50 protein-coding genes and 1 tRNA gene (1 of these 51 cut by a window edge) are annotated in these 56,239 nt (G+C 65.0%); 17 read left to right on the forward strand and 34 right to left on the reverse strand.

What is annotated here, in order from left to right; all coding sequences use genetic code 11:
* Positions 1-138: 138 nt before the first annotated feature.
* Genes AC1DE3_RS14110 through AC1DE3_RS14135 form a run of 6 tightly spaced genes read right to left on the reverse strand, consistent with a single transcriptional unit; the run spans position 139 to position 5,032 of the window.
* A complete protein-coding gene (locus AC1DE3_RS14110) occupies positions 139-300 on the reverse strand; it encodes a hypothetical protein (RefSeq protein WP_476852460.1) in 162 nt (53 codons plus the stop codon).
* Positions 297-1,253 carry a branched-chain amino acid ABC transporter permease gene (locus AC1DE3_RS14115; protein ID WP_476852461.1) on the reverse strand — a complete coding sequence of 319 codons (957 nt, stop codon included), beginning with the start codon at positions 1,251-1,253 and terminating at the stop codon, positions 297-299. Before AC1DE3_RS14115 ends, AC1DE3_RS14110 begins: the two co-directional genes overlap by 4 nt.
* Positions 1,250-2,137, reverse strand: coding sequence for a branched-chain amino acid ABC transporter permease (locus tag AC1DE3_RS14120; RefSeq protein ID WP_476778273.1), 888 nt, complete (start codon positions 2,135-2,137; stop codon positions 1,250-1,252). The genes AC1DE3_RS14115 and AC1DE3_RS14120 overlap by 4 nt, the downstream gene beginning before the upstream one ends.
* Positions 2,138-2,158: 21 nt before the next feature.
* Positions 2,159-3,370 carry an ABC transporter substrate-binding protein gene (locus AC1DE3_RS14125; RefSeq protein ID WP_476778274.1) on the reverse strand — a complete coding sequence of 404 codons (1,212 nt, stop codon included), beginning with the start codon at positions 3,368-3,370 and terminating at the stop codon, positions 2,159-2,161.
* Entirely contained in the window at positions 3,357-4,124 is a 768-nt protein-coding gene (locus tag AC1DE3_RS14130; RefSeq protein ID WP_476778275.1) for an ABC transporter ATP-binding protein, read from the reverse strand. The genes AC1DE3_RS14125 and AC1DE3_RS14130 overlap by 14 nt, the downstream gene beginning before the upstream one ends.
* Positions 4,121-5,032 carry an ABC transporter ATP-binding protein gene (locus AC1DE3_RS14135; protein ID WP_476778276.1) on the reverse strand — a complete coding sequence of 304 codons (912 nt, stop codon included), beginning with the start codon at positions 5,030-5,032 and terminating at the stop codon, positions 4,121-4,123. The genes AC1DE3_RS14130 and AC1DE3_RS14135 overlap by 4 nt, the downstream gene beginning before the upstream one ends.
* A gap of 53 nt (positions 5,033-5,085) precedes the next feature.
* Between AC1DE3_RS14135 and AC1DE3_RS14140 the strand changes: the two genes are divergently transcribed.
* Entirely contained in the window at positions 5,086-5,640 is a 555-nt protein-coding gene (locus tag AC1DE3_RS14140) for a helix-turn-helix transcriptional regulator (RefSeq protein WP_476778277.1), read from the forward strand.
* Between the two features lie 228 nt (positions 5,641-5,868).
* Positions 5,869-7,344, forward strand: coding sequence for a SulP family inorganic anion transporter (locus AC1DE3_RS14145; RefSeq protein WP_476778278.1), 1,476 nt, complete (start codon positions 5,869-5,871; stop codon positions 7,342-7,344).
* A gap of 48 nt (positions 7,345-7,392) precedes the next feature.
* Here AC1DE3_RS14145 and AC1DE3_RS14150 read toward each other — a convergent pair whose 3' ends face one another.
* The 4 genes from AC1DE3_RS14150 to AC1DE3_RS14165 all read right to left on the reverse strand — a co-directional run bounded on the left by AC1DE3_RS14150 (position 7,393) and on the right by AC1DE3_RS14165 (position 11,390).
* Complete coding sequence (locus AC1DE3_RS14150) at positions 7,393-7,572, reverse strand: hypothetical protein (RefSeq protein ID WP_441513350.1); 180 nt, start codon at positions 7,570-7,572, stop codon at positions 7,393-7,395.
* Positions 7,573-8,081: 509 nt separating this feature from the next.
* Positions 8,082-8,615 (reverse strand): cytochrome P460 family protein, encoded by a 534-nt coding sequence (locus AC1DE3_RS14155; protein ID WP_476794127.1) that lies wholly within the window; start codon positions 8,613-8,615, stop codon positions 8,082-8,084.
* Positions 8,616-8,740: 125 nt separating this feature from the next.
* On the reverse strand, positions 8,741-10,918 hold the full coding sequence (locus AC1DE3_RS14160; RefSeq protein WP_476852462.1) for a xanthine dehydrogenase family protein molybdopterin-binding subunit: 2,178 nt from the start codon (positions 10,916-10,918) through the stop codon (positions 8,741-8,743).
* Between the two features lie 10 nt (positions 10,919-10,928).
* Positions 10,929-11,390 (reverse strand): (2Fe-2S)-binding protein, encoded by a 462-nt coding sequence (locus AC1DE3_RS14165; RefSeq protein WP_476778281.1) that lies wholly within the window; start codon positions 11,388-11,390, stop codon positions 10,929-10,931.
* 880 nt (positions 11,391-12,270) lie between these two features.
* Between AC1DE3_RS14165 and AC1DE3_RS14170 the strand changes: the two genes are divergently transcribed.
* On the forward strand, positions 12,271-16,035 hold the full coding sequence (locus AC1DE3_RS14170; RefSeq protein WP_476852463.1) for an autotransporter domain-containing protein: 3,765 nt from the start codon (positions 12,271-12,273) through the stop codon (positions 16,033-16,035).
* A gap of 1,236 nt (positions 16,036-17,271) precedes the next feature.
* On the opposite strand, the gene AC1DE3_RS14175 is transcribed toward AC1DE3_RS14170, so the two are convergent.
* Complete coding sequence (locus AC1DE3_RS14175; RefSeq protein ID WP_476852464.1) at positions 17,272-18,681, reverse strand: calcium-binding protein; 1,410 nt, start codon at positions 18,679-18,681, stop codon at positions 17,272-17,274.
* 880 nt (positions 18,682-19,561) lie between these two features.
* Between AC1DE3_RS14175 and AC1DE3_RS14180 the strand changes: the two genes are divergently transcribed.
* The 4 genes from AC1DE3_RS14180 to AC1DE3_RS14195 are packed head-to-tail and all read left to right on the forward strand — an operon-like array spanning position 19,562 to position 24,868.
* Entirely contained in the window at positions 19,562-21,277 is a 1,716-nt protein-coding gene (locus tag AC1DE3_RS14180; RefSeq protein WP_476778285.1) for a type I secretion system permease/ATPase, read from the forward strand.
* Positions 21,277-22,677 carry an HlyD family type I secretion periplasmic adaptor subunit gene (locus tag AC1DE3_RS14185; RefSeq protein ID WP_476778286.1) on the forward strand — a complete coding sequence of 467 codons (1,401 nt, stop codon included), beginning with the start codon at positions 21,277-21,279 and terminating at the stop codon, positions 22,675-22,677. The genes AC1DE3_RS14180 and AC1DE3_RS14185 overlap by 1 nt, the downstream gene beginning before the upstream one ends.
* A gap of 60 nt (positions 22,678-22,737) precedes the next feature.
* Entirely contained in the window at positions 22,738-23,850 is a 1,113-nt protein-coding gene (locus AC1DE3_RS14190) for a helix-turn-helix transcriptional regulator (RefSeq protein WP_476852465.1), read from the forward strand.
* Position 23,851: 1 nt separating this feature from the next.
* Complete coding sequence (locus AC1DE3_RS14195) at positions 23,852-24,868, forward strand: M23 family metallopeptidase (protein ID WP_476778288.1); 1,017 nt, start codon at positions 23,852-23,854, stop codon at positions 24,866-24,868.
* 52 nt (positions 24,869-24,920) lie between these two features.
* On the opposite strand, the gene AC1DE3_RS14200 is transcribed toward AC1DE3_RS14195, so the two are convergent.
* Positions 24,921-25,418 carry a class I SAM-dependent methyltransferase gene (locus tag AC1DE3_RS14200; protein WP_476852466.1) on the reverse strand — a complete coding sequence of 166 codons (498 nt, stop codon included), beginning with the start codon at positions 25,416-25,418 and terminating at the stop codon, positions 24,921-24,923.
* Positions 25,419-25,591: 173 nt separating this feature from the next.
* On the opposite strand from AC1DE3_RS14200, the gene AC1DE3_RS14205 reads away from it, so the two are divergent.
* Positions 25,592-26,569: a Bug family tripartite tricarboxylate transporter substrate binding protein gene (locus AC1DE3_RS14205; protein ID WP_476778290.1), complete on the forward strand. Its 978-nt coding sequence runs from the start codon at positions 25,592-25,594 to the stop codon at positions 26,567-26,569.
* 24 nt (positions 26,570-26,593) lie between these two features.
* On the opposite strand, the gene AC1DE3_RS14210 is transcribed toward AC1DE3_RS14205, so the two are convergent.
* Together AC1DE3_RS14210 and arfB are read right to left on the reverse strand one after the other, a co-directional pair.
* Complete coding sequence (locus AC1DE3_RS14210) at positions 26,594-27,154, reverse strand: regulatory protein RecX (protein ID WP_476778291.1); 561 nt, start codon at positions 27,152-27,154, stop codon at positions 26,594-26,596.
* 1 nt (position 27,155) lies between these two features.
* Positions 27,156-27,575, reverse strand: a complete 420-nt coding sequence (arfB, locus tag AC1DE3_RS14215) for an alternative ribosome rescue aminoacyl-tRNA hydrolase ArfB (RefSeq protein WP_476778292.1) — start codon at positions 27,573-27,575, stop codon at positions 27,156-27,158.
* 154 nt (positions 27,576-27,729) lie between these two features.
* On the opposite strand from arfB, the gene mazG reads away from it, so the two are divergent.
* Entirely contained in the window at positions 27,730-28,563 is an 834-nt protein-coding gene (gene mazG / locus AC1DE3_RS14220; protein ID WP_476778293.1) for a nucleoside triphosphate pyrophosphohydrolase, read from the forward strand.
* A 236-nt stretch (positions 28,564-28,799) separates the two neighbouring features.
* Here mazG and hflX read toward each other — a convergent pair whose 3' ends face one another.
* From hflX to dusB, 7 genes are all read right to left on the reverse strand, one after another.
* Entirely contained in the window at positions 28,800-30,128 is a 1,329-nt protein-coding gene (gene hflX, locus AC1DE3_RS14225) for a GTPase HflX (protein ID WP_476852546.1), read from the reverse strand.
* Between the two features lie 73 nt (positions 30,129-30,201).
* Positions 30,202-30,450, reverse strand: coding sequence for an RNA chaperone Hfq (hfq, locus tag AC1DE3_RS14230; protein ID WP_038365847.1), 249 nt, complete (start codon positions 30,448-30,450; stop codon positions 30,202-30,204).
* Positions 30,451-30,650: 200 nt separating this feature from the next.
* A complete protein-coding gene (gene ntrX, locus AC1DE3_RS14235) occupies positions 30,651-32,018 on the reverse strand; it encodes a nitrogen assimilation response regulator NtrX (protein WP_441513334.1) in 1,368 nt (455 codons plus the stop codon).
* Positions 32,018-34,300, reverse strand: coding sequence for a sensor histidine kinase NtrY-like (locus tag AC1DE3_RS14240; RefSeq protein WP_441513333.1), 2,283 nt, complete (start codon positions 34,298-34,300; stop codon positions 32,018-32,020). The genes ntrX and AC1DE3_RS14240 overlap by 1 nt, the downstream gene beginning before the upstream one ends.
* A 119-nt stretch (positions 34,301-34,419) precedes the next feature.
* The gene (gene ntrC / locus AC1DE3_RS14245; RefSeq protein WP_441513332.1) at positions 34,420-35,871 is read right to left on the reverse strand and encodes a nitrogen regulation protein NR(I); all 1,452 of its coding nucleotides are present in this window, start codon (positions 35,869-35,871) and stop codon (positions 34,420-34,422) included.
* An 8-nt stretch (positions 35,872-35,879) separates the two neighbouring features.
* Positions 35,880-36,938, reverse strand: a complete 1,059-nt coding sequence (locus tag AC1DE3_RS14250) for a two-component system sensor histidine kinase NtrB (protein ID WP_476778763.1) — start codon at positions 36,936-36,938, stop codon at positions 35,880-35,882.
* Positions 36,939-37,046: 108 nt separating this feature from the next.
* Entirely contained in the window at positions 37,047-38,075 is a 1,029-nt protein-coding gene (gene dusB, locus AC1DE3_RS14255; RefSeq protein ID WP_476778295.1) for a tRNA dihydrouridine synthase DusB, read from the reverse strand.
* A 105-nt stretch (positions 38,076-38,180) separates the two neighbouring features.
* Between dusB and AC1DE3_RS14260 the strand changes: the two genes are divergently transcribed.
* Together AC1DE3_RS14260 and AC1DE3_RS14265 are read left to right on the forward strand one after the other, a co-directional pair.
* Complete coding sequence (locus tag AC1DE3_RS14260; RefSeq protein ID WP_476852467.1) at positions 38,181-39,416, forward strand: bifunctional 2-C-methyl-D-erythritol 4-phosphate cytidylyltransferase/2-C-methyl-D-erythritol 2,4-cyclodiphosphate synthase; 1,236 nt, start codon at positions 38,181-38,183, stop codon at positions 39,414-39,416.
* 4 nt (positions 39,417-39,420) lie between these two features.
* Positions 39,421-39,909 (forward strand): CinA family protein, encoded by a 489-nt coding sequence (locus AC1DE3_RS14265; RefSeq protein WP_476778297.1) that lies wholly within the window; start codon positions 39,421-39,423, stop codon positions 39,907-39,909.
* A gap of 77 nt (positions 39,910-39,986) precedes the next feature.
* Here AC1DE3_RS14265 and AC1DE3_RS14270 read toward each other — a convergent pair whose 3' ends face one another.
* The 11 genes from AC1DE3_RS14270 to AC1DE3_RS14320 form a co-directional block, all read right to left on the reverse strand.
* The gene (locus AC1DE3_RS14270; protein ID WP_476778298.1) at positions 39,987-40,463 is read right to left on the reverse strand and encodes a type II toxin-antitoxin system RatA family toxin; all 477 of its coding nucleotides are present in this window, start codon (positions 40,461-40,463) and stop codon (positions 39,987-39,989) included.
* Between the two features lie 12 nt (positions 40,464-40,475).
* A complete protein-coding gene (gene lipA / locus AC1DE3_RS14275) occupies positions 40,476-41,483 on the reverse strand; it encodes a lipoyl synthase (RefSeq protein WP_441513327.1) in 1,008 nt (335 codons plus the stop codon).
* A 102-nt stretch (positions 41,484-41,585) separates the two neighbouring features.
* Positions 41,586-41,864 (reverse strand): GlsB/YeaQ/YmgE family stress response membrane protein, encoded by a 279-nt coding sequence (locus AC1DE3_RS14280; RefSeq protein WP_441513326.1) that lies wholly within the window; start codon positions 41,862-41,864, stop codon positions 41,586-41,588.
* A 65-nt stretch (positions 41,865-41,929) separates the two neighbouring features.
* A complete protein-coding gene (locus AC1DE3_RS14285; protein WP_441513325.1) occupies positions 41,930-42,316 on the reverse strand; it encodes a GlsB/YeaQ/YmgE family stress response membrane protein in 387 nt (128 codons plus the stop codon).
* A 103-nt stretch (positions 42,317-42,419) separates the two neighbouring features.
* Entirely contained in the window at positions 42,420-43,859 is a 1,440-nt protein-coding gene (gene lpdA, locus AC1DE3_RS14290) for a dihydrolipoyl dehydrogenase (RefSeq protein WP_476794143.1), read from the reverse strand.
* Positions 43,860-43,897: 38 nt separating this feature from the next.
* Positions 43,898-44,455, reverse strand: a complete 558-nt coding sequence (locus tag AC1DE3_RS14295; protein ID WP_476778300.1) for a hypothetical protein — start codon at positions 44,453-44,455, stop codon at positions 43,898-43,900.
* A gap of 20 nt (positions 44,456-44,475) precedes the next feature.
* Positions 44,476-45,831, reverse strand: coding sequence for a pyruvate dehydrogenase complex dihydrolipoamide acetyltransferase (locus tag AC1DE3_RS14300; protein WP_476852468.1), 1,356 nt, complete (start codon positions 45,829-45,831; stop codon positions 44,476-44,478).
* A gap of 14 nt (positions 45,832-45,845) precedes the next feature.
* The gene (locus AC1DE3_RS14305; protein ID WP_476778302.1) at positions 45,846-47,246 is read right to left on the reverse strand and encodes a pyruvate dehydrogenase complex E1 component subunit beta; all 1,401 of its coding nucleotides are present in this window, start codon (positions 47,244-47,246) and stop codon (positions 45,846-45,848) included.
* Positions 47,247-47,306: 60 nt separating this feature from the next.
* A complete protein-coding gene (gene pdhA, locus AC1DE3_RS14310; RefSeq protein ID WP_441513321.1) occupies positions 47,307-48,395 on the reverse strand; it encodes a pyruvate dehydrogenase (acetyl-transferring) E1 component subunit alpha in 1,089 nt (362 codons plus the stop codon).
* 176 nt (positions 48,396-48,571) lie between these two features.
* Entirely contained in the window at positions 48,572-48,883 is a 312-nt protein-coding gene (locus AC1DE3_RS14315) for an FtsB family cell division protein (RefSeq protein WP_441471074.1), read from the reverse strand.
* Positions 48,884-48,952: 69 nt separating this feature from the next.
* Positions 48,953-49,027 (reverse strand) — tRNA-Lys (locus AC1DE3_RS14320).
* A 232-nt stretch (positions 49,028-49,259) separates the two neighbouring features.
* Here AC1DE3_RS14320 and AC1DE3_RS14325 point away from each other — a divergent pair.
* On the forward strand, positions 49,260-51,047 hold the full coding sequence (locus AC1DE3_RS14325) for a peptide ABC transporter substrate-binding protein (RefSeq protein WP_476778324.1): 1,788 nt from the start codon (positions 49,260-49,262) through the stop codon (positions 51,045-51,047).
* A gap of 47 nt (positions 51,048-51,094) precedes the next feature.
* On the opposite strand, the gene AC1DE3_RS14330 is transcribed toward AC1DE3_RS14325, so the two are convergent.
* Positions 51,095-51,787 carry a GntR family transcriptional regulator gene (locus AC1DE3_RS14330; protein WP_476852469.1) on the reverse strand — a complete coding sequence of 231 codons (693 nt, stop codon included), beginning with the start codon at positions 51,785-51,787 and terminating at the stop codon, positions 51,095-51,097.
* A 194-nt stretch (positions 51,788-51,981) separates the two neighbouring features.
* On the opposite strand from AC1DE3_RS14330, the gene aroQ reads away from it, so the two are divergent.
* Positions 51,982-52,449 (forward strand): type II 3-dehydroquinate dehydratase, encoded by a 468-nt coding sequence (aroQ, locus tag AC1DE3_RS14335; RefSeq protein WP_476778326.1) that lies wholly within the window; start codon positions 51,982-51,984, stop codon positions 52,447-52,449.
* A gap of 50 nt (positions 52,450-52,499) precedes the next feature.
* Here the strand turns inward: aroQ and AC1DE3_RS14340 are convergent, their stop codons facing one another.
* Positions 52,500-53,165, reverse strand: coding sequence for a TetR/AcrR family transcriptional regulator (locus tag AC1DE3_RS14340; protein WP_441513317.1), 666 nt, complete (start codon positions 53,163-53,165; stop codon positions 52,500-52,502).
* A gap of 227 nt (positions 53,166-53,392) precedes the next feature.
* On the opposite strand from AC1DE3_RS14340, the gene AC1DE3_RS14345 reads away from it, so the two are divergent.
* From AC1DE3_RS14345 to AC1DE3_RS14360, 4 genes are all read left to right on the forward strand, one after another.
* Positions 53,393-54,061, forward strand: coding sequence for an amino acid ABC transporter permease (locus AC1DE3_RS14345; protein ID WP_476778327.1), 669 nt, complete (start codon positions 53,393-53,395; stop codon positions 54,059-54,061).
* Between the two features lie 7 nt (positions 54,062-54,068).
* Positions 54,069-54,710 carry an amino acid ABC transporter permease gene (locus AC1DE3_RS14350; RefSeq protein ID WP_441513315.1) on the forward strand — a complete coding sequence of 214 codons (642 nt, stop codon included), beginning with the start codon at positions 54,069-54,071 and terminating at the stop codon, positions 54,708-54,710.
* Positions 54,711-54,761: 51 nt separating this feature from the next.
* Positions 54,762-55,595, forward strand: a complete 834-nt coding sequence (locus AC1DE3_RS14355; RefSeq protein ID WP_441513314.1) for a transporter substrate-binding domain-containing protein — start codon at positions 54,762-54,764, stop codon at positions 55,593-55,595.
* Positions 55,596-55,763: 168 nt separating this feature from the next.
* Positions 55,764-56,239, forward strand: the 5' portion of a protein-coding gene (locus AC1DE3_RS14360; RefSeq protein ID WP_476778764.1) for an amino acid ABC transporter ATP-binding protein. It continues 256 nt past the right edge of the window; 476 of the gene's 732 nt are visible here — the first part of the coding sequence; the start codon lies at positions 55,764-55,766; the stop codon falls past the right edge of the window.

Below are 56,239 nucleotides of genomic sequence, written 5' to 3' on the forward strand. Positions count from 1 at the left end.
ACCGCGCCGTCGCGATCGACGAGGCAGATGTGCGTCTCCTCCATCGAGACGTCCAGCCCAGCAAAGTATTCCATGATCGATCTCCTCTGTTGCAGCGGAGACAATCCTATCGGCCTCCGAAGAAGAGCAGCCAGACCGTTACCCCATGTCGATAATGCGGGCGCCCGTCAGCTTGAGATAACGACGGGGCTCACGGCCACGAGATCTTTGGGTCGCCGCCGCCAAGCCGGGCATGCCCGACGCGGCGAACATGGCCGCGAATTCATCTCCCGGCGCGCTGGCGGCCGATGGCGTCGTCATGATGGCATTCTCGCTTCGACGGGGCCGATAGCTGCTGCAGGTGTTGCTGCACCGGCGCTGAGTGAGCCCGATCGCTCGTTTCGGAGGCCGAAGACGCCTTGTGGCCGGAGCTGCATGATCACGATCAGCGCGACGGCGATCGCAAACTCCCTGAGCGAAGCGATCTGCACCGCGCTCAGGCCCGGAATGAACTCGGCGGCAAAACGCGAGGATTCCAGAATCGTCATCACCGCGAGGGAGCCGAAGACGGCGCCAACCAACCTGCTGTAGCCGCCCGCCGTCACCGCGAGGAAGATATAGATGGTGAGCTGCACGACGAAGTTGTCAGGCGAGATGTAGCTGGTGAAGTGGGCATAGAGGCCCCCGGCCAGGCCGAAAAGCGCGGCGCCGATACCGAAGGCCTGGCATTTCAGCCGCAGCACGTTCTTGCCTGCAACGGCGGCCACCTTCTCGTCGTCGCGAACGGCACGAAGGGCTCGGCCGAACGGGCTGCTGAGGACGCGGGCGAGCACCCAGACCACCAATGCGACGAGGGTCCAGGCCAAGGCGAAATAGAACCAGGGATAGAGCTCGCCGAGGGCGTCCTTGAATGGCGCCCGGATACCCGAGATGCCGTCGCTACCGCCCGTGAGCCAGCGCTCGTTGAGCTCGACGAGACGCCGGCCCTCACCGAAGCCGAGCGTCACAATGGCGAGATAGTCGCCCCGAAGCGTTCGGGTCAGCAGGCAGAACCCCACGCCGATCGCAGCCGACAGAGCCGCGGCGGCGACCCAGCCAAGACCGATCGGCGCTCCCAGCTTTGTCAGCAGCACGGAACAATAGGCGCCAAGGCCGAAGAAGCCGACCAGGCTGAGATTGACCATGCCCGCCTGGCCCCAGCTCACGACGAGTCCAAGGGAGAGCAGGGCATAGATCGCCGTGATGGTCCCGATGAACAGAAGATAGGAGGTCATTTCCTGACTCCTGCCGCTCCGGCGAAGAGGCCTGTCGGCTTCACCAGAAGGATGAAGAGGATGGCAAGAAAGGCCGTGAGGGATTGATAGACCGGGGGCATGGCGATCATCGCGACCTCGCCCACGACACCGATGATCAGGGCTCCCAGGACGGCCCCATAAAGGCTGGTCAATCCGCCGAGGACGCTCGCCGCAAAGATGATGAGGATCAGCCGCGAGCCGGTCGAGGGGTCGACGCTCGTATCGATCGCCAGCAGGGAACCGCCGATGCCGGCCAGCCCCATCCCGATGAACGTCGCGAGGTTCGACAGGTTGCGCGGCTCGATGCCCTTCAATCTGGCGAGGTCGGTGTTATCGGCGACGGCCCGCATCGCCTTGCCCCAGCGGGTGAGCGAGAAGAATGCCGCGAGCGCGACGGCGATGACGAGTGCGGTAACCAGATTGCGAAGCTGCTGGGGTCCGACGCTCAGCCCCCAAACCTGGACGTTGCGTTCGATCGGAAGATCGAAGCTGTTGAGATCGCTCCCAAAGAGGAAGCGGAGTGCATTCTCGATCGCAAGGTTGAGCGCGATCGAGACGACCGCCAGCATCAAGGCGGTATGGGCCCCTGATTGGCGCCGAATGGGAGCGAGCGCGAGACGGTCGGTCGCAACGCCCAGAATCCCCGGGACCATGAATGCAAAGAGCAGCATCAGGACCGGCGACCACCCCAGATGAGCGCCTGCGTACCAGGCGGCATACGCGCCGACGGTCATCTGCGCGGCCACGCTGAAGTTGACGAAACCCTGCACGGAGAAGATCAACGTCAGGCCGAGCGCCGGCAGCGCGATCAGCGCTCCCAGCACGAGGCCGTTCAGCACATATTGTGCGATTTCGGTGAACACGGCTCGCCTGCCCGAATTCGCTCAGGCAACCTTCAGAAGGGACATCTTGCCCTTCTGAACCTGCTCGTACCGGAAGAAGACGCCTTCGACGTCGCCATTGGCGGCGAATTCGAGCGGACCGCTCGGGCCGTCATAGTTGATCGGCTTCTTGTCTGCGATGAGCTTCAGCGCCTTGGCGACGTCGCTGACCTTTTCACCCTTCGCATCTTGCGAGATTGCCCTGACGGTGTCCCGCACCGCCGTGCCGCTCGGCGACGCGACCGCAGCCTGAGCCAGCGCCAAGGCGGTCAGCACGACATGGTCGTAGACCTGGCACGAATAGCTATCGAGGGCCGCCCGCCCCATCTTGCCGATGAGCGTTCTGTAGGCCGTCGAATCCTCGGATGCCGATGGTACGAGCGATGCGGTCCCTTCCGACACCTCGTGAGGAACACCGTCCGCCAGAACCTGATTCACCCCGAAGGAGAATCCGATCTTCTTGCCGCCGAAGCCGGCGCGATAGAGGTCCTTGAGAACGACGGAGGTATCGGGCACGTAGCCGCCGAGCACGATGACATCGGGGTTCGTCCGCAGCGCCTGGTCGATCTCGGTGCGATAGCTGGCCCGCTTGTCCTCGTAGATCAGCCCCTGTCCGGATCCACCCGCATCCTTGAACAGCTTCGAGATGATATCGATGTAGGACTGCGCGAAGGGCGTCTGCGGCCCGAGGAAGAACATCTTCCTGGCACCGAGCTCCAGCGCGTACCGACCAACCCGGGTGCCCTGCAGCGTCACGGTGGGAGAAGTGCGGAAGATGTAGCCGTTGTGCGGCGTCTTGGTGATGCTGTCCGCGCCCGAGGACGTGAAGAGCGCCGTCTTGCTCTCGTAGCACAGGGGCGCGATCGCCGAGGTTACGGCCGAGGCATAGGAGCCGCCGATCGAGACGACCTTGTCGACGTCGATCAGCTTGCGCGCCGCACGAACGGCAGCCTCCGGGTTGCTCTGGTCGTCTTCGATCAGAACCTGGATCGGCCGGCCTGCCACACCTCCGGCAGCGTTGATATCGCTCTCGGCGATCTTTGCCGCGGCGCTCATCGTCGCGCCGAACTGGCTGGTTGCTCCGGTCAGGGGGATGACGATCCCGATCTTGATGGGTTGCGCGCCCTGGGCCAGCACTGCCCGCGGCCAAAAGGCTGCGAGGGAGCCGGCGCCCGCGGCGCCGACCAGGAAATCACGACGGTCAAACTTGCTCATGACGATCCCCTTGTTTTGTTTTGTGCCTTGCGCCCTGGCCCTGCTCGCGGCGGCCAAGGAACAGGTGACGCACCTCATCGTCCGCAAGCAGCGATGAGGCGGTGTCCTCGCGGGCCTTCCGCCCAGCGACCAGGGCAAGGCCCTTGGTTCCGTATTCGAGAGCCAGGAGAGCGTTCTGCTCGACCATCAGCACCGCGAGGCCCGACTTCGCCAGGCCGCGAACGAGTTCGAAGACTTCGTCGGCGGCCGCTGGCGAAAGCCCGGCGGTGGGCTCGTCGAGGAGGAGGACGCTTGGGCTGGTCATGAGCGCGACGCCCATGGCGAGCACCTGGCGCTGGCCGCCCGACAGGTTGCCGGCCTTGTCGCGGAGCTTGGTCTTCAGGAGCGGGAAGCGCGATAGCTGCTCGTCGATCCGGTCCTTCAAACCCTTTCGAATGAGATACCCGCCCATCTCCAGGTTTTCGCGGATCGTCAGGCTTGCGAAGACGTTCCGCTCCTGCGGAACGAAACTCATCCCGCTCTTGCAAGCCGCCTGCGCGTTCCCCGGTTGAAGGCACTTGCCTTGCAGGCTGATCTCGCCCGAAGTCGGTCTCAGAAGACCGGCCACGAGTTTCAGGAATGTCGATTTCCCAGCCCCGTTGGGGCCGATGATGACGGTCAGATCACCGGCTCGGACATCCAGGTCGATGCCTTTGACGATTTCCTCGGCGTTGGGATAGCCGCCTCGGATTCCACGGACAGCAAGGTCGGTCATTGGCGCCGCATCCCCAGGTAGCTTTCCTGTACGTCACGGTTTCCAGCGATTTCTGAGAAGCTGCCGCGCGTCAGGAAGCGACCGCTCGCCATGACGATGACCTCGTCGCAAAGGCGCTCGATCAGCTCCATTTCGTGCTCGATAAGGACGATCGATATCCCGCTCTTCCTGATCTCGACGAGATGGTCGGCGATTTCCTGGACCAGCGTCGGGTTCACGCCCGCCATGGGCTCGTCGAGCAGGATCATCTTCGGCTTCGCGAGCAGAACCCGGCCTATTTCCAGCAGCTTCTTCTGGCCGCCGGAAAGGCGCGTCACGAGGTTGTCGAGGACATGCGCGAGCTTGAGCCGTCGCGCCATGTCCAGCGCTTCTTCGCGAAGCGCCTCCTCTTGCCTACGTGCCTCGCGATTGCCGAAGAGGGCGCCGAGAAGTCCTTCTCCGCGTTGGCGTGGGCCATACAGCATGAGGTGTTCGAAAACCGTCATGTTCTCGCAGCCACGTGCGAGCTGAAACGAGCGGACCAGACCCGCGCGCGAGATATCCTGAGGCTCCTCCCGGGAAATGTCGCGACCGCAAAAACGGACCTTTCCGGTCGCCCCCGGCGTCAGCCCCGAGATGCAATTGAACAAGGTCGTCTTGCCGGCGCCATTGGGGCCGATCAGTCCGGTGGTAATGCCCGGCTGGATTGCAAAGGAGGCGCCGTCGAGCGCGCGGATCCCTCCGAAATGGATCGAGAGATCAGCGATCTCCAACTGCGCGTGTGTCATGGCTGTCCAATGTCGCGGTTCCCCGAGGGCTTCGACGAAGCTCGTCGGCCCTTCATCTGCTCGAAACCGCATGGCGGCTCGGCTCTTATCGTCCTGGGACGCTATGACACCTATACGCTTAATGCTATAGGTGTCGAACACTTAAGTGTTTGGGCGGCATTCCGGCTCGGATCACCCGCGTGGAGGTCGTTGTGATGGACGTGGATTATCGGGAGGCGTTCGAGAATGCGCCGGTCGGCCTGGCGGTCGGCAGGAACCGGACTATCGTGGCCGGGAACCACGAGTTCGCCAGAATCTTTCGAGGCTCGATCGCCGATATGGTCGGCGCGACCTTCGAGCGGCTCTACCCGACCCAGACGGACTATGAGGAGACGGGCGCCCGAGTCGGCGAGCGTTTGGCCAGCGAACGCAGCTACACGGATGACCGTGTCATGCGCCGGCTCGACGGCGATCTGTTCTGGGTTCGGGTCAGCGGCTTCACCTACACTCCGGAACATGCGCACGCGCATACCCTCTGGGTCTTCTCGGAACTCGACCGCGCTCAGCCGTCAGGTCAATCGTTGAGGACGACCCTGACGCCCCGGGAGCGCGATATCGCCACCCTTCTGATCGATGGGAAGACCGGAAAAGAGGTAGCGAAGGCGCTGGAAATCAGTCCGCGCACGGTGGACATCTACCGAGCCCGCTTGCTCAGAAAATATAACGCCAAGAACACCCAGGCTCTCGTCGAATTACTTCTGCGCGGGTGAAAGAGGACACTAGCAGATCGGCTGCCGTGACGGCATAGCGTCCAAGCGCCCAGCGTCGTTGCCCTGCAGCATAGGCCTGCTATGGGTCGTGGCATGATCGCGCTCATCAGGTTCTTCCGCACGCGCCTGAGCCCGCCCTAGCGCCGGCTTCCCTCATCCGTCGCCGCTTGCACGCGGCCGTTCTTGATTGCCCGGAGGCTGCGACCGTCCGGAGCGGGAAGCTTTGTCATGACCATTTCTCATCTGCGGAGCGAATGGGCTCCGAACATCACGCGCGAGCTCCTTGCCGGCACCGTCGTCGCGCTTGCTCTGATCCCGGAAGCGATCGCCTTCTCGATCATCGCCGGCGTCGATCCGAAGGTCGGGCTCTACGCCTCTTTCTGCATCGCCGTCATCACCGCCATCGCCGGCGGGCGCCCGGCCATGATCTCGGCCGCGACCGGCGCGATGGCCCTGGTGATGACCACGCTGGTGAAGGAGCACGGCCTCAACTACTTGCTGGCGGCGACGCTGCTGACCGGTGTCTTCCAGATCATCGCCGGCAGCCTGAAGCTCGGCAACCTGATGCGCTTCGTCTCGCGTTCGGTCGTGACCGGTTTCGTCAACGCCCTCGCCATCCTGATCTTCCTGGCACAGATGCCCGAACTGCTCGGGCGCGGCCCCGTCGTCTATGCCATGACCGCCGCCGGCCTCGCGATCATCTACCTGCTGCCGCGCTTGACCCGAGCGGTGCCGTCGCCGCTGGTCACCATCGTGCTGATGACCGCGATATCGATGTATTTCGGGTTGGGCATCCGCACCGTCGGCGACATGGGCGCATTGCCCAGCGAATTGCCGTTCTTCGCACTGCCGCAGGTCCCACTCACCTTCGAGACGCTGAAGATCATCACGCCCTATGCGCTGACGCTCGCCATGGTCGGCCTGCTCGAAAGCCTGATGACGGCGGCGATCGTCGACGAGATGACCGACACGACCTCCGATAAGAACCGCGAATGCGCCGGCCAGGGCCTCGCCAACATCGTGGCCGGCTGCTTCGGCGGCATGGCCGGCTGCGCGATGATCGGGCAGTCGGTCATCAACGTCTCGTCGGGCGGCCGCGGGCGCCTCTCGACCTTCTGGGCCGGCGGCTTCCTGCTGTTCCTGATCGTCGTGCTCGGGCCCTATGTCGCGCAGATCCCGATGGCAGCACTCGTCGCGGTGATGATCATGGTCTCGATCAACACATTCCAGTGGCGCTCGCTGAAGACGCTGCTGATCCATCCGAAAAGCTCCAGCTTCGTCATGCTGGGCACGGTCGCGGTCGTCGTCGCCACGCATGATCTCGCCAAGGGCGTGCTCTTCGGCGTCGTGCTGAGCGGGCTGTTCTTCGCGCACAAGGTCACGCGCTTCTTCGCAGTGGCCTCGGAGCGCGCGGGTGAGAAGCGGATCTATCGCGTCAGCGGTCAGATCTTCTTCGCCACCGCCGAGGCCTTCCATGCCGCCTTCGACTTCCGCGAGGAGGAGGTCAGACACGTCGTCATCGACCTCGGCGCCGCGCATTTCTGGGACATCACGGCCATCAACGCGCTCGACCGCGTCGTGCTCAAGTTCCGGCACAACGATATCGCCGTCGAGGTCGTCGGCATGAACCAGGCGACAGCAACCATGGTCGAGCGCCTGGCGGTCCATGACAAGGGGGAAGGGCAGGTCGTGGCCGGCCATTAGCGGCGGCCTTACGGCTGGCACGAGATGCCGGCTCTTGAGGCTCCGATTCTAGCGGAGTTTGGCGATACCGATGCCGTCGCGTTTTGCGCGGTCCTTGATGGATTCCTCGCTACGAGTCATCGCTTTCGCAATCGCCTTCAAGGCCATGCCCTTTCCAGCCAGCAATTTCAGCTTCTGGAGCTCCTCGGAGGTCCAGGGTTGGCGGTGCCGTTCAAATCGCTCGGTCATAATCCGCTCCTGCGTTGCGCTCACATTTGAGGAGCCGACCTATAGCAACAATAGCGATGAAATTGACCGATATCTGCCGAGACCAACCACCAGGTCGCGCCGGCTGCGGACGTTGAGCATCTGCCAGAGAGCGGAGCTGACGTTTCGCGACGCTGGTCCGGCGCCATGTTGACCTAGCGAGCCGCCAAGCCGCACAGCCACACCGAATGCACGTCGTCGGCGTCGAGGACGCCAACGCGTCGCCGGCGACAGCGTCGATGGGAGCCCGGTTCGCCCCTTTGAGATGCTCGACGATCGGCGTGAATGCCCCCTCTGATCATTTGGCGACGCTCGGCATATGTGCCAGCCTCGTTCTGAATGAAGAGCCGGAAAAGCGCTCAGCTTGCGGCAGGTGCGAACAAATGACGGAAGCAAGGGCTTCCCGACTGACAGAGCGATCCGTCAACTGTCCAAGCTCTGACCGGCACGAGCATCGCCTGTTGCGCTGCCGATCGCTCCAGGACCGAACGTCATCTCTTCTGGTAAGGATGGAAAATGTAGTCCTTGGCCTTCACCTTCACATGACAAACGTGGCCGCAGTCTGAGGGGCTGGAATCGGCCGTGAAAGTGTCCGATGCGGCCTCGTAGTTGAACAAGGCGTACCCCCAGCCGCCGCTGTCCGGAAAGCGCTTGCTATCCTTCTCGATGACGAAAGCCTGAGAAAAGGTATCGGGCACATCGACGATGAACGGCGCCTCTGTGCTCCTCTTCGGCTTCCATTGGAGTTTCACGATCTTGGAGCCATCAGGGAACGGCTGTCCATTGCCTGGAATCCCTGCCTTGTAGGCGTCGATCATGATCGGGTTGGCGACGATGACCTTCAGCACCTCGTCGGTGCGAGCCGAGGAAACGACCGACCAATCCTCGTAACCCCTGAAGTCGGAGAAGGCGATTCCGCTCGGCGACTGCAACGAATACTTATCCTGTGCGGATAGGGCGACGCCTCCGAGAATGATCATCGCGGCCGAGCCCGCGGCAAGCGTCAGCTGACTCTGGAGCTTCATGATTGATCCTCCCTGATGTCGATGACCTGCGTGAGGATTTAGGGTGCGCGCGGCGGCCCTGCTTGTCGACAGAAGACGCGCGGCGGAGCAAGGAACAGTCTCCGCCGGCCTTGTTGTTCGGTCGCCTAGCCCGGCTCCTTCAGCAACTGGCTATCTGCCGGCATCTTGCGGAGCCGCTTGCCCGCGGCGGCAAATATAGCGTTGGCGATGGCGGGAACGATTGCGGACGTGCCATTTTCGCCGATGCCGCCCGGCAGTTCGGCGTTCTTGACGATATGGACTTCGACGACCGGCGCTTCGTTGATCCGCATGATCTGATAGGTGTCGAAGTTGGCTTGTTCGACGCGGCCCTGCTTCAGCGTGATTTCTCCGTAGAGCGCCGCCGTCGCGCCGAAAATCGCTCCGCCCTGGAGCTGTGCCTCGACCGTGTCCGGGTTGACGACGATTCCGCAGTCGATCGCGCAGACGACCCGGCGAACGCGCACAGCACCATCCGAAGCGACCTGAACCTCAGCTATGGTCGCCAGGTAGCTGCCGAAGGCGTGCTGCAACGCGATGCCTCGACCAGTGCGCTCGGGCAGGGCTTGGCCCCAGCCTGCCTTCTCCGCGGCTAGGTCAAGGACAGCCATTGCCCGCGGCGACTTGCCGAGGAGCGAGCGACGGAACGCGACTGCGTCCTGTTTGGCTGCCACGGCCATCTCGTCGACAAAGCTCTCGGTGACGAAGACATTGTGCGAAGGGCCGACGCTGCGCCAGAAGGCGGTTGGAATGCCCGGCGGTTCCCGCCGGACGAACTCGACATGGAAATTCGGCAGGTCGTAAGGCAGGTCGATTGCGGCCTCCGTCGAATCGGGATCGAGCCCGTTCTGGAAAGCCGGCGGCAGCCAGCGGGCGATGACGGAGGGGCCCGCGAACCGGTTGATCCAGGCGACCGGCCGACCTTTGTCATCAAGGCCAGCGGAAATCCTGTCGAGCCAGTACGGTCGATACATGTCGTGCTGGATGTCTTCCTCGCGCGTCCACACGACCTTGACCGGGCCGTTGACCTGTTTGGCGATCTCGACGGCGCGAACCGCTCCATCGGCCTCCAGCCGTCGTCCGAAGCCGCCGCCGATCAGGTGATTATGGACAATCACCCGATCCAAAGGCAGACCCGCAGCCTTCGCAGCCATCGCCTGAACCCGCGCCACTGCCTGGGTGCCGAGCCAGATCTCGCATGTATCCTTGCGCAGATAGACCGTGCAGTTCATCGGCTCCATCGTGGCGTGAGCCAGGAACGGAAGTTGATAGATCGCGTCGATCCTCGTGGCGGCCTGCGCCATGGCGCTATCGGCATCGCCGATGTTTTGCGCCACCGTGCCGGGGGCGCGGACCGCCTCTTCGAGGTCCTTCGCGATCGCTTCCGTGGTGAGCGACGCGTTCGGACCGTCGTCCCATTCGATCTTGAGGGCGGCCAAGCCCTTTTTCGCGGCGCCCATATGGTCTGCGACAACCGCCACCGCGTCGTCGAGCCGGACCATCTGACGGACGCCCTTGACGGCCTTGGCTGCGGTATCATCGACACGCTTCAGGCGACCTCCGAACACCGGCGATTGTGCGAGGGTCGCGAACTTGACCCCCGACGGGCGCGCATCGATGCCGTAGAGGGCCGTGCCATTGACCTTCGCCGGCGTATCAAGCCGATTGGCGCGCGAGCCGATCAGCTTGAACGCATCCGGTGATTTGAGAGCGACGCTGGTGGGAATTGGGAGTTTCGCGGCTTCCGCGGCCAATTCGCCGTATTTGAGGCGGCGCTGGCTGGGCTGATGGATCACTTCGCCATTCTCGGCTCGGCATGACGTCGCCTCGACGCCCCAACGCTTTGCCGCCGCTGCGACCAGCATCAGCCGGGCTGCGGCTCCCGCCTCGCGTAACGGCTTCCATGCACCTCGCACAGCGTTGGAATTACCAGTCGCCTGCACGCCGAGCAGAGGGTTGGCGTAGAGCTTTTCATTCGGGGGCGCGTGCTCGAGGCTGACGTCCTTGAGGCTCACCTCAAGTTCTTCGGCAATCAGCATCGGGATCGCGGTGTAGGTACCCTGGCCCATCTCGACATAGGGCATGGTCAGGACAACGCGCCCGTCATTGCCGATCCGCACGAAGGCGTTGGGTGTGAACGAAGCGGGGCCGGCGGCCTCGCTGCGGCCAGTTGGGAGGTTGAGACCCAAGATCAAGCCGCCTCCAACCGCGGCACTTGCCGCGAGGAAGCTTCGCCGCGACGGGGCGCGGTCACATGTGGTGGTTGGGTTGCGATCCCGGATCATCATCGCCTCCCTAGCCGCCAGTGCCGGCGGCGAGCTTGATCGCCTCGCGGATGCGCGGGTAAGTGCCGCAACGGCAGATATTGCCGCTCATGGCGTCATCGATGTCGGCATCGCTCGGGTGCGGGTTCTGCGTCAGCAACGCTGTGGCCGACATGATCTGTCCGGATTGGCAGTAGCCACATTGCACGACTTCTCGGTCGAGCCAGGCCTTCTGGATCTTCGCCCCGACCGGTGTCATGCCGATGGCCTCGATCGTCGTCACCTGCGACTGACCGATGCTGTCGATCGGGGTGATGCATGAGCGTGTGGCGACGCCGTCAATATGAACGGTGCAGGCGCCGCATAATGCGGCTCCGCAACCGAACTTCGTTCCAGTCATGCCGAGAACGTCCCGCAAGACCCATAGGAGCGGCGTGTCGTCATCAACATCGACGCGATGAGTCTTGCCGTTGATCTTGAGCGTGAAGGGCATGGACTTCTCCCTGTCAATCGGCTCGTCCTGGAACAGTGAACCGGAGAGCGCGCCGCATCAAACGCATTTGGCGGCTTCGACGGACGGCGTCCGCGAAGGCCTGTGGCGCCGCTTGAGGGAAGTTGTGACCGATACCGCCAGGGATGTCCCGATGCGAATACTTACCCGGGAACATCTAGGCGTAGGCGCAAAAATCCGGGTGGAGAGCGCCATTGAGCTCTCTTCTCAAGCTGCGAGCGCAAGGCGGCCCGCATCACAGCCGCCATCGTCGTGGCGAAGGACCTCTCGCCGCCGATCGCCGGCCCCGGCACGGCGAGCTTGCCGCTGGCCCGCTCCAGCTGCTTGAGATTGGCGGTCAGTCGCCCTGTCCATCGCGCGCCAGCATCTGGTGACTGCGGATACTTCTTGATATCGTCCCGATCGCGAGCGCGGTGCCGGACGGATTCAAGCGGCTGACCGCCGCAAGACCGCGTGGCCGGCGCAAACGGCCACTCTCCTCGGCTCTTCTCATCAAGAGTTGGCCGGCCGCCAGCTAGGTGGCCAAGCGACCGCTGCAATTTGGGTGGCTTTCGCAACTCCCAAGCTTGATGCCTTACTTAGGGTCCGTTACCGATGGATGTCTGAGAATCGTTGCAACGTGCTGCGGCGAAGTCATTTCTTTTTGCTTGCGATTTGCCGTCGACCTTTCGACGGACCCGAGCACATTCCGTTCGAGGCTGCCAGATGTTGGCCGCCACACCGGTAAGCACGGGGAACTGAGGATACGCCGATGCCTACGCCTGCGCTGCATTTTTGCCTGACTGGCAAGAGGAATGAAATTGTCGTTCGAACTTGGCCTGTGCGGGCCACGGCCCTTCTCTCAGGAGTCGCACTGCTAACCTTGGTCGCCGCCAGTCCAACTTTGGCAGGCGGCGGTGCTGGCGGCACAGGGGGGGCCGGAACAGGTGGCACTGGTGGCGTCAACAGTGCGATCGGAAACGGAACCGCGGGCAGTGGCAGCAATGTCGCGGGAACGGGCACAGTTAACGGCGGTGGCGGCGCCGGCGGTGGCGCAGGTATTACCGGTGGCGCTGGCGGTCGTGGTGCCGCAAGCGCGCTTGGCACTGGCGGTGTGGGAGGCGCAAGCCCCGGAGCAGACGGTACAAACGGCTCCAACGGCTCAACGCAGGGCGCAGGCGGCGGCGGTGGTGGTGCCCATGGAGCGGTCGGGGCGGCCCTTCCTGTCATTGATGCGAAGGGCGGCAACGGCGGAAACGGGGGAGCTTCGACCGGCGGCGGCGGAGGAGGCGGCGCCGGCGGTTACGGCGCGGTTGTTACCGGAGCTGGCGTAACTGGCACCTACAGCGTCAATATCACCGGCGGCAATGGCGGCGCCGGAGGCAACGGCGGTGGCGTGTCCCAGAAGGGTAGTGGAGGCAGCGGCGGAATCGGGCTGCTGTTCACCAGCGGTGTTGGTGATCTCACCTTCAACGGGGATGTCAAAGGCGGTAACGGCGGCGGCATGGGCAATGGACCCGGCGGCGCGGCGGGCGAGGGGGGAGCGGGCATCGCCCTGGGTACGGCGGGGGTCGTCACGATCAATGGATTGGTTGCCGGCGGAACCGGCGGCGGAGCCGGGACCGGAGCGGGCGGAGTTGCCGGGGCCGGCGGTGTCGGCATCACCGCGACCAGCGCGCAACTGGTCGTTTCGTCTTCCGGGTCTGTTGCTGGGGGAGTTGGTGGCGATGGGACCCAGGCGAATGCGATCACCTTTACCAGCGGCGCAAACAGCCTCGAACTCCACGGCGGAGCGACGATCGGTGGTGTTGTGCAGGGCGGTAGCGGCACCGACACGCTGATCCTTGGCGGCTCGACCAATGCGACATTCGACGCTTCCCAGATCGGGGGAAGTGGTCAGTTCCGAAGCTTTGAGGCCTTCTCTAAAGCCGGGACGAGCACCTGGACGTTGACGAATAGCACGACCGGCACGACGCCGTGGGTTGTGACTGGCGGCGCGCTCGCTATCAGCACCGACGGTGCGTTAGGCGCAGTGGCTGGCGGGCTGACGCTGTCGGGCGGGGCGCTGGCGACGACTGCCGATATTACAACGGCTCGTGGCATCACGCTGGGCGTGGGAGGGGGCACCTTCTCGCCAGATGCCGGTACAACACTCACCTTGAATGGAAACATTTCCGGCAGTGGCAGCCTCACCGCAAACGGGGCGGGAAAAGTCACGTTGACCGGGATGAATAGCTATACCGGCGCCACCACCATCACTCCCGGCACCACGCTCGCGCTGTCAGGACAAGGGCGCGTCAACGCCTCTAGCGGCGTCGAGGTGAACGGCACATTCGATGTTACCGCTGCGGCCTCCGCTCAGATAAAGGCGCTGACCGGCGCGGCGACGGGCACGGTGCAGCTTGGCGCGGCCGGGTTGATCGTGAACAACGCTTCCGGAACCTTCGCTGGCGCGCTGCACGGATCCGGCGGCCTGCAAATTACGGGCGGCACACAGGTTCTCTCTGGCGCCAGTGACTTCACGGGAGGGGCGGGCATCTCCGCCGGGGCAACACTGCGCATCGGCAATGGCGGCACCACGGGCTCGATTACCAGCGACGTCACCAACTATGGAACGCTCGTATTCGATCGCTCGAACGAGATGACTTACGCCGGAGTTGTGACGGGACCGAATACGGGAGCGATCTCGATTACCGGTGGCGGCAAGATCATCCTGACCGGCACGAGCAGTTCGCGGGCTCCCGTGACCATCGATGCAGGTAGCACGCTTCAGCTCGGAAGTGGCGGCACTTCTGGCTGGCTTGGCGGCACCGGAGCCTATGTCGGCTCGATCAACAATAATGGTTCGCTGGTCTACAATCGATCGAACAACGTCTCCTATGCCGGTGTCATTTCAGGAGGCGGCAGCGTCGAGCAGGCTGGGCCGGGCACGCTGACCTTGAGCGGAACGCATACCTATACGGGCGCGACGTCCATCACTGGCGGCACGCTCGTCGTTAACGGCTCAATCGCTTCCTCCTCGGGGCTTACGATTGGGGCGGCCGGGCGCTTGAGCGGCTCGGGCCAGGTTCCAGGCGTCGTCATCACCGGAACCCTCGCTCCGGGCAATTCACCGGGTACGATGACGGTCAACGGCAATCTGACCCTGACCGCCGGCTCGGTATACGAGGCCGAGATCCAGGGCGCGGTATCGGACCGCGTCAACGTCACTGGCACGGCGGCGCTTGCTGGCACGCTGAAGATCATTCCGCTCGGTGGCGCCTATTCCTTCAACAGCCCCTACACGCTGCTGTCGGCGGCAGCGGGACGCACCGGCACCTTCAGTCCCGTCAACACGACGGGAAGCTTCGGCGATGGCGTCACCACGACAGTGAACTACACCGCCACCGACGTCCAACTGACGCTCGCTCCGAAGCCGCTGGTGCCGATCGTCGAGAATCCGACGGCACCGGCGCCCACCTCGCCCCGTCTCGGCGTCGTCGCCCCGGCCAACGCCTTTGCGATCGCGTCGGTGATCGATCGGGCGGTTGCAGCCGGGGGCGACCCATCCTCGCTGTTCGGGATCTACAACCTGCCGGCGGCGGCGATCCCGGCCGCGGTCAACCAACTCTCTGGCGAAATCCACACCGCGGCGCCGGCGCTGGCAAACGGCGCGGCCGATCAGTTCCTGCGCGCCATGCTCGATCCGATGGCGGCGGGCAGGCTTGGTCTCGCTGCGCCCGGTCCAGGAGCGGCGGCCTTCTCGGGGCTGGTGCGTAAGGGTGCTGATGAGCCCGCGGCGCCGGCGAGGCTCGATGCACCGGTCTATTCGGTTTGGGGCTCGGCTTTCGGCTCATACGGTCGCACCGACGGGGATGCGGCGATTGGCTCGGCCCGACGCACGATCGACGACGCCCATATCGCGACCGGTATCGACGTTCGGCTGATGCCCGGCACTGTCGCCGGCCTTGCGATCGCCGGCGGCAAGGCCCGGGCTTCACTGCCCGGACTGGTCGGCAAGATCGACGCGGATGTCTTCCAGGCCGGCCTCTACGGCGTCACGCAACTCGGTCCGGTCAAGCTTGGTGCCGCAGCGAGCTATGCCCGGCTCGACAACGACGTCAGCCGCGGCATCCCGGCACTCGGTAGCAGCCTGTCGTCATCCTACGAGACCACAGCCTGGAGCGGACGCCTGCAGGCAAGCGTAGCGGCCTTCAGCTGGAGCGGGTTCAGCCTCTCGCCGCTCGCCGCCATCCAGGCCACGCAGGCGCGTAATCCGGCGGTATTGGAGGCAAACTGGAGCGGCGCCAGCGCCAGCGCCGGCGCACTCGCCATCGGCAAACGCAATGAGGTGACGTCGCGCAGCGAACTCGGCCTGCAGCTCGATGCGGACAGCGTCTTCGGCGGCATGCCGGTCACGGGATATGTTCGTGCTGCTTGGGCGCATTATCTCCAGCGCGATGCCGACCTGACTGCGGGCTTCGTGGGCCTCCCTGGCTTGGCGTTCGCCGCGACCGGAGCCAAAGTCGACCGCAACAGCGCGCTGGTCGCCGCCGGCATCAGCGCCAAACTCAGCGAGCGCGTCTCGCTTGGCCTCAACCTCGACGGCGAACTTGCCTCGAGCGGCAGCCGCCTCGGCGGATCGGCCCAGATCAGGGTCAGCTTCTGAGGCTCGTCGATGGTTTAGCCGGTCCAACCGGCTCAGCTCTCATCTGGCCCGGTCTCCGAAAGGGGGCCGGGCCATTTTGTGTTCATGCGCTGCGGCCCAGCAGTCCGCCCGTCACTCTTCCCCCAAACGGGTTCGTCAGCAATGGACCCATGCGATATTACGGCCGAAAACCGTTTTTTTTAAATTTGCCCTGATAGCCTGAGTTTACGCAGCGTTTCGATCGTGATCTATGTATTATTTGCGGTGTCCCTAGCCCTTTATGCTTGGCGAACCAGAGATCTGCTCCCCGGATTCATTGCAGCAGGATTGGTTTGGGCGCATCTGACCAGGAGGGAAGACCGAATTCTATGGCCGCGTCAGCTCCGGCTGGCCGGGCCATTTTCGTTGGCGCCAAGCGCCCTGAGCCAGGACAGCATCTGCAGTCCGATCGCGAGCGTGGCAACGGCCAGTGGCGCGTCACGATGCTGCCCGTTTCCGAGGCGACATCATCTTTGATCGAATTGGCAGCGAGGAGGGCGGTCTCACCACGCCCAAGGCCTGAGCGGAGCATCAGCAAGCGCTGCTTCGTTAGAGACGGAAAAAAAGGCCTGCCAAGACATCCTCGATCGCGTCTCAATCGGCGTCGGCGAGGAATCGGTCGAGGCAATCCGTTCCATGACGACGATGCGCAGCTTCGTACAGTCGGTCGATTGCTGACAAATGGGAGCTTCGCGTCGAACGGCGAGCGATCCCTTGAGGATATCAAGCCGAATCAACGCCCGGAATCTCGGGACGCTGGAGCGTCGCACACCGACGGCGCCTCTAAGGCTTGGTGGAATGATCGCCGATCTCAGGGTCGCAGCCGGCGTATCGGCAATCCCAATGCCTTCGCCATTGCTGCTGAGACTGTCAGGCCGATTGACCCCGGGATGCCACACGATCCAAACCGCATGTCTGTTCCATAATATGTCTTATGCGAATCACTCTTGCTGCCGGGGGCGATGCCCCCTGTCGTCGTCGCGTGCCGTGCCGGACGATCAAACGTCGTCCACGCACAGAGCTCTGTCTGCCCGCGCGAGGCCTGTCGCCGACCTTCACTAGGACTTCGGGAGCGCGCGGGTTCTGGCTGTCGCGGAGAAGCGATGAGGACGTCCTCCGGGTAACCTCACAGAACCCGCAATGGCACGATACGGACCGGGATGACCCGTTTCGCGGCAGGCCGCGGCGACCAGCGCCGCCGCCCTCGGCAAGGCGATGTCACACGAGCGTGATGGCATCGTATCCCAGCGCGTTGTTGATGTCGTCGATCGACGTGAACGTGCCGCCACCCGAAACACCGTCGATCTGGATGGTGCCGAAGCCGAAATCCAACACGACGCTGGGGCCGGAAACGTCCACCGTCACCTCGACAGTCGTCGGATCGGCAACATCGACCTCGATGACGTCCTCGTCCCCCGCATTGAGGTCGGTGACTTCGTCATCGCCAAACGGAGTGTCGGCACCGTCACCGAAATGGAAGGTGTCGGTGCCTGCGCCGCCCGTCAGCAGATCATCGCCAGCGTCGCCGTATAGGTTATCGGCGCCGTTTCCGCCGTCGAGCTCGTCGTTACCCTCGCCGCCATGGAGCTCGTCGCTGCCGGCGTCACCCTTGATCTCGTCGTCTCCGGCGTCGCCCCAGAGGGTGTCGTTTCCGGCCCCGCCAGTCAGGGCGTCGTTGCCGTCACCGCCGTGGCCCGTGTCGTTGCCGTCCCCGCCACTCAGCTCATCGTCGCCGGCGTCGCCATTCAGCGTATCCGCATCCGCTCCGCCGCTCAGCGTATCATCGCCGTCGCCGCCATTGAGCGTATCCAGACCGGCTCCGCCCTCCAGTGTGTCGTCGCCATCGCCACCGCCCATGGTGTCGTCGCCGTCACCGCCATCCATGACGTCGTCGCCGGCGTTGCCCTCCATGATATCGTTGCCGGCATCGCCGCTCATCGTATCGTTGCCCGCATTGCCGTTCATGGTGTCGTTGCCGTCGCCGCCGTTCAGCGTATCGTTCCCGATACCGCCGTTCATGACGTCGTCACCGGCATCGCCGTTCAAGGTGTCGTTGCCGGCGCCGCCGTCCATCGTGTCGACCCCGGCCCCGCCGTTCAGCGTATCGGCACCTGCGGCCCCGTTGAGGATATCGTCGCCATCGCCGCCATCGACGGTATCGTTGCCGGCGCCGCCATTGAGGGTATCGTTCCCGGCATCCCCGGACAGGGTATCGTCCCCGGCGTTGCCGTTGATGACGTCGTCGCCATCGCCGCCGCCGATCGTGTCGTTTCCGGCATCGCCGGACAGGGTGTCGTTGCCGTCACCGCCGAGAATATTGTCGTCGCCGGCGCCGCCGCTGACGGTATCGTCCCCGGCATCGCCGGCCAGGATGTCGTTGCCGGCATTGCCGTTGACGACGTCGTCACCGTCCCCACCGCTGATCGTGTCGTTGCCGGCATCGCCATCGAGCGTATCGGTGCCGACGCCGCCGAGAATATCGTCGTCGCCAGCTCCACCGCTGACGAAATCGTTGCCGCCGTCCGCGTCGATCGAGTCATTGCCGGCGAAGCCGTGGATAATGTCGTCACCGCTCGTATCCGGAGGGGGGATGATGTCGTCGCCGGGTGTACCATTGATAATCGCCATGGCAGTTCTCCCTGCTGCAGAGCCCCTCGCATAGGCACGCGCCCGCCCATGCGCGGTCTTGCGCAGGGTATCGATCGTCGCGGATCGAGAAATTTCGTCGCGGATCGAGAAATTTGCGAAGGTGGCGAAAGCTAGGAAGATGCAGGGGGCCGGCGCAATCCCCATTTGGAGACAAAAGCCGTCGAGGCCGACGCTATTTCAGGCTCACTTCCCAGGTCGAACTGGCTTAATCTATAGGAATTCGAGCGCTCAACGCTGCTATTTACGCTGCAATCAATGCAAATATTCGCCGAATGGATTCCGCCCAGCTATCGAGGCAAGCGCACCGACGCCGCCGGTAAGTCCGGCATTCCCGGATCGCTGACACTTGCAGGTGGTCATCGCCTCAAACCGTTTCTGTCACCAAATGGGGATTATGCCGGAGGATAAGCTTCCCTAGCGTCGCCTCTCCGCTTTCGGGCCGCCCTTCCATGGCTGCAAAGCGGCACCGGCCAAGTCCGGTGGTTGCGCAAATCCACGAAGGGGCGTGCTGGATCAAGGGAGGCGAGATCATGGCTGCGGTGGCGTGGGCGCTAGAGAATTTCCCGATAGCAACATGGCTGGGCAATAGGGGCTCCCCTCCCCGGATCGGAATTTCGCAGCTTCGGATGCGTCCGCCAAACGGCGCGATCTGAAGCCAGCCTCCCGTCACGCTCCAATGCGCCGGAGCATGAGCTCGTCCCATCGGCTTTTCGGGTCGGCTTCATCCTCCCGCAACATCGCGCAAGCGCTTCTTTCAGTCCGAGGACACATGTCCGACGCGTCTGCAAGCCGCAGGAACCCTGGGTTCCGCACCAGGGTCACCGCCGACGCCGCCCTATTGAGGGGCAGCAGGCTTCTCATGGCGATCCCGGGATGGCGGGCGTTGCTCTGGGTCGTCGTCTTCAGCGTCGCGATCAATCTGCTCCTGCTGATCCTGCCCTTCTATTCGATCCAGGTCTTCGACCGGGTGATCACGAGCGGCAATATCGACACGCTCGTCGGGCTGACTGGTCTCGCCGTGGTGGCGCTCGGCTTCAGCGCCTGCTTCGACATCCTGCGCAATCGCCTGCTCGGTCGCTTCGCCGTCAGCTTCGAGCGATTGCTCGCGCCGCTCGTGCTCAAGGCGGCGATCACGGACTCGACGAAGCGGAACGAGGCCGGCACTCACGACATGGTCAGGGTGCGCGAACTCCGGAACATCCTGTCGAGCGGGACCGCCTCGACCTTGATCGACGCGCCTTTCCTGCCGGCCTTCGTTGTCGTGCTTTACCTGATCCACCCGTGGTACGGCACGATTGCGTTGATGGGCTCCCTGCTCCTGCTCCTGCTGGCGTTCGTGAGCGGGCGCGTGGCGCGTGCCGAGCTGGCGGAGGCGTCCGGGACGGCCCTGCGCGCGCAACGCGCCCTGGACGGCATCGTCGGCCATGCCAGCCTCGTCCGGGCGATGGGGTGGACGCATGGAGCGATCCGCGAATTCCTCCGGCTCAACGACGCGGCGCTGGCGCCCGTGGTCAAGGCGAATGAGCGGGTGGCCCTGATCGCCTCGCTCGCGCGCGCGGTCCGGATCATGCTCCAGGTCGCGGCGATCGGGACCGGCGCCTGGCTGGTGCTGCAGAACGAAGTGCTCAGCGGCAGCATGATGGCCAGCTCGATCCTCATCAGCCGCACGTTGGCGCCGATGGAGCAACTCGTCGCCGGGTTGCGCACGCTGACCTCGGCGCGCGATGCCTGGGTTCACGTGCGCGGCGCCGTCGCCTCCGCCCTGATCTGCCAGGGCCGGACGCTCCTCCCGCCTCCCCTCGGCGCGCTCGACATCAGCGCCGTCGCGTTTCGCAATCCGAATGCGAGGCGGTCGGCCCTGGCGGGCATCAGCTTCCGTTGTCCACCGGCCAGCGTCATCGTCGTCATCGGCCCGACAGGTGCGGGCAAATCGACATTGCTGCGAATGATCGCGGCGCTCGAAAAGCCGACGACGGGCACGATTCGGCTGGACGGCGCCTCGCTGGAGCACTGGGACCCGGATCAACTCGGGCGCTATGTCGGCTACCTGCCCCAGGATGTCGAATTATTGGGTGGCACCGTCGCCGAGGCGATCGCCGGCTTCGATGAAACGGCGACCGATGCCGACGTGATCGGGGCCGCCAGGCAAGCCAACGCGCATCAGATGATCCTGGCGCTACCGAACGGCTACGAGACCGATATCGGCCGGGATGGCAGCAAGCTCTCCGGCGGGCAGCGCCAGCGCATCGGGCTCGCCCGCGCGCTCTTCGGCAAGCGCAGGCTGATCCTGCTCGATGAGCCCAACTCCAATCTCGACCCGGAGGGCGAGGAGGCGCTGTGCGCAGCGATCCGGGAGGCGAAGGCGCGGGGAACCACGCTGGTCATCGTCACGCATCGCCCGCGCCTCTTCACTGTGGCGGACCTCATTCTCTTCCTGCGGGACGGCGTCCAGGTGGCGTTTGGTCCTCCCTGCGAAGTGCTCCCGCAGACCATGGCAGGCGCGACGCCGATGCGTCATTCACGCCCTGCCCCGAATGAGAAGGCCAGGTCCGACATCATCGACAGGAGGCGCTGATGCCTGCCGTCGCCACCCCCTCCCCGTCGCGCGGGCTCAGCGTCGTGCAGGATGGCCGGCCCGCCGGACTCATCCGGGCCGTCGGCCCCGACCTGGCCCAGCTAGCGGATCTTCCACGGTCGGAGACCACCTCCCTCGTGCGCTGGGGGGCCGTGCTCCTGATCCTTCTCTTCGGCATCTTCGGCACCTGGGCTGCAGCCGTGCCGCTCGCGAGCGCGGTCATCGCACCTGGCGTGGTAAAGGTGTTGTCGCAGCACCGCGCGGTGCAGCATCTCGAAGGCGGGATCGTCAAAGCCATTCTCGTCCGCGAAGGCGAGCAGGCCGAACGCGGCCAGCTCCTCGCTCGGCTCGACACGACGCAGATCGAGGCCAATATCGGGGTTCTCGAAACCAAGCTCTTCGCCGATCTTGCGATGGAGGCGCGTCTTGAGGCGGAACAGGCAGGCGCAGCCGAGGTTTCGTTCCCCGACGAACTGCAAACCAATACGACGAACAGGGAGGCGCGGTCGGCAATGGCGACGCAGCTTTCCGAATTCGCGGCAAGGGCCACCTCGCTCCAAGGGGAGCGCAAGCTCATCGATCAGCAGATATTGCAGCTGGAGGAAGCAATCCGAGGGCTTCAGAGCGGCTCGGGCGGCCTGGTGCGGCAGCTCTCCTACCTCCAGGAGGAAATCAAGGATACAGACTTTCTGCTGGCTAAGGGACTGGCCCGGCGGCCGAAGGTTCTTGCGCTCAAACGAGCCGAAGCCGATGTCGAAGCCCAGATTGCGACAAATGCATCGTCGGTAGCCCAATCGAGAGGCAAGATCGCCGAGCTGGAGGACAGGCGTCGACAAACCGTCTACGCTTGGCTCGAGGACATCGCCAAGCAGAGCCACGCCGCGCGCGAACGGATCGCCGATGCGCGGCACCGCATAGCGGCGGCACGCGACACGCTGGTTCGGAGCGAGATCCGCGCACCGGAAGCAGGTCTCGTCGTCGGCCTCAACACGCGGAGCCTGAACGCGGTCCTCAATCCGCGTGAAACCCTGCTCGACATCGTTCCGATGCAGGATCGTTTGATCGTCGAGGGCGAGGTAAAGCCGAGCGATCGCAACGAGGTAAGGGTCGGGCAGCCCGCGCGCGTGCGGGTTCTCGCGCTCAACTCGAGACGCACGCCCCTGTTCGCCGGGGCCGTCACGATGGTCACGGCCGATGCGCTCATCGACCCGAGATCAGGCAGGTCGTTCTACAAGGCCGAGGTTGACCTCCAGCAAGCGCCGGAGCTCACTCCTTATTTCGCCTCGCTTCAGCCGGGCATGCCCGTCGAGATCTTCATTGAGACCGGGCGCAGGACTTTCGCGGAATACCTGCTGCAGCCGTTGATGCTACGCGTGCAGCGCGCCTTCAAGGAGAGTTGAACAACACGGCGGGGGATCAATGCGACGGAGGAGGCCTCGATGTTGCGGGACGATTCCATCATGCCGACGCCCCCTGGCAGAGCCGCGACGCTTCTCGCCCTGGAAGCTTTCGGACGGGCGATGCTCGGGTTGCTCGAATGCAAGCGATGCTTTGTCCTGACACTGGCCCCGCCGAACGGCTTTGCGGCAGCCGCCGTTCGTGTCGGCTTTGACAGTGACGTGCAGCCCTCGGCGGATGCGATCACGCATCTGGTGCATCGGCCGGACTGGCAGAGCGCCGGGCTGTTCGCGGTCGAAGCGACCGATACGCTCATAGCGGAATTGCTCGGGCGGGAGGCGGGCGAGGCCGGATACGCGCTTGCAGGGCGCCTGCCTGCGAGCGACGGAAATGATCTGGTTTTCCTGGCAGGCTGGCGGCCGCATTCCCTCTCGGCCGCGGAGATGGTCTGCATCTCGCGCGCCGCGAGCGTGATCTGGGCGACGACCCAGGGCTTCACGCAACGTCGACACGAAAACCTGAGTCTGGACACCCTGCTGCAGGAGCTGGCCTTTCCGGCCTTCGCCGTCGACCAGCAGCTACGCCTCCTCGAAACCAACGATGCCGGCCGGCAGATGCTTCAGGCGAAGAACCCGGTTCGCCTCGACCATGGCGCCCTCGCCGGCCCCAACTCTCTCGTCAACAACCTCCTGCGCCACGCGCTGCGCGACACGATGGCATCCCGCTCAGGCCGAGGCTGGACGAACACGATCATTCCCCTGTCGACAGACCATCGCGCCTTTGCCTTCGCATGGATCGGCGCGGCGCCGACCGAGCGGCACATGGACCGGCTGCTCGTCGTCATCCCGCAGATCGATCCGGCAGCGGGGGCCAAGCGGATTGCGACGGCCTTCGGCCTGCCCTGGGCCGAGGAAAGAATCGTGATGCGCATCCTGGGCGGGGAGCCGCCATGGAAGATCGGCCAGACGCTCGATCTCACGGAAGCGACAGTCAGGACCTATATCAAACGCATCATGCTCAAGCTCGGCATCAATCGGCAGATCGAGTTTTTCCTGCTCTATATTTTGACGTTGTCACCCTTCGTCGAGGGATGTCGCGATCAGCTCTTTCCCGAAGAGATACATCCTCCCAATTCATGCAGCGGGCCGCCCCTGTTTCGGCATGAGGAGGCTTGATGTGACGGGCGGCGGCCATCGTTTTCGCATGGCCGCGGCCGTCGCCGTTCTCGTTGTCCCGGCGGCCGTTGCCGGGGAGGCGCCGATCTTCGCCCTGCCGGTCGCCTGCGAGCTCGGCCGCAACTGCTTCATCCAAAACTATGTCGACGCCGACCCCACATCCTCGGCCCGGGATTTTCAATGCGGCACCCTCTCCTATGACGGCCATAACGGGACCGATTTCCGGCTGCCGACCATGGCTGCCCAGCGCGCCGGGGTCGATGTCCTGGCTGCCGCCGCCGGCCGCGTCGTCCGGCGACGCGACGGCATGGCCGATGTGTCCGTTCGCGACAGCGGAGCGGCGGCCGTGAAGGGCTCCGAATGCGGCAACGCGGTCGTGATCGAGCATTCGGCCGGCTGGCAGACCCAATACTGCCACATGGCTCGCGGCAGCCTGCGCGTCGAGGTCGGCGACCGGGTCGAAGCGCGTCAGGCGATCGGGCAGATCGGTCTGTCCGGCCTGACCGAATATCCGCATCTTCATTTCATCGTCCGCTATCGCGGCGAGATCGCTGACCCCTTCGCCTACGAGGCGCCGCCTCATTCATGTGGCGGCGGTCGCATGCTTTGGGAGCCCGCATCGGCGTCCCTGCTCGCCTACAGGCCGCGATGGGTCTTGAATGCAGGCTTTGCTGCCGCCTCGGTGACGATGGCGACGCTGGAGGCTGGCGACGCCGAACCGCCCCCGGGCATCGAAGCCCCCGCGCTCGTCGCCTATGTCCGCGGCATCGGCCTCAAGATCGGCGACGTGCAATCGATCGTCGTGAGCAATCCGTCCGGCCAGGTGATCGCCAGGCATGAAGCCTCGCCGCTCGAGCGAAATCAGGCGCAGACGCTGGTCTTCACGGGGCTGCGGAAACCACCGGCCGGGTGGGCAAGCGGCACCTATCGCGCGCGATACACGGTGCTCAACGACAAGAACGAGGTTCTCGAACGAAGCTTCGATATCGAGCTTCAACAGAGCCGGCCGCACCCCTAAGCCGAGCCTGGTCCCCAGGCTTTCGGATTTGCCGCGTCCCTCCACGATGGTTTCAGCCGGCGCCGCGGCGCCGATAGGCGAAATAGCGCTCCTCGGGTATCTCGGCCGGAAGCGGCACGGCCTCGAAGGCGGGATCGTCGAGCGGCCAGCCGCTGACGATCAGCCCGTCGGGCTGCACCAATGCCGCCACTTGTCCTGGCAGCCATGCGAAGGCCACCCGGTCGCGCATGGGCACGCCCGTCGTGACATCGACATGGATCAAAATCGCCGCGGCGCCATGCCGGGCGGCGAAGGCCGGCAATGTCTGCTCCATCTCCCCGATGATGAGGAGGTGCTGCGGGGGCATCGATCGGGGATTCGGGCTGGGCGAGCGCTCGAAGACATGGATGTCGCGGCCGGGCAATCTCGCGCGCAAATGGTCGTATGTCCGGCCATTGCCGAGGCCGAGCTCAAGGATCAGGCCGTCGTTGCCCGCGGCGAAATCGGCTGCCCAGTTCAGCACGCTGCGCTGGGCCTTCAGACGGCGGATGAAACTGTCGAGCCGGCTCATGATCTTCGCCTGCCAATCTCTGCTCGATGCCGCAAGTCGAGATTGCGGAACCGGTACGCATCTCGGCCACGCGCTTGCCAAACGGATTGTCCCGATGGCCTAATCCGCAAGACGGTCCGCATTGTCGGACACGCAGCGAAGGCCGGCAAGAGCCTCGCCCTGGGAGAGAGCCGATGATCACGAAGCGATCCTTCATCGCGGCGACCGCCGCCGCATCCGTACTGGCCTTGCATGCTCCGGCGTGGGCGGAGGCCTGGCCTGCGCGGCCGATCACCTTCATCGTGCCCTTCCCTGCCGGCGGCGGAACGGACGCGTTTGCGCGGCCGCTCGCCGCGCAGCTCGATCAGCAACTGGGCCAGCGCATCATCATCGAAAACCGCGGCGGCGCCGGCGGGACAGTCGGGGCCTCCGCGGCGTCGAAGGCAAAGCGGGACGGGTATACCTTCTTCGTCGGGGCCGCCCACCACGCCATCGCGCCCGCGCTATATCCAAAGCTCGACTACAGCATCGAGACCGATTTCATCCCGATCGCCGTCGTTGCCCAGCCGCCGCAGGTCATCGTCGTCCATCCCGGCAAGGTCCAGGCGAAGACCGTGGCCGAGCTGGTCGATTTCGCCAAGAAGAACCCGGAAAAGCTCAACTATGCCTCGGCCGGAAACGGCACGACGCACCATCTCGCCGGCGAACTGTTCCAGCTCTCGACAGGCACAAAGCTGACCCATGTGCCCTATCGCGGCGCCGGCCCAGCTTTGCAGGATACCGTCGCCGGGCAGGTCGATATCCTATTCGACGGGCTCGGTTCCTCGGCAGCCCAGATCCAGAGCGGCGCCTTGCGGGCCCTGGCCGTTGCCGCGCCGACGCGCTCGGAGGCTGTGCCCGATGTTCCGACGGCCAAGGAGGCGGGCCTCGACGGCTACGAGGTCTCGACCTGGTATGCGCTCTGGGCTCCCAAGGGAACGCCGCCCGAGATCGTCGCGCGAATGCGGACGGAGGTCGAGAAAGCGCTGAAGTCCCCGGCCATCGATGCGGCCTGGAAGAAGAACGGCTCCCCGATCCCGAGCCTGAGCGGCGACGCCTTCGGGCGCTTCGTTACGGCGGAGGTCGAGCGCTGGGGCAAGGTCGTCAAGGACGCTCAGGTCAAGCTTGAGTGAGGCGGCTTCAGTGAAGCCTGAAGTTCAGGACGCGCTGTCGGCATCGCCATCGATGACGCTGCGGGCCGTCGCGTAGCCGAAGCCGAGCCGCGCCAGGGCGGCGAGATCCTTCTGACGGCAGGCGGCCCGCTCGTCCGGCCTGCGCCAGGGGCCAAGCCGGCGGCGCTTCGCGGCAATGCGGGCGGCGGCGATCTCGTCGTCGGCATGGGTGTTCGCGAATTCGCCCGCAAGATCGCGCGCTATCCCCTTGGCGGCCAGCTTGACCATAACGCTGCGGCTAGACTGCCCCTTGCGCCTCAGCGTCGCCGCCCGCGCCTCGGCGAAGCGGCGATCGTCGATCAATCCGCTGGACAGGCAGCGGGCGATCACATCGTCCAGTGCGACGGCGTGATGCGCGGGATCGTCGCCGTGATGCCGACAGCTCACGGCGATCTTGCGCGCCAGCACGCGGCGCAGTTGAGCGGCTGGGGCAGAGTAGCGCTCAAGATAGTGCATCGCCGCACGCTGGAGATAGTCGGCGGTGATGCGCCGCGGGGCGCGGGCAGGGCGAGCCCCCTGCCCCGGCTGGCGTTCGCTGTCGGACATGCTAGTCGGCCGCAGGCTTCGATCGGCCGGCCTTGACGCCGGAGCGGCGATCCTTCGAGGCGAGCCGGCGCTCCTTCGACGCCTTGGTCGGCTTCGTCGCGCGTCGAACGGTCGGGCGGACGGCGGCGGCGCGGACCATCTCCAGCAGCCGCTCGACGGCCTCTTCGCGATTGCGCTTCTGGCTGCGATGCGTCTGGGCGACGATGACGATGACGCCATCCTGAGTCAGCTTGCTGCCGGCGAGCTTCATCAGGCGGATGGCGACCTCGTTCGGCAGCGACGGCGAACGGCGCACGTCGAAGCGGATCTGCACGGCGCTCGAGACCTTGTTGACGTGCTGGCCGCCGGGACCCGAGGCGCGCACGAAGCTCTCCTCGATCTCGCTCTCGTCGATGGCGATGGACGGGGTGACTTGAATCATGGGAGGAAGCTAGATCACGTCGCATTCGGATTGAAACATCCGAATGCGAAAAACGTGATCGATTCTGAAAGTTTAGAGCATTGCTTCAGCGAAAAACCGGTTCCCACTTTTTCGCGCAGCAATGCTTGACCGCAGATCATGGGGACAGGCAGCGTTGAAGCCCTCTCGCGACATCGAACGGCTGATCGAGATCATGGCGGCGCTGCGTGCGCCCGGAACCGGATGTCCCTGGGATCTGGAGCAGGATTTCGCGTCGATCGCTCCCTACACCGTCGAAGAGGCCTATGAGGTTGCCGATGCGATCGCGCGCGGCGACAAGCTCGACCTGAAGGACGAGCTGGGCGACCTCCTGTTACAGGTGGTTTTTCATGCCCGTATGGCCGAGGAGGAAGGGTCCTTCGCCTTCCCGGATGTGGTGGAAGCGATCACCAGCAAGCTGATCCGCCGGCATCCGCATGTTTTCGGCGACGCGCGGGATCTCTCGCCGGCCGAAGTGAAAGTGCTGTGGCACCGGATCAAGGCCGAGGAGAAGGCGGCCAAGGCCGCGGCGCACGAAGCAGCTGGCCTGCCGCCGCTGCAGGAGGACAGGAGCGTCCTCGCCGGCGTGCCGCACAACCTGCCCGCCCTCACCCGCGCCTGGAAGCTGCAGGCCCGAGCCTCGACCGTCGGCTTCGACTGGAACAACGCCCGGCTCGTGCTCGACAAGATCCGCGAGGAGACTGAAGAGATCGACGAGGCGCTCGCTGGCGGCGACAAGGCCGCCATCCAGGAGGAGATCGGCGATCTGCTCTTCGTGATCGCCAATCTCGCCCGCCATGTCGATGCCGATCCGGAGGCCTGCCTCAACGCCGCGAATGCGAAATTCGAGCGACGCTTCAAGGGTATCGAGACAAAACTTGAAGCGGAGGGCCGAACCGCAAAGGAGGCGAGCCTCGACGAGATGGAAGCGCTCTGGCAGGCGGTGAAGAAGGCCGAGAAGGCGATCTGATCACGATAGTCGCCGCCAGGAGCAGACGAGCTCCGGGGCCGGATCACGCGGGCTTTCGTAGGGGTGCAGCTAACCCCGGCCGGAGCGAAGCACCGAGCCGGTATCCATGGCTGAACCGTGCTCGGAAACGTTCTAGCATAGATTCCGGGTCAAGCCCGGGATGACCGCGGCTCCGTGACCAACCAGCAGAATTCGATCATATCCGACCAATAAACGGCACCTGACGTCGCCGGCCGTCACCCCTGTCGTTCAGCCTGCGGGAATCGGGCCGTGAAGGACCCTTCCCGCTCCGGCGGCAGGCGAACGACGAGCTTGAGCCGGCCGTCCTCGGCGTCCGCGCGCTCCAGGATTTCGCCGTTGGCGTGGAGCCAGGCCAGCGACTTGCCATCGCCGGGCGCGAGTTCGAGCGCGTAGACTGGGCGGCTCAAGGCGATCCGGGTCTCGATGGCGCGGGTCAGGCGATCGATGCCCTCGCCGGTCAGCGCCGAGACGAGAACCGGCCGCGTTTCGGCGGGACGCAGCGACGCGACGCCGAGCTGGCGTTCGCGCTCGGCCGCATCGAGCAGATCCGCCTTGTTCCAGACTTCGACGACGCGCTGGCCATCATCCGGGTTGATGCCGAGATCGCGCAGGATCGCCTGGACATCCGCGGCCTGCGCCTGCGTGTCCTCATGCGAGACGTCGCGGACATGCAGCAGGACATCGGCCTCGATCGCATCCTCCAGCGTGGCACGGAACGCGGCAATGAGCTGCGTCGGCAGGTCGGAGATGAAGCCGACTGTGTCGGAGAGCATGATCCGGGCGCCATGCGGCAGCTTGATCGCCCGGGCGGTCGGATCGAGCGTAGCGAAGAGCATGTCCTGCGCCAGCACCTCAGCCGAAGTCAGCCGGTTGAACAGCGTGGACTTGCCGGCGTTGGTGTAACCAACCAGCGCAACGATCGGATAAGGCACGCGTTTCCGGCTCGCGCGGTGCAAAGAACGGGTTCGCTTCACGCTCTCCAGATCGCGCTCGATCTTGGTCATGCGCTCCTGGATGATGCGCCGGTCGGCCTCGATCTGCGTCTCGCCGGGGCCGCCGAGGAAGCCGAAGCCGCCGCGCTGACGTTCGAGGTGGGTCCAGGACCGCACCAGCCGGCTCTTCTGGTAGTTGAGATGCGCAAGCTCGACCTGGAGCGCGCCCTCTTTGGTGCGCGCCCGCCGGCCGAAGATCTCGAGGATCAGGCCCGTGCGATCGATGACCTTGCAGCCGAAGGCCTTTTCGAGGTTGCGTTGCTGAACCGGCGACAGCGCGCAGTCCATCACGACGAGGCCGATTTCCTCGATCTTGATGCGCTCCGCCAGCTCCTCGACCTTGCCTTTGCCGAGATAGGTCGCGGGCCGCAATGCGGTCAGCAGCACCTGTACCGGCTCGACGACGGTCAGGTCGATCGCAGCCGCGAGGCCGACGGCCTCGTCCAGCCGCGCCGCGAAGGAACGCTGGTTGGCGTCGACGGAAACGCCGCGCTTCTGCAGATAGGGTCCCACGACGAAGGCGCGCGTATTCGCCGCGATGTCGCGTTCGATCTCGTCGAGCGGCTTCGCGCCTGTGACCCGCGTGGCCGCCCGATCCTTGTCGTCCTTGTGGCTTGTCGCCAACTCAGTTCTTGTCCGTTTCCTCGGGCTCGAACAGCTGCACCGGGTGGCCGGGCATGATGGTCGAGATCGCATGCTTGTAGACGAGCTGCGAATGGCCGTCGCGGCGCAGCAGCACGCAGAAATTGTCGAACCAGGTGACGACGCCCTGCAGCTTCACGCCGTTGACAAGGAAAATCGTCAGCGGAATCTTCTGCTTGCGAACGTGATTGAGGAAAGTGTCCTGGAGGTTCTGAGCCCGCTCTGCGGCCATGGGTAGTCCCTGTTGTTGGGATCGGCGATCGGTTTACGCCCGCGATCCAGTTCGTTCCGTTCGGGTCGGCGGCGCATTCCGCCAGCCTCGGAACACCGACGCTCCATTAGATCGTCGAGTTCGTCTTCAACGCAAGTGCAGCAATGCCGCGTTTTTTCGCAGGTGCATCTGCGTGGCGTGCAGATGCACCCTACGAAAGGCTAGCCGACACCGAGCGACTTGAGCTTCCGGTGCAGGGCGGAGCGCTCCATGCCGATGAATTCGGCGGTACGCGAGATGTTGCCCGAGAAGCGCGCTATTTGTGCGATCAGATACTCGCGTTCGAAGATCTCGCGCGCATCGCGCAGCGCCAGGCTCATCAGCCGCTCGCCGCCCGAGCCCGATGGCGTTGTCGGCACCATCGCGCCGACCTCGGCCGGCAGCATCTCGATCGTGACCTCCGCGGTCGGATCGCCCTTGGTCAGGATCATCAGCCGCTCGACATTGTTGCGCAGCTCGCGGACGTTGCCCGGCCACTCATGCGATTGCAGAACGGCCATCGCATCGGAGCCGATCCGCCGCTTGGGCAGACCGCTCGCCACCGAGATCTGGTCCATGAAGAACTCGATCAGCTCCGGCACGTCCTCGCGCCGTTCGGAGAGCGCGGGCACGCGGATCGGCACGACGCTGAGGCGGTGATAGAGGTCCTCGCGGAAATGCCCCTCGGCGATCAGTTGCGCGAGATCGCGGCTCGAGGAGGAGATGATGCGGACGTCGACATGGACCCGCGTCGCGCCGCCGACGCGCTGGAAGTTCTGGTCGACCAGCACGCGCAGGATGCGGTTCTGCGTCTCGCGCGGCATGTCGCCGATCTCGTCGATATAGAGCGAGCCGCCATGCGCCTCCTCAAGCGCGCCGACGCGACGCGAGCGCCCGTCCCCGCCCTCGACGCCGAAGAGCTCCTCTTCCATCGTCTCGGGCGTGATCGTCGCCGCATTGATGACGACGAAGGGGCTGTGCGAGCGGGTGGATGCCTCGTGCAGCGTCCGGGCGGCGAGCTCCTTGCCGCAGCCAGGCTCGCCCGTGATCAGGACGCGCGCATTGGTCGGCGCGACCCGCTCGATCGTCTGGCGGAGCTGGTTGACGACGGTCGTGCGGCCGACGATGCGGTTGGCCTGGACCGAACGGGTCTTGAGCTCCCGCACCTCGCGGCGCAGCCGCGACGCTTCCAGCGCACGCTCGGCGACGAGGACGAGCCTGTCCGCCTTGAACGGCTTCTCGATGAAGTCGTAGGCACCGCTCTTGATCGCGGACACCGCCGTCTCGATGTTGCCGTGGCCGGAGATCATCACCACGGCGAGATCCGGGTGACTCTCCTTGATCAGCTCGAGGACCTGCAGGCCGTCGAGGCGGCTGCCCTGCAGCCAGATGTCGAGGAAGACGAGGTTCGGCCGCCGCGCCGCGATCGCGGCCAGCGCCTCGTCGGCGGAGCCCGCCTTGCGGGTCCGGTAGCCTTCGTCCTCGAGAAGGCCGGCGACCAGATCGCGGATATCGACTTCGTCGTCCACCACCAGGATGTCAGCGCTCATCAACCTATCCCATTCTGCGAATCGTGAGTGACCGGGCCGGAACCCGGCCGGGCGGCATCATCGCCGCCATTGGCCTCGGAAGGGCCGGTTTCAGGGAACCAGAGGCGGATGCGGGCGCCTCTGGCACCGCTGGAGGCGTCCGGGCGGTCGAGCAGCTCGATGCCGCCGCCATGGTCCTCCAGGATCTTGCCGACGATGGCGAGGCCGAGACCGGTGCCCCCTTCGCGCGTCGTCATATAGGGCTCCAGCAGCTTTTGGCGCTGGTCGGCCGGCAGCCCCTTGCCGTTGTCGATGATCTCGATGACGACGCGCCCGTCGTCGCGCCGCTCCAGGCGGACGTCGATGCGACCCTGGCCGCGCTCGTCGGCCGGAACCGCCTCGACCGCTTCCGTCGCGTTCTTGATGACATTGGTCAGAGCCTGGGAAATCAGGCGGCGGTCGAAGCGGGCAAAGACGGCTTCCGCCGGCAGGCTTTCCTCGATCGTCGTCTCCGGGTTGCCGACCCGCCAGAGGAAGACAGTCTGACGAACCGTTTCGACGATATCCTCGCGCGCCAGCGACGGCTTCGGCATGCGAGCGAAGGAGGAGAACTCGTCGACCATGCGCCGGATATCCTCGACCTGCCGCACGATCGTGTCGGTGCATTGGTCGAAGACATCCTTGCCTTCGATGATGACGCGGCCGAAACGGCGCTTGATCCGCTCGGCCGAAAGCTGGATCGGCGTCAGCGGATTCTTGATCTCGTGAGCGATGCGCCGGGCGACATCGGCCCAGGCGGCGGTGCGCTGGGCGGAGACGAGATCGGTGATGTCGTCCAGCGTCACCACGAGACCGGCGCTGAGCCCCTCCCCTTCGCGCACGGCGCGAATATTGACCATGCGGTCCTGCCCGGCGCGCGTCAGCGTCGCCTGCCCCGAGATCTGCCGCTGCCGGCCCTGCAGCGCATCGGCGACCAGGCCCGCGACCTCGGGGGCGATCTCAGCGATCGGCCTGCCCAGCAGGCGGCCGCCAGTACCCAGAAGCGCCTCGGCCGAGCGATTGATCGTCGTGATGTGGCCATCGCCATCGAGGCTCAATACGCCGGACGAGACGCCCGAGAGCACGGTCTCTGTGAAGCGCCGTCGCCTGTCGATGACCTCGCTCGCCGTTACCAGGCTGTCGCGCTGGCGGCGCAGCTCCGCCGTCATCTTGTTGAAGGTCTCTCCGAGATGGGCCAGGTCGCCTTCCGATCTTCGGATCGGCACCTGGACGTAGAAATTGCCGCTGGAGACCTGATCCGTCGCATGAATCATCCGCCTGATCGGAGCGACCAGGCCGTTGGCGAAGCTGAGGCCAAGCCAGATCGCCGAGAGCAGCAGGATCAGCGCGATCAGACCGTACATCGAAGCGAAGGCGACCTGGACCCCTTTACGGCGGGCATCGATCGACAGGTATTCGACAGCCGCGCCACGCGCGACCGCCGGGAACTCGACCGCCAGCGGGTCGACCTCGCGCGCGATGTGCAGGAAGCTGTTGCCGTAGGCGGGCAGTTTCACCACCGCCCCGAAGACCCGGCCTGTGCGCGGGATGACGCAGATCGGCTCCGGTGCCGACTGAGCGTCGTCGAAAGCGGCCTGATCCGGCTTGGGAGCGTCCTTCAACACGTCGATATTGGCGCGCACCAGAACCTTGTCCGGCGGTTGCATGATCGCGGCGACGGGGACGCCGAGCGCTGTCGCGCGCGAGGTCAGGAAGTTCTCGAACCATTTGCGGTCGGCGTCATAGGCGGGTTTGGCGCGCGTGAGATCGTCGGCGAGCACACGGATTTCGCGGCCCAGCGAGCGGCATTGGCTCGCCGCATAAGCATCCGCCACCTCGACCGATTTGAAGATCGCATCCCGCATCCGGTCCGAGAACCAGGGCTCCAGGCCCCGCTCGATGGTGACGGTTGCGATCACCGCGACGAGAACGGCCGGCAGCGCTGCCACGATGCTGAAAAGGCCGACGATCCGCACATGCAGCCCGGCCGCTGCAGCTCCCGCCTTGCGGGCGCGGATCAGCACGGCCGCCTCGATGGCGACGACGACGAGCAGAGCCAGAATCAGCAGCGCATTGAGAACGAAGACGCCAATCACGACCTCATGCACCGGGGCGATCGGCGTCGCGCCCGACAGGACGAGGAAGGTGAGCAGCGCCGAAACCAGCGCCAGGAAGACGATGATCCCACCGATCCAGCCGGAAACGCGGCGGGATTTCTCCTCGCCGCGCGGCATCATTCTGGCTTCAGTTGCGGAAGCGGACACGTGTTCTGACAACTCCGATGCGGCACCGCCGAAGCATGGCGCCGCCTAACGGCGCCACTGATGCGCCGCCGCAACGGTGTTGTCAAAATATGACATAGACAAGGCGAGCTCGCGCGCCCTCAACGCGGCGAGCGGACAACCTGCATGTCGAGCTCGCGGATCTTCTTGCGCAGCGTGTTGCGATTGAGGCCGAGCAACTCGGCGGCACGGATCTGGTTGCCGCGCGTGGCCGCCAGCGCGGCAGCTATCAGCGGCGGCTCGATCTCGCGCAGAATGCGGTGATAGAGGCCCGGCGGGGGAATGTTGTCGCCGAAACCACCAAAATACTGGCTGAGATGGCGCTCGACCGAGCCGGACAGCGTCTCGGCGCGTTCCGGGGCAGCCGAGCTGCCGGAATAGCCCGGCCCCGCCGCAGCAGGCTGCAATTCGGCCTCGATGATCGGGGCGGTGATCGTCTCCTGTGGATAAAGCGCCGCCAGCCTGCGCACCAGATTCTCGAGCTCGCGGACATTGCCGGGCCACCGGTAGCGACGCATCACGTCCATCGCTTCCGAATCGACCTGCTTGCGCGGCAACCCCTCCTTCTCGACCAGCGAGAAGAAGTGGCGCACGAGATCGGGGATGTCCTCGACGCGCTCGCGCAGGGGCGGCAGCCGGATCGGCACGACGTTCAGCCGGAAGAACAGGTCCTCGCGGAAGAGGCCCTGCGCGATCGAGATCCGCAGATCCTTGTTGGTCGCGGCGATGATCCGGACATTGGTCTTGATCGGGGTGCGCCCGCCGACGGTCGTATATTCGCCCTGCTGGAGGACGCGCAGGAGGCGGGTCTGTGCCTCCATCGGCATGTCGCCGATCTCGTCGAGGAAGAGCGTGCCGCCTTCCGCCTGCTCGAAACGGCCGGAGGAGCGGGTCAGGGCTCCGGTGAAGGCGCCCTTCTCATGGCCGAACAATTCGGATTCGATCAGATCCTTCGGGATCGCCGCCATGTTGATGGCGACGAAGGGGCCGTTCTTGCGCTTGCCGTAGTCGTGCAGGGCGCGCGCCACGAGCTCCTTGCCGGTGCCCGACTCGCCGTTGATCATCACGGTCAGGTCGATCGGCATCAGGCGGGCCAGCGCGCGATAGACGTCCTGCATCGCGGGAGAGCGGCCGATGAGCGGGATGTCCTCCGGCTCGGCGGCGTGGCTGCGTGCGGCCTCGCCACGGGGGCGCGACATGGCGCGGCCGACGATGGCGACGAGCTCCTTCAGGTCGAAGGGCTTGGGCAGATATTCGTAGGCACCGCGCTCGGACGCCTTGATCGCCGTCATGAAGGTGTTCTGCGCGCTCATCACGATGATCGGCAGCTCGGGCCGCACGCGCTTGATGCGCGGCAGCAGGTCGAAGGCATTCCCATCCGGCATCACGACATCGGTGATGATCAGGTCGCCGAGGCCCTGGGCGGCCCAGGTCCACAACGTCGCGGCCTGGCCGGTGGTACGGACTTCGTAACCGGCCCGGGCGAGCGCCTGATTGAGGACGGTGCGGATCGCGGCGTCGTCGTCGGCAACGAGGATATGACCGGTCGGCATGTGTTCGCTTAGGCCTTGCGTTGACTGCCCTGACCAAGCTGGTGCAGCGGCAGAAGGATCCTGAATTGCGTGCGGCGGGGAACGGACTCGCATTCGACGATTCCGCCGTGATCGCCGATCACCTTGGCGACAAGTGCAAGTCCAAGGCCACTTCCCTGCGCCTTGGTGGTGACGAAGGGATCGAACAGGTGCTGGATGAGGTCATGCGGCACGCCCGGGCCATTGTCGCGGATGACGATTTCGAGCGGCAGCGCGATCCGCTCGGACGACCCGGGAACCTGCATGCGGATGCCCGGGCGATAGGCCGTCGTCAGCGTGACCTCGCCGTCTATCGCATGTTCGCCAATGGCTTCGGCAGCGTTCTTGACCAGATTCAGCAGGACCTGGACGAGCTGGTCGCGATTGCCCGCGACGGGCGGCAGGGAGGGATCGTAGACTTCGGAGAAGCGGATGTGGCGGGCGAAGCCCGACTGCGCCAGCCGTTTCACATGGTCCAGCACGTCATGGACATTGACGGCGTCGCGCTCGCTCGGCCGTTCGTCACCGAACAGCTCGACGCGCTCGACCAGCTTCACGATCCGGTCCGTCTCGTCGCAGATGAGCTGGGTCAGCATGCGATCCGCGTCCGAGATCGAACCTTCCAGCAATTGCGCCGCCCCGCGGATGCCGGAGAGCGGGTTCTTGATCTCATGGGCGAGCATGGCACCGAGTGCGGTGATCGACCGAGCTGCCCCTCGATGCGTCAGTTGCCTGTCCATTTTTTCAGCAATTGTCCGTTCCTGCAGCATCAGGACGACCGCATCGCCCTGGCTGGGCAAGGGAGAGGCAAAAACATCGACGGTGCGATCACTGCCGAGGCGCGGCGAGCCGAAGTCGAGGCGGTATTCGCTGACGCTCGCGCCGCGGCGCTGCACCTCCTCGATCAGCCCCAGGACCGGGGAGCCGAAGGCGACGAGATCGTCGATGCGCTGGCGCTTGAGCATGGAGGCGCTCGACTGGAAGAAATCTTCCGCCGCCGTATTCGCGTAGATGACCACATGCCCTTCGCCGATGACCAGGACAGGCATCGGCAGGACGTTCAGCGTCTGTATTTCGATAGCGTCGAGCAGATAGGTACGCTCGCTCGCGAGCCCCTTGTCGGCAAATAGCGCCGTCATCGGCCCTTCCTTTCCGTCTCAGGCCGCTTCGCGGCTTCGTTCGGTCGAAAACAGCCCCGCAAGCGCCGTCAGCACCTGGCGAGGCTCTTCCGACGTGAGCAGTGTCCGACGCAGTTCGGGATCCGGCTCGCAGCCCTCCGCCACAGCCTCGTCGGCATAGGCGGCGAGGTGCTTGCGGGCGTGGCGCACGCCATGGGCTGCTCCCATCAAGGCCAGCAGGCCTTCGTAATGCTCCCGCGCGACGCCGAGCTTTTCGGCCAGCGTCAAGGGCGCCAGCTTGCGACCGTCGAGCGCGGCCCCGATCTCGCCGACCAGCCAGGGCCGCCCGAGAGCCGCCCGTCCAATCATGACGAAGTCGGCTCCCGACTCGGCGAGACAGGCTTCGGCATCGGCGACATCGTGAATGTCGCCGTTCGCCACCAGCGGAAAATCTCCGGCCGCCCGCACCGCGGCGATGGCGCGCCAGTCTGCCTTGCCCTTGTAGAATTGCTGGCGCGTCCGGCCATGCACGGTGATCATCCGCGCTCCTGCGGCGACAGCGCGGCGCGCGAGCTCCGGCGCATTGCGGGAGGCGTCGTCCCAGCCCAGCCGCATCTTGACCGTCACCGGCACGGTGGTGGCGGCGACCGCCGCCTCGACCAGTGCCACGGCGTGATCGAGATCGCGCATCAGCGCGGAGCCGGCCCAGCCGCCGGTCACTTTCTTCGCGGGGCAGCCCATATTGATGTCGACGATGGCTGCGCCATTGGCCTCGGCCAGCCGCGCGGCCTCGCCCATCCAATAAGGATCGCAGCCGGCGAGTTGGACGACATGGGGAGAGACGCCCTCGCCTTCCGCGCGGATGCGCGCTTCCTCGCTGCCGCGGACAAATTCGTCCGAGGCCACCATTTCCGAAACGACGATCCCGGCATGGCGCCGCGCCGCGAGCCGGCGCATGACGATATCGGTCACGCCGGACATCGGTGCAAGAAAGGCCCGGGTTTCGATGGATATTCCTGCGATGTTCAAACGGCCCAGCCTGCTTTTAAGGCAACTCTCGATATGCATATTTATTGGACAATGCTGCGGGAGCGCAAGAGCTTAGAGGTTGATGCTGCATTGCAACAGAGTCACCCCCTGCCCAGCGCTGCCGGAATTGGCTATGGCTGCCGCATGAACAGCCATTCCGCGGACCCCCTGTCGTCTTCTGACCATGCCGATACCGGCGCTCCGGTGGCGGCGCTGCTCGTCGCTGCCGGACGTGGCTTGCGCGCGGGCGCAGGCGAGCCGAAGCAGTACCGGCTGGTCGATGGTGTGCCGGTCCTCGCCCGCGCGCTCGCGCCCTTCCTGGTGGAGCCCGCCATCGGCCGTGTGGTGGTCGTGATCGGCGGGGACGATGAGGCCCGCTACGCCAATGCCGTCGCCGGGATTGACGACGACCGCCTCGCGGCTCCGACGCCGGGCGGCGCGACCCGGCAGGATTCGGTGCGACGCGGATTGCTCGCGCTTGCACGCGAGGGTTTCGACGGTATCGTTTTGGTCCATGACGCCGCCCGCCCCTTCGTCTCGCAGGCGCTGATCGGCGCGGCTATCGGCGCGCTCGGCGACGGCGGATTGGCCGCGATCCCCGCCCTGCCGGTCACGGACACGGTCAAGCGCATCGATGCCGCCGGCCATGTCGCGGAGACTCCGCCGCGCGACCAGCTCGTCACCGTCCAGACCCCGCAGGCTTTCCGCTTCAAACCGCTCCTGGCGGCGCATGAAGCTGCGGCAGCGGTGGCGCTGCACGGCTTCACTGACGATGCGGCCTTGATGGAATGGGCCGGCCACCCCGTCGCGACCTTCAAGGGCGAGATTGCCAACATCAAACTGACCCGTGCCGAGGATTTCCGCCGCATGGATGCACGCGCCGGGCAGACGCTCGTGACGCGAGTCGGCACCGGCTATGACGTCCACGCCTTCGGTCCGGGCGATCATGTCTGGCTCGGCGGCGTCAGGATCGCGCATGAACGCGGCGTCGTAGCCCATTCGGATGGCGACGTGGCGCTCCATGCCCTGACGGATGCCCTGCTCGGTGCGCTGGCCGATGGCGATATCGGCACGCATTTTCCGCCGAGCGACCCGCAATGGCGCGGTGCGGCTTCGGCGCAGTTCCTGGCTTTCGCTGCCGAGCGCGTTCGCGCCCGCGGCGGGCGCATCGACCATCTCGATCTGACGATCGTTTGCGAGGCGCCGAAGGTCGGGCCGCATCGCGAGGCCATCCGCGCCGCGATCGCAGCGGCCGCTGGCATTCCCGTCGAGAAGGTCGCGATCAAGGCGACGACCTCCGAGCGCATGGGCTTCACGGGTCGGCGCGAGGGGCTCGTCGCGCTGGGAACGGCGACGATCCGGTTGCCCGAAGCGGAGTAGCGCGATGTTCGATGCCGAAGTCACGACACTGTCCGAGACCGTTTTGGCCCTGTGCCGCGAGGCCGGTCTCAAGGTCGCCACGGTCGAATCCTGCACGGGCGGCCTTGTCGCGGGAGCGCTCACGGCGATTGCCGGCTCCTCCGACGTCGTGAACGGCGGTCTGGTGACTTATTCGAACGCAGCCAAGACAGCGCTTGCCGATGTGGCGACCGAACTGCTCGCGGCCCATGGCGCGGTCAGCGAGCAGGTCGCCTGCGCCATGGCCAAAGGCGGGCGCGCCAGGCTGTCGGCGGATCTGGCTGTGGCGATCACCGGCGTCGCAGGTCCCGGCGGAGGAACCGAGCGAAAGCCGGTCGGCCTTGTACATTTTGCCTGCGCGACGGCCACCGGAACCGTTCACCGCGAAATGCGCTTCGGAAACCTGTCGCGCGACGAGATCCGGCGGCTATCCGTGGTCGTCGCGCTCGAACTGCTGCGGGACGCTGCGCGCTGAGCTGCCTCAGCGGGACAGGCGGCGCCAGATCGCCGGGAGGCATCAATCGCTGGCCGAGCGTCAGCCGCGCGTCGCGATCAATTGCCTGTCACAGCCTTTGACGCGGCTCCGCCATAGACCACATCGGCCCGGCGCGCGAAGGCCTCCGAGAATTTGTGGAAGGCCTTGTCGAACATCGCGCCCATCAGCAGGCCGAGCATGCGGCTGGCGAACTCATAGGTGATGAAGAAGCCGATTTCGCAGCCCGTATCGAGCGGCTTGAAGCTCCAGCGGTTCTCCAGATGGCGAAACGGACCGTCGACATATTCGACGAGGATCTTGAGGTTGGCAGGATCGAGCGTGACGCGGCTGGTGAAGGTCTCGTGGATCGCCTTGTAGCCCACCGTCATGTCGGCCAGAAGCACCTCGCCGCCGCCCTCCCGCGGCGTGCGTCGGCGCACCGTCAGCCCCTCGCAGAGCGGCAGGAACCGCGGATATTTCTCGATATCCGCAACGAGCGCGAACATCTGCTCGGGTGAGTGCTTCACCCGGCGGGTGCTGTTGAACATCGGCATGGGTGGGAGCCGCTACTGGCCCTGCCGCGCCGCCCGGTTCGCACGCAGCCGCGCGAAATCCTCGCCGGCATGGTGCGAGGAACGGGTCAGCGGCGTCGAGGACACCATCAGGAAGCCCTTGGCATAGGCGATGGTCTCGAAGCTCTTGAACTCGTCGGGGGTGACGAAGCGGATCACGGCGTGGTGCTTGCGCGACGGCGCGAGGTACTGGCCGATGGTCATGAAGTCGACATCGGCGGACCGCAGGTCGTCCATCAGTTGGAGAACCTCGTTCCGCTCCTCGCCGAGGCCGACCATGATGCCGGATTTGGTGAAGATCGAGGGGTCGAGCTCCTTCACGCGCTGCAGCAACCGCAGCGAATGGAAGTAGCGCGCGCCGGGGCGCACCTTGAGATATCTGCCCGGGACCGTCTCGAGATTGTGGTTGAAGACATCGGGCCTGGCCGCGACCACCACCTCAAGCGCGCCCGGCTTGCGCAGGAAATCGGGCGTCAGGATCTCGATCGTGGTGCCGGGCGACGCCTTGCGGATCGCGCGGATGACGTTGGCGAAGTGCTCGGCGCCGCCATCCTTGAGATCGTCGCGATCGACCGAGGTGATGACAACATGCTCGAGGCCGAGCTTGGCGACGGCATCGGCCACCTTGCGCGGCTCCTCCAGATCGAGCGGCTGCGGCACGCCGGTCTTGACGTTGCAGAAGGCACAGGCGCGCGTGCAGGTGTCGCCCATGATCATGAAGGTGGCGTGCTTCTTCTCCCAGCACTCGCCGATATTGGGGCAGCCGGCCTCCTCGCAGACCGTGACCAGCTTCTCGGCCTTAACGATCGCCTTGGTCTCGGCCCATTTGGGCGAGCCCGGCGCCTTGACGCGGATCCAGTCCGGCTTGCGCAGGACCGGGTTTTCCGGACGCTTCTGCTTCTCGGGATGGCGCACCTCGCCCGCGGGCTGGGCCGGCTGCGCCTTCGGATTGCCGGCATTGGGCCGCGGATCGCGGTTCAGCAGGTCGAGAACAAGCGCCATATCGAGGTCCGGGCTTCAAAAGCGGGAGCCGGCACTGCCGGCTCCCTCCTAGCTAATCCCCAAAGCGCGCTCCCGCAACTGCCGGGCCGCGCGCGGGGGGCGTCAGTTGCGGCTGCGCGCCGCATTCCAGATCGCGATGATGATGACGGCGCCGGCGATAGCCGCGGTCAGCGTGCGCCAGAAGCCGAAGACCGGGATCGCGAGCAGCTCCGCCACTCGCGTGCCAACGAAGGACCCGGCGACGCCGACGAGCATGTTGGTGAAAAGGCCGTGATCGGACGAGGTCAGGCGCTCGGCGATCCAGCCGGCGAGCACGCCGATCAGCAGCGTCATGAAAAAACCGTAGCCCGGCTGGGCCATGGTGGCGGCAAAGCTTTCCATCGAAGAAGTCCCCCTAGCCATGCGCAAATGCGCGTCCAGACAACAATGACGGCCCGCGGTTCCTGTCAGGCGATGAAGCGCGCCAGCAGGATGACGAGGATCGCGCCCAGCACCGCCATTCCGGCATCGTCGAGAAAGCCATAGCCGGTATTCAGCCGCCACCCGGTCAACCGCACGATGCCCTGCCCGACCAGCATGCCGAGCACGCCGACCACGGAGTGACGGATCAACCCGCCACCACCAACCACGAGGCTGGCGACGAAGCCCGTGACGGTCCCGAACGCCACGGTCGGCAACACGACGCTCCAGTCGAGCGGCAGCGTCCGGCGCGGCGGCAGAACCTCGACCTCCTCGTCGCGAACGACGCGGTCGGGTTTGGGCGGTTTGCGGGTGCGTGGCGGCATGGCACCAATATGGAGCGCAGGCAGGCCGCCGCCAAGTCGAAGCGTCATTCTCGGGCGGCGCGAAGCGGCGACCCGAGAAACGCTTGCAGGATGAGGCTCCCGGGCCATCCCGAGATGCTCGGGTCGAGCCCGAGCATGACGAGATCCCGGCTCAGGCGTTCAGCACCTTGCCGTAGGCGTCGAGCACGCTTTCCTTCATCACCTCCGACAGGGTCGGATGCGGGAAGATGGTGTGCATCAGCTCTTCCTCGGTCGTCTCGAGGTTCATCGCGACGACGAAGCCCTGGATCAGCTCGGTGACCTCGGGACCGACCAAATGGGCGCCGAGCAGCTTGCCGGTCTTGGCGTCGAAGATCGTCTTGGCAAGGCCGCTGTCCTCGCCGAGCGCCACGGCCTTGCCGTTGGCGACGAAGTTGAAGCGGCCGACCTTGATCTCGTAGCCGGCGTCCTTGGCCTTGGCCTCGGTCAGGCCGACGCTGGCGATCTGCGGATGGCAATAGGTGCAGCCCGGGATCATCAGCTTGTCCATCGGATGCGGATGCAGGCCCTTGATCGCCTCGACGCAGATCACCGCCTCGTGCTCGGCCTTATGGGCCAGCATCGGCGGGCCGGCGACGTCGCCGATGGCGTAGATGCCCTTGACGTTGGTGCGGCAGAAATCGTCGATGACGATGCAGCCGCGATCGGTCTTCACACCCAGCGCTTCCAGCCCGATATTCTCGATATTGCCGACGACGCCGACGGCCGAGATCATGCGATCGGCCGTGATGGTCTGCTTGCCGCCCTTCTCGTCCTCGATATGGGCGGTGACGGAGTCCGCTGATTTCTCGACCTTCGTGACCTTGGCGCTGGTGATGATCTTCATGCCCTGCTTCTCGAAGGCCTTGCGGGCGAAGGCGCCGATCTCGGCATCCTCGACCGGGACCACCTGCGGCAGCACCTCGACCACGGTCACCTCGACGCCCATCGTCCGGTAGAAGGAGGCGAATTCGATGCCGATGGCGCCGGAGCCCATGACGAGCAGCGATTTCGGCATCTTCGCCGGCACCATCGACTCGAAATAGGTCCAGATCAGCTTGCCGTCCGGCTCGAGCCCGGGCAGCGCGCGCGGCCGGGCGCCGGTCGCGACGATGATGTGGTCGGCGGTATAGGTGCCCTCGCCCTTGGCGTTCTTCGGCACCGGCCCTTGCGGTTGCATCGCCGGCTTCTTGGTCGGCGCGACGGTGATCGTGCCAGGCTTGGTCAGCTTGGCCTCGCCCCAGATGACGTCGACCTTGTTCTTCTTCATCAGGAACTGGACGCCGTTGTTCATCCTGACGGCGATGCCGCGCGAGCGCTTCACCACGGCGTCGAGATCGGCCTTGAACGAGCCTTCCAGGACGAGCCCGTAATCCTTGGCGTGCTCGCCATAGTGCAGGATCTCGGCCGAGCGCAGCAGCGCCTTGGTCGGGATGCAGCCCCAGTTCGAGCAGATCCCTGCGAGATGCTCGCGCTCGACGATCGCGGTCCTGAAGCCGAGCTGGGCGGCCCGGATGGCGGCGATATAGCCGCCGGGACCCGAACCGATGACGATGATGTCGTAGTCAGCCATGGGCGTTTTCCTTGCGTCTCCGACGACGATGATCGGTTCTAACGGAGTTGCGCCTGCAGCGCGGCGATCGTGGTGCGCGACGCCGGCAGAATGAACGGCACTGCCGTGCGTTGGGCCAGCTTGAAGACGTCGCCTGCAGCTTGATCCTGCGTCATCCGCATCCCCACAGTCGCGGGGATGCATTGCTTACCTCCGCGCTGACGGCTCCAGGCGTTGACTGTGTCGGCCCCGTATTCAAAGCAGATTCTGGTATCTTCGACCGGCCGCCCGAGGACAGGCACGTAGCGACCTGCGGCCTCCAGAGACCAGCGCCCGCGCAGCACTTCGCGGTTGCCGGGGAACCAAAGATAAATCGAGCCGTCAGGCGCCATATAGGAGACTTGGGAGCCCAGATTGTTGGCCGTCACCACTCGCGTGGTTCCGGCAAAGAACGCACGCGCCTGAGACAGGGACATGCCGTCCAGCCGCCGTTCGCGCACTCCGGATTCTGTACGCGCCGCGGCGACATTCGCCTGCTGCTCGGCGCTGACACACCCGGCTATCCCGAGCGTCAGCAGCAGGGCAACAGCACGCCCAAGCCCAACGGTTCTCGTCATGCGACCCGCCTGCCGGAGCTTCACACCAGCATCGCCATGGGCTTCTCGATATAGCCCTTGAACGCCTGCAGCAGCTCGGCGCCGAGTGCGCCATCGACGGCGCGGTGGTCGGTCGAGAGCGTCACCGACATCACCGTGGCGACAGCCGGCTGGCCGCCCTTGACGATGACGCGCTGCTCGCCGGCGCCGACCGCCAGGATCGTCGCATGCGGCGGGTTGACGATCGCCGCGAAGTCCTTGACGCCGAACATGCCGAGATTGGAGACCGCCGTCGTGCCGCCCTGATACTCCTCGGGCTTGAGCTTGCGGGCCTTGGCGCGCGCGGCCATGTCCTTCATCTCGTTGGAGATCTGCGACAGCGTCTTGTGGCAAGCATCGCGGATGATCGGCGTGATCAGGCCGCCCGGGATCGAGACCGCGACGCCCACATCGGCGTGCTTGTGCTTGAGCATGGTGTTGTCGGTCCAGGACACGTTCGCGTCCGGAACGGCCTTGAGCGCCAACGCCAGCGCCTTGATCACCATGTCGTTGACCGAGAGCTTGTAGGCCGGCTTGCCGTCCTTCTCGGGCGCGGCGGCGTTCAGCTCCGCGCGCAGCTTCAGCAGCGCGTCGAGTTCGCAATCGACCGTGACGTAGAAATGCGGGACAGTCTGCTTGGCCTCTGTCAGGCGGCGCGCGATGGTCTTGCGCATGCCGTCATGCGGGATCTCCTCATAGGAGCCCGGCGCGAACCGCTTCTTGACCGCCTCGTCGGAGGGGCCGGCCGCGAGCGGCGCGGCGGCAGGCTTGGCAGCCGGAGCACCGGCGGGAGCCGCAGCGGGAGCGGCCTTGGCGCCGCCGCCCTTCTTGGCAGCCTCGACGTCCTTCTCGACGATGCGGCCATGCGGGCCGGAGCCGGCGATGGCGGCAAGATCCAGCCCGGCATCCTTGGCGATGCGCCGCGCCAAGGGCGAGGCGAAGGGCCGGCTGCCATTAAGCTTGGCCGGGGCTGTGACGGGAGCGGAAGCAGCCGGGGCGGCCGGAGCTGCCGCGGGAGCCGGAGCCTCTGCCTTTGGCGCTTCAGCCTTCGGAGCCTCGGCCTTGGCAGGCGCAGCGCCGCCGGCCGCGGGGGCGGAGATGCTCTTGGCATCCTCGCCTTCGCCTGCGATCACGCCGATCACTTCGTTGACGGCGACATCGGCCGTGCCTTCCGGCACCACGATCTTGGCGAGGATACCCTCATCGACCGCCTCGACTTCCATGGTCGCCTTGTCGGTCTCGATCTCGGCGATGATATCGCCGGACTTGATGGTATCGCCTTCCTTCTTCAGCCACTTGGCGAGATTGCCCTTCTCCATCGTCGGAGAGAGGGCGGGCATCAGGATGTTTGTCGGCATCGGTCAGCCCCCTCTCAGCGATAGCAGACGGCCTTGGCCGCCGCGATGACGTCGCCGACATTCGGCAAGGCGAGCTTCTCGAGATTCGCCGCGTAAGGCATCGGCACGTCCTTGCCGGTGACGCGGGCCACGGGGGCGTCGAGATAGTCGAACGCCGCCTCCATGATCTTCATGCCGATCTCGGCGGTGACGCCGGACTGCGGGAAGCCCTCCTCCACCGCGACGCAGCGATTGGTCTTCTGCACGGAGGCGACGACGGTCTCGATGTCCATCGGGCGGATGGTCCTGAGGTCGATGACCTCGGCCTCGATGCCTTCCTTCGCCAGCGCCTCGGCCGCGCCGAGCGCATAGGTCATGCCGATGCCGAAGGAGACGATGGTCACGTCCGTGCCGGGGCGGACGACCTTGGCCTTGCCGATTGGGATCAGGAAGTCGTCGCCCTTCGGCACATCGAAGGACTTGCCGTACATGATCTCGTTTTCGAGGAAGATCACCGGGTTCGGATCGCGGATCGCGCTCTTCAGCAGGCCCTTCGCGTCGGAGGCGCTGTAGGGCACGACAACCTTGAGGCCGGGCACGTTCGAATACCAGGCGGCGTAGTCATGGCTGTGCTGGGCGCCGACGCGGGCGGCCGCGCCGTTCGGCCCGCGGAAGACGATCGGGCAGCCCATCTGGCCGCCGGACATGTAGAGCGTCTTGGCAGCGGAATTGATGATGTGGTCGATCGCCTGCATGGCGAAGTTGAAGGTCATGAACTCGACGATCGGCCTGAGGCCGGAGAGCGCCGCGCCGACGCCGATGCCGGCAAAGCCGTGCTCGGTGATCGGGGTGTCGATGACGCGCTTGGCGCCGAACTCCTGCAGCAGGCCCTGCGTGACCTTGTAGGCGCCCTGGTATTCCGCGACCTCTTCGCCCATGACGAAGACATCGCCGTCGCGGCGCATCTCCTCGGCCATGGCGTCGCGCAGCGCTTCGCGGACCGTCTGGCTGACGATCTCTGCGCCCGCCGGGAATTCGGAAGAGGCGTCGTAAGCCTTGGCCTGGGCCGGCACGCTCTGCGGCGCGCTGGCGGCAGGCGCCTCCTCGGCCTTCGCCGCGACAGGCGCTGCCTCGGCCTTGGGCTGGGGCGTGGCCGTCGTGGCACTGCCGCTCGCTGCGGCGCTGACGTCCTCGCCGTCAGCCGCGATCACGCCGATCCGCGTGTTGACCGCGACATTCTCGGTGCCGTCGCCGACGAGGATCTTGGCGAGAATGCCCTCGTCGACCGCCTCGACCTCCATGGTCGCCTTGTCGGTCTCGATCTCGGCGATGATGTCGCCGGCCTTGACCTGATCGCCCTCTTTTTTCAGCCACTTGGCCAGTTTTCCTTCCTCCATGGTGGGAGAAAGGGCAGGCATGAGAATGTCGATCGGCATGAACGCACCCGGAATCTAAGACGCGGGGAAAGACGGTGAGCGAGCCAGAGGCGCCGGGCGTCAGCCCTGCGCCGGCTCCAGCAGGATGTCGGTGTAGAGCTCGGACGGATCGGGCTCGGGGTCATGCGTGGCGAACTCGGCCGCGTCGTTGACGACCTCGCGCACCTTGGCATCGATCGCCTTGAGCTCGTCCTCGCCGATCTTGAAGTCGCGGATCAGGCGGGCACGCACCTGCTCGATCGGATCGTGCTCCTCGCGCATGCGCTGAACTTCGTCCTTGGAACGGTACTTCGCCGGGTCCGACATCGAGTGTCCGCGATAGCGGTAGGTCTGCATCTCCAGGATGTAGGGCCCCTTGCCGGAGCGGGCATGCTCGACCGCACGCAGGCCGGCGTCGCGGACGGCGCGGACATCCATGCCGTCGACCTGTTCACCGGGGATGTTGAACGAAACACCGCGGCGGGAGAAGTCGGTCTGCGCTGAGGCGCGGCTGACCGCGGTGCCCATGGCGTAGCGGTTGTTCTCGATGACGAACACGACCGGCAGCTTCCAGAGCTCGGCCATGTTGAAGCTCTCGTAGACCTGGCCCTGATTGGCGGCGCCGTCGCCGAAATAGGTCATCGAGACCGTGTTGTCGCCGCGATACCAGTCGGCGAAGGCCAGGCCCGTGCCGAGCGATACCTGCGCGCCGACGATGCCGTGGCCGCCATAGAAGTTCTTCTCGCGGCTGAACATGTGCATCGAGCCGCCCTTGCCGCGCGAATAGCCGCCGCGCCGGCCGGTCAGCTCAGCCATCACGCCGCGCGATTCCATGCCGCAGGCCAGCATGTGGCCGTGGTCGCGATAGCCGGTGATGACCTGATCGCCATCCTTGGAGGCCATCTGCATGCCGATGACCACGGCTTCCTGGCCGATATAGAGGTGGCAGAAGCCGCCGATCAGGCCCATGCCGTACATCTGGCCGGCTTTCTCCTCGAAGCGCCGGATCAGCAGCATCTCATGATAGGCGTGGAGATCTTCTTCCTTGGTGAAGCTCGGCGTGTTGCTGAGCGCGGCGGAGGTCTTACCAGCCCCCTCCTTGGCGCCCCGCGCCTTCGCGGCGGCTTTCGGTTGAGCGGGAGCTTTCGACTTACGCGCAGCAACAGCCATCAGGCGGTCCTCCAAGGTCTTTCGACTTTTGTTTTAGAGGATCGCAAAAATCTTGGCGAGCACGCTATCTCGCAATGCAGCATTAGCTAAGCTGTTGAAAAATCGAGATAGACTTCCCGTAACCTGATTTCAGTTAATCGATACGTCCGGGACTAAATGCCGTACCGTCAGAGCCCTCAGCGGCCCATGATGACAACGTCATTCTTATGCGTACGACCGAGAATGGCGCGCGCGTTCTCTTCCAGCAGATCGCGATCGACAGCTTCGTCGCGCACCAGCGAGAGACGATGTTCCCAGGATTTGCGCTCGGCGACAAGCCCGGCGAGTTCCGCTTCCATATCGCGCAGCGATTCACGGACGGCGCCGCGCGCCTCGAGGCCGCGCGCGCCATGCTGCGCATGGAACATGAAATAGGCCACGGCTGCTCCCGAGACGAGATAGAGCGCCAATGTCACGAAGATCGAGCGGAGGCCGCGGCGGATAACCATGGCGCCACGCTAGGAAAACTTGGTTTCCGGCGAGTTAACGGAAGGCGCGGCTTGGGATTTTTGCTGTTGTGGTGAGCGGGGTGGGGATCGAACCCACGACCACATGATTAAAAGTCACGTGCTCTACCACTGAGCTACCCGCCCTCACCGAGGCGCTGACATACGGAGCCATGCCGCCCGGGTCAACTCGTTCGATGAAGTCGTCACCATCTCAAGCGCCGCAAGGCCGCCGACCGGCGAAACTCGGCGTTTTCTTGCGGCATCGCAGCATCGGAACTTCTGGACGCCCTTCCCCTCCCATGCATTCTGGGGGCGCCCATAACAACGAACGGCGATTCAACGCCGGGGGATTCCAACTGATATCGGGAGAGAGAGAATGGACGAACGGGAAATCCGCGGCCTCGTCGCGGATGTGAAGGGTGGCGCGCTGTCGCGACGATCCTTCATCCAGAGGATGGCGGCAGTGGGCATCACGGCCCCGATCGCGAGCCAGATCCTGGCATGGAACGATGTGGCGATGGCAAACGCCGCGCTGCAATACAAGCCGACCAAGGCCGGCGGCGGCGGGGCGCTGAAAATCCTGCTCTGGCAGGCGCCGACCCTGCTCAACCCGCATTTCGCCTCGGGCACCAAGGACCAGATCGCCTCGCGCATCTTCTTCGAGCCGCTCGCCGGCTGGGACAAGGAAGGCAACCTCTTCCCGCAGCTCGCCGCGGAGATTCCGAGCAAGGCCAATGGCGGCCTCTCGGCAGACGGCAAGGAGGTCATCTGGAAGCTGAAGCAGGGCGTGAAGTGGCATGACGGCAAGCCGTTCACCGCCGACGACGTCGTCTTCACCTGGGAATATGCCGCCGATCCGGCGACCGCCGCCTACACCACCGGCTCCTACACCAACATCAAGGTCGAGAAGATCAACGATCACACCGTCAAGGTGATCTTCAAGGACCCGACGCCGTTCTGGGCCGATCCCTTCGTCGGCGTGGCCGGCATGATCATCCCGAAGCACCATTTCGGCGACTATAAGGGCGCCAAGTCGCGCGAGGCGCCCGGCAACCTGAAGCCCGTCGGCACCGGCCCCTACAAATTCGTCGACTTCAAGCCCGGCGACATCCTCACCGGCACCCGCAATGAGGACTACCACGTCAAGAACCAGCCGCATTTCGATACGCTCGAAGCCAAGGGCGGTGGTGACGCGGTCTCGGCGGCGCGTGCCGTGCTCCAGACCGGCGAATACGACTATGCCTGGAACATGCAGGTCGAGGACGAGATCCTCAAGCGCATGGAGACCGGCGGTCGCGGCAAGGTGGTGGCGGTTCCCGGCGGCGACATCGAGTTCATCATCCTGAACACGACCGATCCGTGGACCGAGGTCGATGGCGAGCGCTCCAGCGTCAAGACCAAGCATCCGACGCTGTCGGATCCGAAAGTGCGCGAGGCGATCAACCTGCTGATCGACCGCGATTCGATCCAGAAGTTCATCTATGGCCGCGGCGGCACCGCGACGGCGAGCTTCGTCAACGAGCCCAAGCAGTTCAAATCGCCGAAGCTCAAATACGAATTCAACATCGACAAGGCCAACAAGATCCTCGACGACGCCGGCTGGAAGAAGGGCGCCGACGGCATTCGCGAGAAGGACGGCAAGAAGCTCAAATACGTCTTCCAGACCTCGATCAACGCCCCGCGCCAGAAGACCCAGGCCATCATCAAGCAGGCCTGCCAGCGCGTCGGCATCGACCTCGAGCTCAAGTCGGTCACGGCGTCGGTCTATTTCTCTTCCGACGTCGCCAACCCGGATACCTACACCAAGCTGTATTGCGACATGGAGATGTACACCACGACGCAGCCGCAGCCCGATCCGGAGCGCTTCCTCAACCAGCTCGTCTCCTGGGAGATCGCCAACAAGGAGAACAAGTGGCTGGGCCGCAACGTCTCACGCTACTCGGACCCTGAGGCCGACAAGGCCTACAAGGCCGCCCAGAAGGAGTTCGACCCGGTCAAGCGCGCCGCGCTGCTGATCAAGGTCAACGAGATCTTCTGCGAGGCCAATATCCTGCTGCCGATCCTCTCACGCACGGTCGTCGGTGCCTCGGCCAACAACCTGGAGGCCGATATCTCCGGCTGGGAGGTCACGACCTGGAATCTGGCAGCCTGGTATCGGACCTGAGCGCACCGCCATTTCAAACAGGACCGGCCCCTTCGGGGGCCGGTCCGCTAATCCAACAAACCCCGTTCCAGAGCCACATCGATGCAGCCATGGATATGGCCGTGCAACAGCCGCTGCGCCTCGCCTGCGTCGCGGTGAAGCGCGCAATCGAGCAGCGCGCGGTGCTCGCCGATCGAGGTCGGTCCCCAGAAGATGAAAAACACCATCTGGTAGCGCAGATAGCGCTCATAGATCCCGGCATGAAGATCGAGCAGCGCCTTTGAGCCGCAGGCCGAAACCAGCGCCTGATGAAACTCGAAATCGTAGCGCTTCCACTGCTGCGTGCCGGAATCGTCGCCGGCCAGCAGGCGCTCTTCCATGCGGGCGAGCTTGTGATGGGCCGCGACGACGCGCCCTTCCCATTCCATGTCGCCGGCTGCGAAAGATTGCGCGAGCGCGTGGCTCTCGATCAACAGCCTGAGGTCGGCGAGCTCCCGGAGTTCGCTGGCCGTGCAGGGCGCGACCTGGAAGCCGCGCTGCCCTTCCGCCACGACAAATCCCTCCGGCGCGAGGCGATTCAGGATTTCGCGAAGCGTGCTGATGCCGACGCCATAAACCGGCCGCAGCTTGTCGAGCGTCAGCCGCTGGCCGGGCTGCAGGCGCCCGAAGACGATATCCTGCCGGATTCGCTCATAAGCCTGCTCGCCCGTGGACAGAGCGGCGATCTCCTCGCCGCCGCTATCCGCTGCCGCTTCCGCCATGACATCCCCTTTCCTGATCATCACGCAGATTAAGCCCTTCGGCCGAGCGCGCCAACCGTTAAAGCTGTCCATCCATGAAATAGCAGACGATCTACGAATTATCAGTTGATTTGAATCGGGCACCGGGTAGGATCGTCGGCACAAGAAGCCGACGGAGCCGTGGACTCCGCAGCGAAGGATCTCGGGAGGTCATCATGTCGGCAGGCGGGAAGCCGGCAGCCGGGCGCGGCTGCATCTACATCCTGAACGGCCCCAACCTGAATCTGCTCGGGCAGCGCGAGCCGGCCATCTATGGCAGCACGACGCTGGCCGAGATCGGCCAGCGCTGCACGGCCAAGGCGAAGACGCTCGGTTTCACCGTCGACTTCCGCCAGACGAATTTCGAGGGCGAGCTCGTCGAAAGCGTACAGCAGGCGCGGCAGGAGGCCTGCGGCATCATCATCAACCCGGCCGGCTACAGCTTTACCTCGGTAGCCTTGCTCGATGCGCTGAAAATGTTCGAGCGACCGAAGATCGAGCTGCACATCTCGAACGTCCATGCGCGCGAGAGCATCTATCACAATTCGCTGGTTTCGCGGACGGCGACCGGGATCATCATCGGTTTCGGCGCCGCCGGCTATGAGCTTGCCATCCAGGCGATGGCCGGGCTGGTGGAGGCCTGAATATGGCTTTGATCGCCGCAAGCCGGATCGACGATGCGGAGCGGCGGCCTTCAGCGGCGCAGCGTGCGCAGCATGGTATCGATCGCAGCGGCCCTGCGGCGCGTCAGAGCCTCCGGCGCGCCCATGTCGTGGCCAAAAATCTGGCGGATGCTCGCGCGGTTCGAGACGTTGTAGAAGGCGAGCGCACTGATCGTCAGGTGGATGTCGATCGCTTCGATCCCCGGCCTGAACACGCCCCCCGCGACGCCGCGTTCATAGGCCTCGCGGATCATGTCGATCACCGAGAGGTTGAGGGCGGAGATCCTGTCGGACGACGCAAGGTGTCGGGCATGATGGATGTTCTCGATCATCACCATCCGAACGAAATCCGGGTTCTCGGCGTGATAGTCGAAGGTGAATCCCGTCAGCAGCGCGATCGCCTCTTCCGGCTCCAGGCTCGCAAGGTCGAGCCCACGCTCGAAGCTGCGGATGCGCTCATACATCTCTTCAAGGACAGCGCGGTAGAGCCCCTCCTTGTCGCCGAAATAGTAGTAGATCATCCGTTTGCTGGTGGCGGTTCGGGCTGCGATCTCGTCGACGCGGGCGCCGCTCAGGCCGTTCTCGACGAATTCCAGCCGCGCCGCCTCCAGGATACTGCGGCGCACGCCCTCCGGGTCCTGGGTCCAGGACGCCGATTTCCGGCTCGTTCCCCGCGGTTTGATCGCTGCCTTGCTCATGTTCTACCCGGCGCCCTGCTGCCCCGCCGACCTTCGGCGGCACCCAAATGGACAGCTCGGTTAATTTCGCTTGACCAAATGAACTAAGTGGTACAATTAACATACCATCGGCCTCATGCAAGCTGCGTGAGCGACTGAAAAGGCCCTCGCAAGAAGGGCTGCGAAGACAGACGGGACCCGGACCGACCCCTTTTTTTTCGAGAAGGTCGGCCGCTTTGGGAAGCGCCATGAATTACAAGCTCGATTTCACTCCCGTGATCGAGGGCATGCCCGACCTCCTGATGGGCTGCCTCGGCACGTTTCTACTGGCGCTCAGCGGGATGGCGCTGGCCATCGTGATCGGAATCGGCGGCGTGGTGCTGCGGGATTCGCGCTTTGCCCCCGTGCGCTTTCTGGTGCGGGCTTTCGTCGAGATCATCCGCAACACGCCCTTCCTGGTGCAGATCTTCTTCATCTACTTCGCGCTGCCGCTGACGGGCCTGCGCCTCGACCCGACGCCGACGGCGATCATCGCGCTCGGCATCAATGGCGGCGCCTATGCCATCGAGATCATCCGCGGCGGCGTCCAGTCGATCAGCAAGGGCCAGATCGAGGCCGGTCTGGCGCTTGGCCTGCACAAGGCGCAGGTCTTCCGGCTGATCGTGCTCAAGCCGGCGCTGCGCGCGATCTTCCCGTCGCTGACCAGCCAGTTCGTGCTGCTGACGCTGACCACCTCGGTCGCCTCGGCGATCTCCGCCTATGAGCTGACCTCGGTCGCGCAGCGGATCGAGTCCGACAGTTTCCGCTCTTTCGAGGTCTACGGCACGATCACGCTGTTCTACCTCGTGATCTCCTGGGTGATGATGCGCTTCTTTTCGGCGATCTCGACCCGCTACTTCAGCTACCCGGTGAAGTGAGGGCGCGATGGGCTGGAACGAATTCCTCTTCCTCCTCACCGGCCTGAAATGGACCGTGGCGCTGTCGGCGATCGGCTTCGTCTTCGGTTCGGTCTCCGGGCTCGGGATCGCGCTGATGCGCACGTCCGGCCGTTCGCTGCTGGAACGGATCACCGCCGGCTATATCGCCCTGTTCCAGGGTACGCCGCTCCTGATGCAGCTCTTCGTCGTCTATTACGGGCTGGCGCTGGTCGGGCTGAAGCTCGATGCCTGGGTCGCGGTCGCGATCGGCTTCACGCTGCATGCCAGCGCCTATCTCGGCGAGATCTGGCGCGGCTCGATCGAGGCGGTCCCGAAAGGGCAGACCGAGGCCGCCAAGGCGCTGAGCCTACACTATGTCTCGCGGATGCGGGACGTGATCCTGCCGCAGGCGATCCGCATCTCGCTGCCCGCGACGGTCGGCTTCCTGGTCCAGTTGATCAAGGGCACCTCGCTTGCCGCCATCGTCGGCTTCACCGAGCTGACGCGGGCCGGCAACATCGTCTCCAACCAGATCTTCCAGCCGCTCCTCGTCTTCGGGATCGTCGGCGTCCTCTACTTCCTGCTGTGCTGGCCGCTCTCGCTCTACGGCTCGCATCTGGAAAAGCGCATGGCCATCGCCGCGCGCTGAGCATCCCGGTTCAACGCCTAGACCAACCACCAACCATAAAGGGAGAGAAACATGACGAAGATGAAATCCACCCGCCGCAGCCTGCTGATCGCCGGCGCAGCCGCGCTGGCCCTGCCCGCCCTGGTCGGCAGCCCGGCGCAGGCGATCACCCCGGCCGAGATCAAGGCCAAGGGCAAGATCGTGGTCGGCATCCAGGGCGACAACCCGCCATGGGGTTTCGTGACCAGCGCCGGCAAGCAGGATGGCCTCGACGCCGACATCGCCACGCTCTTCGCCAAGGAGCTGGGCGTGCAGGTCGAGTTCGTGCCGCTCGAGGTCAACAACCGCATCCCGGCGCTGACCACGGGCCGCGTCGACGTGCTCTTCGCGACCATGGCGATGCTGCCGGAGCGCGCCAAGGCCGTGCAGTTCTCGAAGCCCTATGTCGCCAACACCATCGTGCTGATCGGGCCGAAGAAGGACAAGATCACCACCAACGAGGACATGGCGCGCTACACAATCGGCGTCGCCAAGGGCGCAGCGCAGGACACGCAGGTGACCAAGAACGCGCCGGCCGGCACGACGATCCGCCGCTATGACGGCGACGCGCCCTCGATCCAGGCGCTGGTCTCCGGCCAGGTCCAGGCGCTCGGCGGCAACATCTTCTACATGCAGCGCGTCGAGCAGGGTCGCCCCGGCGAGTTCGAGAACAAGCTCGAGTTCCAGAACCTCTACAACGGCGCCTGCACCCGCCTCGGCGAGAAGGAGATCAACGCGGCGCTCAACACCTTCATCGACAAGATCAAGGCGAATGGTGAGCTGCAGAAGGTCTACGACAAGTGGATGAAGGTGCCGGTGCACAAGTTCCCGGACAGCCTCGAAGGCATCACCTTCACCGCGAGCTGAGCGCTCCGGAGCATCTCCGCGCTACTCTGAAGCGCGGAGATGCTCCGACGCCTTGTTTGATCGCATTTCCTCTCGCGAACCGGCGTCCACTTCGCTCGAAAATGCTTGGGGACCGGAGCCCGGACCATGAACCAGCCAGTCCTCAAGAGCGCCGCTGCGGCGGATGCCATGATCGCCATGGCGCATGTCGAGAAATGGTATGGCGACTTTCTGGCCCTGACCGACATCAACCTCGAAGTCCGCAAAGGCGAGCGCATCGTCCTGTGCGGCCCTTCAGGCTCCGGCAAGTCGACGCTGATCCGCTGCATCAACCATCTGGAGACCTACCAGAAGGGTGAGATCAGGGTCAGCGGCGCCAAGGTCGACGACAACGCGAAGACCATCGACGCGGTTCGCCGCGAGGTCGGCATGGTCTTCCAGCACTTCAACCTGTTCCCGCATATGAGCGTGCTGCAGAACTGCATGCTTGCGCCGATGCGCTCGCTCGGCGCGAGCAAGGCGGAGGCGGAGGCGACCGCCCGCCAGCTGCTCGGCCGGGTCAAGATTCTCGAACAGGCAGAGAAGTATCCCGCCCAGCTCTCGGGCGGCCAGCAGCAACGCGTCGCGATCGCACGCGCGCTCTGCATGAAGCCCAAGGTCATGCT

It is taken from the genome of Allobosea sp. 10L417 (genome assembly GCF_056395485.1).

What these genes read in the sequence shown, in the direction of transcription:
- AC1DE3_RS14110 (WP_476852460.1), bottom strand. Translation starts at nt 300, where the DNA reads ATGACGACGCCATCGGCCGCCAGCGCGCCGGGAGATGAATTCGCGGCC.
- AC1DE3_RS14115 (WP_476852461.1), bottom strand. Translation starts at nt 1,253, where the DNA reads ATGACCTCCTATCTTCTGTTCATCGGGACCATCACGGCGATCTATGCC.
- AC1DE3_RS14125 (WP_476778274.1), bottom strand. Translation starts at nt 3,370, where the DNA reads ATGAGCAAGTTTGACCGTCGTGATTTCCTGGTCGGCGCCGCGGGCGCC.
- AC1DE3_RS14130 (WP_476778275.1), bottom strand. Translation starts at nt 4,124, where the DNA reads ATGACCGACCTTGCTGTCCGTGGAATCCGAGGCGGCTATCCCAACGCC.
- AC1DE3_RS14140 (WP_476778277.1), top strand. Translation starts at nt 5,086, where the DNA reads ATGGACGTGGATTATCGGGAGGCGTTCGAGAATGCGCCGGTCGGCCTG.
- AC1DE3_RS14145 (WP_476778278.1), top strand. Translation starts at nt 5,869, where the DNA reads ATGACCATTTCTCATCTGCGGAGCGAATGGGCTCCGAACATCACGCGC.
- AC1DE3_RS14150 (WP_441513350.1), bottom strand. Translation starts at nt 7,572, where the DNA reads ATGACCGAGCGATTTGAACGGCACCGCCAACCCTGGACCTCCGAGGAG.
- AC1DE3_RS14155 (WP_476794127.1), bottom strand. Translation starts at nt 8,615, where the DNA reads ATGAAGCTCCAGAGTCAGCTGACGCTTGCCGCGGGCTCGGCCGCGATG.
- AC1DE3_RS14160 (WP_476852462.1), bottom strand. Translation starts at nt 10,918, where the DNA reads ATGATCCGGGATCGCAACCCAACCACCACATGTGACCGCGCCCCGTCG.
- AC1DE3_RS14165 (WP_476778281.1), bottom strand. Translation starts at nt 11,390, where the DNA reads ATGCCCTTCACGCTCAAGATCAACGGCAAGACTCATCGCGTCGATGTT.
- AC1DE3_RS14175 (WP_476852464.1), bottom strand. Translation starts at nt 18,681, where the DNA reads ATGGCGATTATCAATGGTACACCCGGCGACGACATCATCCCCCCTCCG.
- AC1DE3_RS14180 (WP_476778285.1), top strand. Translation starts at nt 19,562, where the DNA reads ATGGCGATCCCGGGATGGCGGGCGTTGCTCTGGGTCGTCGTCTTCAGC.
- AC1DE3_RS14185 (WP_476778286.1), top strand. Translation starts at nt 21,277, where the DNA reads ATGCCTGCCGTCGCCACCCCCTCCCCGTCGCGCGGGCTCAGCGTCGTG.
- AC1DE3_RS14190 (WP_476852465.1), top strand. Translation starts at nt 22,738, where the DNA reads ATGCCGACGCCCCCTGGCAGAGCCGCGACGCTTCTCGCCCTGGAAGCT.
- AC1DE3_RS14200 (WP_476852466.1), bottom strand. Translation starts at nt 25,418, where the DNA reads ATGAGCCGGCTCGACAGTTTCATCCGCCGTCTGAAGGCCCAGCGCAGC.
- AC1DE3_RS14205 (WP_476778290.1), top strand. Translation starts at nt 25,592, where the DNA reads ATGATCACGAAGCGATCCTTCATCGCGGCGACCGCCGCCGCATCCGTA.
- AC1DE3_RS14210 (WP_476778291.1), bottom strand. Translation starts at nt 27,154, where the DNA reads ATGTCCGACAGCGAACGCCAGCCGGGGCAGGGGGCTCGCCCTGCCCGC.
- arfB (WP_476778292.1), bottom strand. Translation starts at nt 27,575, where the DNA reads ATGATTCAAGTCACCCCGTCCATCGCCATCGACGAGAGCGAGATCGAG.
- hfq (WP_038365847.1), bottom strand. Translation starts at nt 30,450, where the DNA reads ATGGCCGCAGAGCGGGCTCAGAACCTCCAGGACACTTTCCTCAATCAC.
- ntrX (WP_441513334.1), bottom strand. Translation starts at nt 32,018, where the DNA reads ATGAGCGCTGACATCCTGGTGGTGGACGACGAAGTCGATATCCGCGAT.
- ntrC (WP_441513332.1), bottom strand. Translation starts at nt 35,871, where the DNA reads ATGCCGACCGGTCATATCCTCGTTGCCGACGACGACGCCGCGATCCGC.
- AC1DE3_RS14250 (WP_476778763.1), bottom strand. Translation starts at nt 36,938, where the DNA reads ATGCCTGTCCTGGTCATCGGCGAAGGGCATGTGGTCATCTACGCGAAT.
- dusB (WP_476778295.1), bottom strand. Translation starts at nt 38,075, where the DNA reads ATGCATATCGAGAGTTGCCTTAAAAGCAGGCTGGGCCGTTTGAACATC.
- AC1DE3_RS14260 (WP_476852467.1), top strand. Translation starts at nt 38,181, where the DNA reads ATGAACAGCCATTCCGCGGACCCCCTGTCGTCTTCTGACCATGCCGAT.
- AC1DE3_RS14265 (WP_476778297.1), top strand. Translation starts at nt 39,421, where the DNA reads ATGTTCGATGCCGAAGTCACGACACTGTCCGAGACCGTTTTGGCCCTG.
- AC1DE3_RS14270 (WP_476778298.1), bottom strand. Translation starts at nt 40,463, where the DNA reads ATGCCGATGTTCAACAGCACCCGCCGGGTGAAGCACTCACCCGAGCAG.
- lipA (WP_441513327.1), bottom strand. Translation starts at nt 41,483, where the DNA reads ATGGCGCTTGTTCTCGACCTGCTGAACCGCGATCCGCGGCCCAATGCC.
- AC1DE3_RS14280 (WP_441513326.1), bottom strand. Translation starts at nt 41,864, where the DNA reads ATGGAAAGCTTTGCCGCCACCATGGCCCAGCCGGGCTACGGTTTTTTC.
- AC1DE3_RS14285 (WP_441513325.1), bottom strand. Translation starts at nt 42,316, where the DNA reads ATGACGCTTCGACTTGGCGGCGGCCTGCCTGCGCTCCATATTGGTGCC.
- lpdA (WP_476794143.1), bottom strand. Translation starts at nt 43,859, where the DNA reads ATGGCTGACTACGACATCATCGTCATCGGTTCGGGTCCCGGCGGCTAT.
- AC1DE3_RS14295 (WP_476778300.1), bottom strand. Translation starts at nt 44,455, where the DNA reads ATGACGAGAACCGTTGGGCTTGGGCGTGCTGTTGCCCTGCTGCTGACG.
- AC1DE3_RS14300 (WP_476852468.1), bottom strand. Translation starts at nt 45,831, where the DNA reads ATGCCGACAAACATCCTGATGCCCGCCCTCTCTCCGACGATGGAGAAG.
- AC1DE3_RS14305 (WP_476778302.1), bottom strand. Translation starts at nt 47,246, where the DNA reads ATGCCGATCGACATTCTCATGCCTGCCCTTTCTCCCACCATGGAGGAA.
- pdhA (WP_441513321.1), bottom strand. Translation starts at nt 48,395, where the DNA reads ATGGCTGTTGCTGCGCGTAAGTCGAAAGCTCCCGCTCAACCGAAAGCC.
- AC1DE3_RS14315 (WP_441471074.1), bottom strand. Translation starts at nt 48,883, where the DNA reads ATGGTTATCCGCCGCGGCCTCCGCTCGATCTTCGTGACATTGGCGCTC.
- AC1DE3_RS14325 (WP_476778324.1), top strand. Translation starts at nt 49,260, where the DNA reads ATGGACGAACGGGAAATCCGCGGCCTCGTCGCGGATGTGAAGGGTGGC.
- AC1DE3_RS14330 (WP_476852469.1), bottom strand. Translation starts at nt 51,787, where the DNA reads ATGGCGGAAGCGGCAGCGGATAGCGGCGGCGAGGAGATCGCCGCTCTG.
- aroQ (WP_476778326.1), top strand. Translation starts at nt 51,982, where the DNA reads ATGTCGGCAGGCGGGAAGCCGGCAGCCGGGCGCGGCTGCATCTACATC.
- AC1DE3_RS14340 (WP_441513317.1), bottom strand. Translation starts at nt 53,165, where the DNA reads ATGAGCAAGGCAGCGATCAAACCGCGGGGAACGAGCCGGAAATCGGCG.
- AC1DE3_RS14345 (WP_476778327.1), top strand. Translation starts at nt 53,393, where the DNA reads ATGAATTACAAGCTCGATTTCACTCCCGTGATCGAGGGCATGCCCGAC.
- AC1DE3_RS14350 (WP_441513315.1), top strand. Translation starts at nt 54,069, where the DNA reads ATGGGCTGGAACGAATTCCTCTTCCTCCTCACCGGCCTGAAATGGACC.
- AC1DE3_RS14355 (WP_441513314.1), top strand. Translation starts at nt 54,762, where the DNA reads ATGACGAAGATGAAATCCACCCGCCGCAGCCTGCTGATCGCCGGCGCA.